Source organism: Photobacterium chitinilyticum (assembly GCF_004104355.1).
GTDB classification, from domain to species: domain Bacteria; phylum Pseudomonadota; class Gammaproteobacteria; order Enterobacterales; family Vibrionaceae; genus Photobacterium; species Photobacterium chitinilyticum.
In genome coordinates, this window is the sequence record NZ_RJLM01000019.1 from 1 (window position 1) to 56631 (window position 56631).

Annotated in this window: 55 protein-coding genes and 2 tRNA genes; 20 read left to right on the top strand and 37 right to left on the bottom strand. The window is 49.3% G+C overall.

Annotated features, from left to right (window positions below; all coding sequences use genetic code 11):
* Positions 1-25 precede the first annotated feature (25 nt).
* The 4 genes from EDI28_RS23540 to EDI28_RS23555 all read left to right on the top strand — a co-directional run bounded on the left by EDI28_RS23540 (position 26) and on the right by EDI28_RS23555 (position 1842).
* Positions 26-102, top strand: a tRNA-Asp gene (locus EDI28_RS23540).
* A 104-nt stretch (positions 103-206) separates the two neighbouring features.
* A tRNA-Trp gene (locus EDI28_RS23545) sits at positions 207-283 on the top strand.
* Between the two features lie 302 nt (positions 284-585).
* Positions 586-921: a DUF1904 domain-containing protein gene (locus EDI28_RS23550; protein ID WP_128786326.1), complete on the top strand. Its 336-nt coding sequence runs from the start codon at positions 586-588 to the stop codon at positions 919-921.
* Positions 922-996: 75 nt separating this feature from the next.
* Positions 997-1842 carry an endonuclease/exonuclease/phosphatase family protein gene (locus EDI28_RS23555; protein WP_128786327.1) on the top strand — a complete coding sequence of 282 codons (846 nt, stop codon included), beginning with the start codon at positions 997-999 and terminating at the stop codon, positions 1840-1842.
* Here the strand turns inward: EDI28_RS23555 and EDI28_RS23560 are convergent.
* From EDI28_RS23560 to gloB, 3 genes are all read right to left on the bottom strand, one after another.
* Positions 1829-2518 carry a YIP1 family protein gene (locus EDI28_RS23560; RefSeq protein WP_128786328.1) on the bottom strand — a complete coding sequence of 230 codons (690 nt, stop codon included), beginning with the start codon at positions 2516-2518 and terminating at the stop codon, positions 1829-1831. The genes EDI28_RS23555 and EDI28_RS23560 overlap by 14 nt on opposite strands.
* Positions 2515-4077, bottom strand: a complete 1563-nt coding sequence (locus EDI28_RS23565; protein ID WP_128786329.1) for a lytic transglycosylase — start codon at positions 4075-4077, stop codon at positions 2515-2517. Before EDI28_RS23565 ends, EDI28_RS23560 begins: the two co-directional genes overlap by 4 nt.
* Positions 4078-4147: 70 nt before the next feature.
* Complete coding sequence (gene gloB, locus EDI28_RS23570) at positions 4148-4906, bottom strand: hydroxyacylglutathione hydrolase (protein ID WP_128786330.1); 759 nt, start codon at positions 4904-4906, stop codon at positions 4148-4150.
* Positions 4907-4945: 39 nt separating this feature from the next.
* Between gloB and EDI28_RS23575 the strand changes: the two genes are divergently transcribed.
* A complete protein-coding gene (locus tag EDI28_RS23575; RefSeq protein WP_128786331.1) occupies positions 4946-5713 on the top strand; it encodes a methyltransferase domain-containing protein in 768 nt (255 codons plus the stop codon).
* Positions 5714-5716: 3 nt separating this feature from the next.
* On the opposite strand, the gene rnhA is transcribed toward EDI28_RS23575, so the two are convergent.
* Complete coding sequence (gene rnhA, locus EDI28_RS23580) at positions 5717-6178, bottom strand: ribonuclease HI (protein ID WP_128786332.1); 462 nt, start codon at positions 6176-6178, stop codon at positions 5717-5719.
* A gap of 51 nt (positions 6179-6229) precedes the next feature.
* Here rnhA and dnaQ point away from each other — a divergent pair, with 51 nt between their 5' ends.
* Both dnaQ and EDI28_RS23590 read left to right on the top strand, forming a co-directional pair.
* Positions 6230-6961, top strand: a complete 732-nt coding sequence (dnaQ, locus tag EDI28_RS23585) for a DNA polymerase III subunit epsilon (protein WP_128786333.1) — start codon at positions 6230-6232, stop codon at positions 6959-6961.
* Positions 6962-6968: 7 nt separating this feature from the next.
* The gene (locus tag EDI28_RS23590; protein ID WP_128786334.1) at positions 6969-8210 is read left to right on the top strand and encodes a TIGR03503 family protein; all 1242 of its coding nucleotides are present in this window, start codon (positions 6969-6971) and stop codon (positions 8208-8210) included.
* A gap of 117 nt (positions 8211-8327) precedes the next feature.
* On the opposite strand, the gene fadE is transcribed toward EDI28_RS23590, so the two are convergent.
* Positions 8328-10778, bottom strand: coding sequence for an acyl-CoA dehydrogenase FadE (gene fadE / locus EDI28_RS23595; protein ID WP_128786335.1), 2451 nt, complete (start codon positions 10776-10778; stop codon positions 8328-8330).
* Positions 10779-11208: 430 nt separating this feature from the next.
* Between fadE and dauA the strand changes: the two genes are divergently transcribed.
* From dauA to EDI28_RS23610, 3 genes are all read left to right on the top strand, one after another.
* Positions 11209-12927, top strand: a complete 1719-nt coding sequence (dauA, locus tag EDI28_RS23600; RefSeq protein ID WP_128786336.1) for a C4-dicarboxylic acid transporter DauA — start codon at positions 11209-11211, stop codon at positions 12925-12927.
* A gap of 70 nt (positions 12928-12997) precedes the next feature.
* Positions 12998-13579, top strand: coding sequence for a D-sedoheptulose 7-phosphate isomerase (lpcA, locus tag EDI28_RS23605; protein ID WP_128786337.1), 582 nt, complete (start codon positions 12998-13000; stop codon positions 13577-13579).
* Positions 13580-13631: 52 nt separating this feature from the next.
* Positions 13632-14411, top strand: coding sequence for a class II glutamine amidotransferase (locus EDI28_RS23610; RefSeq protein WP_128786338.1), 780 nt, complete (start codon positions 13632-13634; stop codon positions 14409-14411).
* Positions 14412-14501: 90 nt separating this feature from the next.
* Here the strand turns inward: EDI28_RS23610 and purN are convergent, their stop codons facing one another.
* Both purN and purM read right to left on the bottom strand, forming a co-directional pair.
* Entirely contained in the window at positions 14502-15146 is a 645-nt protein-coding gene (gene purN, locus EDI28_RS23615; RefSeq protein ID WP_128786339.1) for a phosphoribosylglycinamide formyltransferase, read from the bottom strand.
* Between the two features lie 4 nt (positions 15147-15150).
* Complete coding sequence (purM, locus tag EDI28_RS23620) at positions 15151-16191, bottom strand: phosphoribosylformylglycinamidine cyclo-ligase (protein ID WP_128786340.1); 1041 nt, start codon at positions 16189-16191, stop codon at positions 15151-15153.
* A gap of 195 nt (positions 16192-16386) precedes the next feature.
* Between purM and upp the strand changes: the two genes are divergently transcribed.
* Positions 16387-17013, top strand: coding sequence for a uracil phosphoribosyltransferase (gene upp, locus EDI28_RS23625; protein WP_128786341.1), 627 nt, complete (start codon positions 16387-16389; stop codon positions 17011-17013).
* A gap of 148 nt (positions 17014-17161) precedes the next feature.
* On the opposite strand, the gene EDI28_RS23630 is transcribed toward upp, so the two are convergent.
* Positions 17162-18412, bottom strand: coding sequence for a uracil-xanthine permease family protein (locus EDI28_RS23630; RefSeq protein ID WP_128786342.1), 1251 nt, complete (start codon positions 18410-18412; stop codon positions 17162-17164).
* A gap of 357 nt (positions 18413-18769) precedes the next feature.
* Here EDI28_RS23630 and EDI28_RS23635 point away from each other — a divergent pair, with 357 nt between their 5' ends.
* Positions 18770-19972, top strand: a complete 1203-nt coding sequence (locus EDI28_RS23635) for a DUF2066 domain-containing protein (protein WP_128786343.1) — start codon at positions 18770-18772, stop codon at positions 19970-19972.
* A gap of 124 nt (positions 19973-20096) precedes the next feature.
* Here EDI28_RS23635 and EDI28_RS23640 read toward each other — a convergent pair whose 3' ends face one another.
* The 4 genes from EDI28_RS23640 to bepA form a co-directional block, all read right to left on the bottom strand.
* Positions 20097-20525 (bottom strand): DUF2069 domain-containing protein, encoded by a 429-nt coding sequence (locus EDI28_RS23640; protein ID WP_128786344.1) that lies wholly within the window; start codon positions 20523-20525, stop codon positions 20097-20099.
* A gap of 15 nt (positions 20526-20540) precedes the next feature.
* Entirely contained in the window at positions 20541-21125 is a 585-nt protein-coding gene (wrbA, locus tag EDI28_RS23645) for an NAD(P)H:quinone oxidoreductase (protein WP_128786345.1), read from the bottom strand.
* Complete coding sequence (arsC, locus tag EDI28_RS23650; protein ID WP_128786346.1) at positions 21125-21475, bottom strand: arsenate reductase (glutaredoxin); 351 nt, start codon at positions 21473-21475, stop codon at positions 21125-21127. Before arsC ends, wrbA begins: the two co-directional genes overlap by 1 nt.
* Before the next feature lie 135 nt (positions 21476-21610).
* A complete protein-coding gene (gene bepA / locus EDI28_RS23655; RefSeq protein ID WP_128786347.1) occupies positions 21611-23065 on the bottom strand; it encodes a beta-barrel assembly-enhancing protease in 1455 nt (484 codons plus the stop codon).
* A 199-nt stretch (positions 23066-23264) separates the two neighbouring features.
* Between bepA and EDI28_RS23660 the strand changes: the two genes are divergently transcribed.
* A complete protein-coding gene (locus EDI28_RS23660) occupies positions 23265-23492 on the top strand; it encodes a sulfurtransferase TusA family protein (RefSeq protein WP_128786380.1) in 228 nt (75 codons plus the stop codon).
* 7 nt (positions 23493-23499) lie between these two features.
* A complete protein-coding gene (locus EDI28_RS23665) occupies positions 23500-24573 on the top strand; it encodes an AI-2E family transporter (protein ID WP_128786348.1) in 1074 nt (357 codons plus the stop codon).
* A gap of 90 nt (positions 24574-24663) precedes the next feature.
* On the opposite strand, the gene EDI28_RS23670 is transcribed toward EDI28_RS23665, so the two are convergent.
* From EDI28_RS23670 to EDI28_RS23680, 3 genes are read right to left on the bottom strand one after another with little or no spacing between them, the layout of a single operon-like run.
* A complete protein-coding gene (locus EDI28_RS23670; protein WP_128786349.1) occupies positions 24664-24909 on the bottom strand; it encodes a hypothetical protein in 246 nt (81 codons plus the stop codon).
* Entirely contained in the window at positions 24909-27464 is a 2556-nt protein-coding gene (feoB, locus tag EDI28_RS23675) for a ferrous iron transport protein B (RefSeq protein ID WP_128786350.1), read from the bottom strand. Before feoB ends, EDI28_RS23670 begins: the two co-directional genes overlap by 1 nt.
* A 22-nt stretch (positions 27465-27486) precedes the next feature.
* Entirely contained in the window at positions 27487-27729 is a 243-nt protein-coding gene (locus EDI28_RS23680; RefSeq protein WP_128786351.1) for a FeoA family protein, read from the bottom strand.
* 255 nt (positions 27730-27984) lie between these two features.
* On the opposite strand from EDI28_RS23680, the gene EDI28_RS23685 reads away from it, so the two are divergent.
* Positions 27985-28299: a hypothetical protein gene (locus EDI28_RS23685; RefSeq protein WP_128786352.1), complete on the top strand. Its 315-nt coding sequence runs from the start codon at positions 27985-27987 to the stop codon at positions 28297-28299.
* Between the two features lie 46 nt (positions 28300-28345).
* Complete coding sequence (locus EDI28_RS23690) at positions 28346-29134, top strand: DUF4198 domain-containing protein (protein WP_128786353.1); 789 nt, start codon at positions 28346-28348, stop codon at positions 29132-29134.
* Positions 29135-29216: 82 nt separating this feature from the next.
* Here EDI28_RS23690 and bcp read toward each other — a convergent pair whose 3' ends face one another.
* A complete protein-coding gene (gene bcp, locus EDI28_RS23695; RefSeq protein ID WP_128786354.1) occupies positions 29217-29687 on the bottom strand; it encodes a thioredoxin-dependent thiol peroxidase in 471 nt (156 codons plus the stop codon).
* A 10-nt stretch (positions 29688-29697) separates the two neighbouring features.
* On the bottom strand, positions 29698-30237 hold the full coding sequence (locus EDI28_RS23700; RefSeq protein ID WP_128786355.1) for an ACT domain-containing protein: 540 nt from the start codon (positions 30235-30237) through the stop codon (positions 29698-29700).
* 259 nt (positions 30238-30496) lie between these two features.
* On the opposite strand from EDI28_RS23700, the gene dapA reads away from it, so the two are divergent.
* The gene (gene dapA / locus EDI28_RS23705; protein WP_128786356.1) at positions 30497-31378 is read left to right on the top strand and encodes a 4-hydroxy-tetrahydrodipicolinate synthase; all 882 of its coding nucleotides are present in this window, start codon (positions 30497-30499) and stop codon (positions 31376-31378) included.
* 30 nt (positions 31379-31408) lie between these two features.
* Positions 31409-32437 carry an outer membrane protein assembly factor BamC gene (gene bamC, locus EDI28_RS23710; RefSeq protein WP_128786357.1) on the top strand — a complete coding sequence of 343 codons (1029 nt, stop codon included), beginning with the start codon at positions 31409-31411 and terminating at the stop codon, positions 32435-32437.
* A gap of 115 nt (positions 32438-32552) precedes the next feature.
* On the opposite strand, the gene lipA is transcribed toward bamC, so the two are convergent.
* The 12 genes from lipA to leuS all read right to left on the bottom strand — a co-directional run bounded on the left by lipA (position 32553) and on the right by leuS (position 45333).
* Positions 32553-33521 carry a lipoyl synthase gene (gene lipA, locus EDI28_RS23715; RefSeq protein WP_128786358.1) on the bottom strand — a complete coding sequence of 323 codons (969 nt, stop codon included), beginning with the start codon at positions 33519-33521 and terminating at the stop codon, positions 32553-32555.
* Positions 33505-34179: a lipoyl(octanoyl) transferase LipB gene (gene lipB / locus EDI28_RS23720; RefSeq protein ID WP_428431272.1), complete on the bottom strand. Its 675-nt coding sequence runs from the start codon at positions 34177-34179 to the stop codon at positions 33505-33507. Before lipB ends, lipA begins: the two co-directional genes overlap by 17 nt.
* Positions 34180-34284: 105 nt before the next feature.
* The gene (gene ybeD, locus EDI28_RS23725; RefSeq protein WP_128786360.1) at positions 34285-34560 is read right to left on the bottom strand and encodes a DUF493 family protein YbeD; all 276 of its coding nucleotides are present in this window, start codon (positions 34558-34560) and stop codon (positions 34285-34287) included.
* A 162-nt stretch (positions 34561-34722) separates the two neighbouring features.
* Complete coding sequence (locus EDI28_RS23730) at positions 34723-35898, bottom strand: serine hydrolase (protein ID WP_128786361.1); 1176 nt, start codon at positions 35896-35898, stop codon at positions 34723-34725.
* 162 nt (positions 35899-36060) lie between these two features.
* Positions 36061-36864, bottom strand: a complete 804-nt coding sequence (locus tag EDI28_RS23735) for a septal ring lytic transglycosylase RlpA family protein (RefSeq protein ID WP_128786362.1) — start codon at positions 36862-36864, stop codon at positions 36061-36063.
* Positions 36865-37986, bottom strand: coding sequence for a rod shape-determining protein RodA (gene rodA, locus EDI28_RS23740; protein WP_128786363.1), 1122 nt, complete (start codon positions 37984-37986; stop codon positions 36865-36867).
* A complete protein-coding gene (gene mrdA / locus EDI28_RS23745; protein ID WP_128786364.1) occupies positions 37983-39938 on the bottom strand; it encodes a penicillin-binding protein 2 in 1956 nt (651 codons plus the stop codon). Before mrdA ends, rodA begins: the two co-directional genes overlap by 4 nt.
* 6 nt (positions 39939-39944) lie before the next feature.
* The gene (gene rlmH, locus EDI28_RS23750; RefSeq protein WP_128786365.1) at positions 39945-40415 is read right to left on the bottom strand and encodes a 23S rRNA (pseudouridine(1915)-N(3))-methyltransferase RlmH; all 471 of its coding nucleotides are present in this window, start codon (positions 40413-40415) and stop codon (positions 39945-39947) included.
* A 6-nt stretch (positions 40416-40421) separates the two neighbouring features.
* Positions 40422-40739: a ribosome silencing factor gene (rsfS, locus tag EDI28_RS23755; protein WP_128786366.1), complete on the bottom strand. Its 318-nt coding sequence runs from the start codon at positions 40737-40739 to the stop codon at positions 40422-40424.
* A gap of 192 nt (positions 40740-40931) precedes the next feature.
* Entirely contained in the window at positions 40932-41957 is a 1026-nt protein-coding gene (gene holA / locus EDI28_RS23760; RefSeq protein WP_128786367.1) for a DNA polymerase III subunit delta, read from the bottom strand.
* On the bottom strand, positions 41954-42616 hold the full coding sequence (locus EDI28_RS23765) for an LPS-assembly lipoprotein LptE (RefSeq protein WP_128786368.1): 663 nt from the start codon (positions 42614-42616) through the stop codon (positions 41954-41956). Before EDI28_RS23765 ends, holA begins: the two co-directional genes overlap by 4 nt.
* A 140-nt stretch (positions 42617-42756) precedes the next feature.
* Positions 42757-45333, bottom strand: a complete 2577-nt coding sequence (gene leuS, locus EDI28_RS23770) for a leucine--tRNA ligase (RefSeq protein WP_128786369.1) — start codon at positions 45331-45333, stop codon at positions 42757-42759.
* A gap of 187 nt (positions 45334-45520) precedes the next feature.
* Between leuS and EDI28_RS23775 the strand changes: the two genes are divergently transcribed.
* A complete protein-coding gene (locus EDI28_RS23775) occupies positions 45521-46003 on the top strand; it encodes a zinc ribbon-containing protein (RefSeq protein ID WP_128786370.1) in 483 nt (160 codons plus the stop codon).
* 60 nt (positions 46004-46063) lie between these two features.
* On the opposite strand, the gene EDI28_RS23780 is transcribed toward EDI28_RS23775, so the two are convergent.
* From EDI28_RS23780 to mtgA, 8 genes are all read right to left on the bottom strand, one after another.
* Positions 46064-47626: a S8 family serine peptidase gene (locus tag EDI28_RS23780; RefSeq protein WP_128786371.1), complete on the bottom strand. Its 1563-nt coding sequence runs from the start codon at positions 47624-47626 to the stop codon at positions 46064-46066.
* 243 nt (positions 47627-47869) lie between these two features.
* Positions 47870-48451 (bottom strand): lipid-binding SYLF domain-containing protein, encoded by a 582-nt coding sequence (locus tag EDI28_RS23785; protein WP_128786372.1) that lies wholly within the window; start codon positions 48449-48451, stop codon positions 47870-47872.
* Between the two features lie 131 nt (positions 48452-48582).
* Positions 48583-50136, bottom strand: a complete 1554-nt coding sequence (gene lnt / locus EDI28_RS23790; RefSeq protein WP_128786373.1) for an apolipoprotein N-acyltransferase — start codon at positions 50134-50136, stop codon at positions 48583-48585.
* Positions 50137-50139: 3 nt separating this feature from the next.
* On the bottom strand, positions 50140-51012 hold the full coding sequence (corC, locus tag EDI28_RS23795) for a CNNM family magnesium/cobalt transport protein CorC (RefSeq protein WP_128786374.1): 873 nt from the start codon (positions 51010-51012) through the stop codon (positions 50140-50142).
* A gap of 112 nt (positions 51013-51124) precedes the next feature.
* Positions 51125-51589, bottom strand: a complete 465-nt coding sequence (gene ybeY / locus EDI28_RS23800; RefSeq protein WP_128786375.1) for an rRNA maturation RNase YbeY — start codon at positions 51587-51589, stop codon at positions 51125-51127.
* Positions 51589-52674, bottom strand: a complete 1086-nt coding sequence (locus EDI28_RS23805; RefSeq protein ID WP_128786376.1) for a PhoH family protein — start codon at positions 52672-52674, stop codon at positions 51589-51591. The genes ybeY and EDI28_RS23805 overlap by 1 nt, the downstream gene beginning before the upstream one ends.
* A gap of 82 nt (positions 52675-52756) precedes the next feature.
* Complete coding sequence (gene miaB, locus EDI28_RS23810) at positions 52757-54181, bottom strand: tRNA (N6-isopentenyl adenosine(37)-C2)-methylthiotransferase MiaB (RefSeq protein ID WP_128786377.1); 1425 nt, start codon at positions 54179-54181, stop codon at positions 52757-52759.
* A gap of 233 nt (positions 54182-54414) precedes the next feature.
* The gene (mtgA, locus tag EDI28_RS23815; protein ID WP_128786378.1) at positions 54415-55110 is read right to left on the bottom strand and encodes a monofunctional biosynthetic peptidoglycan transglycosylase; all 696 of its coding nucleotides are present in this window, start codon (positions 55108-55110) and stop codon (positions 54415-54417) included.
* A 193-nt stretch (positions 55111-55303) separates the two neighbouring features.
* Between mtgA and EDI28_RS23820 the strand changes: the two genes are divergently transcribed.
* Positions 55304-56464, top strand: a complete 1161-nt coding sequence (locus EDI28_RS23820) for a 2-octaprenyl-3-methyl-6-methoxy-1,4-benzoquinol hydroxylase (RefSeq protein WP_128786379.1) — start codon at positions 55304-55306, stop codon at positions 56462-56464.
* The last annotated feature ends 167 nt before the right edge of the window (positions 56465-56631 follow it).

Here is a 56631-nt window from a genome sequence, read left to right on the forward strand (position 1 = left end):
AACAGTAAGCTGTTTATCACCGTGTGGAGCGGTAGTTCAGTTGGTTAGAATACCGGCCTGTCACGCCGGGGGTCGCGGGTTCGAGTCCCGTCCGCTCCGCCACTTTATTTGAAGGGTTCGCCCTTCGGTCGAATGAGTCCCGCTTGAACGCAAGCCCGGCCGTTCCGCCACTTATTCAGACATAGTTAAGTCTTTAAAATAGCTACAGGGGTATAGCTCCAATTGGCAGAGCAGCGGATTCCAAATCCGCGTGTTGGGAGTTCGAATCTCTCTACCCCTGCCACTTTCGAAAGCCTCGACAGAAATGTCGGGGCTTTTTTGCGTCTGTTACTCACCAAAGACTCGTATTTTTCATTATAACTTCTCTTATGTGGGCTTAATTGTGATTTTGTGATTTTGTGATTTTGTGATCTTGGTTCAGGTGTTGTGATTCTATTTTATCTTCAACTTATTAGCGTTAGAGCTGCTAAAATTGACACTTATATATTGAAATAAAACGCCTGCAAGAGCACAGAAATAGATGCGCAGCACGTGATATCAGTGGTATCTTGTTGGCTTTCAGCAGCGAGCTATTTGGGAGTAGACATGCCGCATCTTCGTTTCCGTGATGTAGAATTTGATACCGTAAAGTCACTATCGACAGCATTAGTTGATGACCTTCAGCCCCTGATGGCTTGTCCTCGCGAAGATTTCACTTTAGAGCATATATCGACAACCTTCATTTTTGACGGTGAGGTTTCCTTCGCGTACCCGTTTGTCGAGGTACTCTGGTTTGACCGCGGACAAGAAGTACAAGATCAGGTAGCCCGACATATTACAGATGCCGTCCGGAATGCTTTGGAAGCGCCGGAGCAGGATGTTGCTGTTATTTTTACCGCACTGACACCAACCGCTTATTACGATAACGGCGAGCATTACTAACTCGCTAGATTTCTTCTCTGATTTATATGGCAGCCCTGCTGCCAGGGGTTGTTTTGTTTCAAAAAGGTGGTATGGATGACGCGGTATGCAAAAGTCGCTGCAGGATTGGGAGTCGTCGCAGGGGTGTTAGGAGTCAGCGCATTTAACTGGTCGTTTGACGTTGCTAATACGCCTGAAGTTAGTGCCAATGTACTGGCACCACAGTTTTCTTATCGCTGTATTGAAAGTGCGATTGCGCGCCCTTTGGATACGGACGGAGAATTTACTGTCTCGGTGTGGAATATATATAAGCAGCAAAGAGAAAACTGGCGTACTGCACTGGAGTCATTTTCACAAGACAGCGAACTGGTTTTGTTACAAGAAGCGAGTTTGAATACTGACTTACGTGATTACTTAGACGACTCTGTATGGAAAGTTCGTATGGCTAATGCTTTTAAGTTTATGAACACGCCTGCGGGTGTTATGAACTTATCGAGTGTGAATGCCAAGAGTACTTGTGCTTATCTAGCGATGGAGCCTTGGCTGCGCTTGCCTAAATCGGCACTACTGTCCGAGTTTGCTCTTTCTGATGGCAGTACACTTATCGTGGTTAACTTGCATGGTGTGAACTTCGCTGTGGGTCTCGATGAATATCAGGAGCAATTAGATAGTCTGCGTGCCGTGTTGGGAGTCCATTCAGGACCGATTATTTTAGCTGGTGACTTTAACACTTGGCGTCAGGCCAGAATTGAAGTTGTAAATCGTTTTGCTGAGAGTTTGGGACTGCGCGATGTTCAACTCAGAAAGGATCAGCGGATCAAGGTGTTTGGTAAGCCCTTGGATCACTTGTATTACCGTGATCTACGGCTGGTGAGAGCAGAGGCACCGAAAACCGATGCCTCTGATCACAACCCCATTATTGCCAGCTTTAGGCTGCAATGATCATGATTGGCCAAACAATAAGTGTGAGTAGCCAGGGTAGGCAAGCAACGACAATTGATTTGGCTCGATCATAATCTGTCCATGCCGTAATAGCTGCATAAGTTAGTGCGATATACCATGGTGCCAGTAAAGGAATAGTGGCAGAAAAGGATGCCCATGGATTGTTCATTGGCAGTTTTATCAGGCCATTCAAGCTGTTCAGGTCTGCGGCATTTGGCAGGATATTACTGCTGTTAAACATGATGTTGATATAACTGGCAAAGTCGCCAATCACTGTCGGTAGCATGATAAAGCATGATGCCGCTAACCACTTGCCGTAGCTGTGCTTATATTGATTGCCCTTGGTTGCCAAATGTAGCCATAGAGCCAGCACAAATATACAAAGCGTACGCCCGCCAATATCACCGATTACCTCACGTGCCAGCAGAGCTTCCTTGGTCAGCCATGATTCCTCTATTTGCTGATTTGCATTTACGAACTGAGTCATCAGCTCCTGCTGTAACCAGACCATATCTACATTACCGAAATAGCTGTTCCAGAGGAAAAAAGGCCCAAGAATAGCGATTAGATAGGGTAATACTGCCCACTTGGGGTGCTCATAGATAGCTGCAAAGCAGTCGATTGGAGAGCGAAAAGCATCGAGTACTGCTGCGAATATATTTTTAGACGGCGTCATACACTGACCTTAGTAACATCTACGTATAGTTTTAATTTCTGTCCGGGTTTAAGGTATTTCTGACCTTTGATCTGATTCCATTTTACAACGTCAGATACTTTTACTTTATAACGTTGGGCAATGGCACTCAGATTATCACCGGAGCGTACCTTGTAATACACCGTACGAATTACAGCGCCAGACTGGCTGTCTTTCCATAGGGTCAGCTTTTTCCCGACACGGAGCGGTTTGTTTTTGCTAAAGCCGTTCCACTTGGTGATTTGGTCGATAGATACTTTCTGGCTGCGGGCGATGGTCCACAAGCTGTCACCTGATTTCACCTCGTAGGTTGTACGATAGCCACTGCCATGGCTCTTTTGGGTTCGTGTCGCTAACTGGGCAGAAATACTGTCGCCGTCTTGCATGGCTACAGGAATAAGGATATGGCGGCCAACACGGATACTGCTGCCGGTCATATTGTTTGCACGCTGTATCTGCTTGGTTGTGGTCTTATACTTTTGAGCCAGTACGCTAAGTGTATCGCCGGATTTCACCCGGTAGCGAACTACTTTCATTCCTTGGCGGCCATTACTTGTAAACTGACGATTAAAGCGATCTACTTTGTCGATTGGAAGAAGGAGGTGATTAGGACCGTCTGGTGATGTTGCCCAATGGTTATAAGCAGGGTTGAGGCTTTGAAGATCTTTGAGTTTAATGCCGGCGTAGTTGGCGGCCATCGCCAGATCCATCTGTGTTCCCGGTTTGACGAGCTCAACTACGGGCTTGTTGGCGATAGACGGTATGGTTATACCGTATTTCTTTTGGTTTTTGATCACGTCAGCGACAGCAAGCAGTTTTGGTACGTAGCCGCTGGTTTCTTTCGGGAGATCCAGTGACCAGAAATCAGTAGGCTTTCCGGCTGCGCGGTTTTTACGGATAGCCCGGAACACTCGTCCTTCCCCCGTGTTGTATGCAGCAAGTGCATGAAGCCAGTCGCCATCAAACTTTCGGTTCAGGTATTCAAGTAAATCCAGTGCTGCCTGGGTGGACTCGACAACATCTCGGCGACCGTCATACCACCAATTTTGTTCTAGCCCGAAGCGACGGCCGGTATCAGGAATAATTTGCCATAGCCCAGCTGCTCGACCGTGAGAATAGGCAAATTGGTCAAAAGAGCTTTCAACAATAGGAAGCAAGGCGAGTTCAAGTGGAAGATTACGTTTTTCTATTTCTTCGGTGATGTAGTATAAAAAGGGTTCTGCACGCTCGGCAACGGTTTTGAGGTGGCCGGGATAGCGGAGGTACCAGTTTCGGTAGTACTTTACCTGTTTATTCTCAGGAATATCAGCAGCTAGCTGCATGGTAATGCGCTGCCAAACATCATCTTGTTCCTGAGGTGTTATGACTATTACCTGTTCGGTGATAACAGGCTTAGTTGTATCTTTCTGCGTCGAAACGGCAGGCGTTTGTACGGGAGATTCTTCTTTCTTGTTAGTTGTGTTTGCTTGTTCTTCTACTGTATTTGTAATTTGGCAACCAGCCAGTAAAAGCGCACTCGCTAAAAAAAATCGGGATTTCATGAAACCTGCCTAAAGCCAAAATAGTTGGTGATAATACTTGTCCAACTACCTTGGAGACAAGTGACGCAGGTCAAAATTTGTCTTTCCAACGACGCAGTGCAGCGAAGGTCTCCAGATCACTGTCGTCAAACGCCTTATCTGCAACGGATTTTTTGATACTTGCCTGATCACAACGTAAAAACGGATTAATTAATTTTTCTTGTCTTAATGTCGATGGGATCGTGCTGATGCCCTGCGCTCGTAGTCGGCTAACATCTTCACGGTAACGTTGCAAATGCGGGTTGTCCTGTTCGGCAACTAACGCAAAGGCGATGTTGCTGCTAGTGTATTCATGGGCACAGTAGACTTTGGTTTCGTCTGGCAGTGCGGCGATTTTCTGTAGCGAGTTGAACATTTGTGCTGGCGTGCCTTCAAATAAGCGACCGCATCCGCCAGAGAATAAGGTATCACCACAAAAGAGTTTCTCGTCTCCGACATAAGCGATATGGCCTGCCGTGTGGCCTGGGACACCCAGCACCATAAAGCGCTCGCCAAAAATTTCCACCTGGTCGCCGTCCTCGACAGACTGAGAAACGCCGGGAATCGGTTCTGCTGAAGGAGCAACGATATTGACATGTGGGAAGGCGCGCTTGAGCTCACTGATCCCACCAATGTGATCGTGATGGTGATGGGTAACTAAAATGGCATCAAGGGTGAGTTGTTGTTCTTTTAACACCTTGATTACTGGCGTTGCATCACCGGGATCAACGACGACACAATGTTTATCTGGACTGTGAATCAGCCAGATGTAATTGTCATTGAATGCAGGTATGCTTTTAACTGTAAGCATGTAATTTGTCTCCAGCCTTTAGGTGTTGAGCAATAACTTATGAAGCCAGCCCGCACATTAACAGATATTCAATCACCACATACCTGGTCACAAGTCGCCAATGGTGAATGGGCGGCTGAGCTGCTTCAGGCCCAGCTTGATGAATGGTGGCCCAAGTTATTCGGCTACCATATGTTAAAGCTGGGCGGGTTAAGCTGTGAGCTCGCCAGTGGTCATTGTAACATCCAACATCAGATTTGCATTGATAAGTTCAATCCACTGCATAATGTGATAGCCGACCATTTTGCCCTGCCTTTCGTGGAGAAGTCTTTTGACGCCTGTGTGATCACCCATCAACTTGATTATTGCTCCGACCCACACCGGTTGCTGCGAGAGGTAGACCGCGTGATGGTAGATGATGGTTATATATTGCTAAGTGGTTATAACCCTGTAAGTATTCTTGGCATGCGTGGGCTGCTGCCCTGGAACCGGAAGCGATACCCGTGGAAAGGGCGGATGTTTATGCCGATGCGAGTGAAGGACTGGCTGGGGGTATTGAACTACGAGGTAGTTTTCCATGAGAACTTTGCTGTTTTACCGGCAACCAGACACCAGGCCTGTTTGGCCTGGGCAGAAAGTGTCCTGTCGGAGGCTTGTTCATCGATAGGAAGCATGTACCTAATAGTTGCTCGCAAGCGGACGGTGCCCCTCAAGCCAATCAAGCCGACCTGGAAGCTACGGCGTCAACTTGCGCCGCTAGGACTTAACTGTCGGACCAAGGCAAGTCAGAAAGTGAAAGGTGCGTGCTCCAGCTTGCCTGTGAAATGATGCCTATGCCTTGTAGCCGTTATCATCCTGGCTTGGCGATTCTGCAGCAGCACGTGCCAGATCGTCGCAGCGCTCATTTTCAGGATGACCAGCATGGCCTTTTACCCAGTGCCAGGAGACTTGATGGCGTTGGGTTTCTGTATCGAGACGTTGCCAGAGATCGGCATTTTTTACCGGTTTTTTATCTGCGGTCTTCCAGCCTCGCTTCTTCCAGTTGTGGATCCATTGTGTGATCCCCTGGCGGACATATTGACTGTCGGTCGTGAGATTAACCTGGCAGGATTCTCTTAGGCTTGATAAACCGACAATAGCAGCCAGAAGTTCCATTCTGTTATTTGTAGTCATGTAAAAGCCATCGCTGAGCTCTTTTTCATGTTGCTTGTACCGCAATACGGTACCATAACCACCAGGCCCCGGGTTACCCAGGCAAGAACCGTCGGTGAAAATCTCTACCTGCTTCGTCATATTTGGTAGTATTCGCTTTAGGAAAAACTTTAGTCTGACACAATCGCTACTATGAAAGCTACTAACGAACGTATTATCGTATTTGATACCGAAACAACCGGTATGAATATGACCGGTCCTCACTATGAAGGCCACCGTATTATCGAAATCGGCGCGGTTGAAATTATCAATCGCAAACTGACGGGTAATAGTTTCCACGTTTACATCAAACCGGATCGTGCGATCGATGCGGAAGCCGTTGATGTCCACGGTATTACTGATGAGTTTTTGTTCGATAAGCCGACCTATCGAGAAATCCATGAAGAGTTCATGGAGTTTATTCGCGGGGCAGAGATCGTTGCTCACAACGCCCCCTTTGATACCGGCTTTATGGACTACGAGTTCAGGAAACTGGATCCGTCAATAGGCAAGACCGAAGACTTCTGCAAGGTGACTGATACCCTGGAGATGGCCAAACGGCTGTTTCCGGGAAAAAGAAACAACCTTGATGTGCTGTGTTCGCGATACGGTATAGATAACTCGCACCGTACCCTGCACGGGGCATTGCTCGATGCCGAGATCCTGGCTGATGTATACCTGCTGATGACTGGTGGCCAGACATCGTTGGCGCTCAGTGCCGGCAGCGAAGAAAGTGATATCGGTACAGAAAGTGCGATCCGCCGACTGGCTTCGGGCAGAAAATCATTAAAGATCATTAGGGCATCGGCCGATGAAATACAAGCGCATGAATCGCGTTTGGATCTTATCGAGAAAAAAGGTGACGTCTCGCTGTGGCGTCAATAGAGGTGCTATGCGGCGGTTATTATTCCTAGTGATGTTGATACCGGTACTGTCTTGGGCAAAAGACAGTACGGCTATGTCGTGGCTGGATAATCGTTTTCGTATTGATCCAACTGTCGAACAGGTCTCTTTTGTCATCAAACGGGAAGATAAAAGTCGGTCGATTGTTTTGGTGCGCCCTGATGGAAAGAAATATTATTCGTGGCGTCATCCAGACAATGTTGCTTGGTACGATGAGCCCGGAATGGATATTATTTCGATTGAAAATCCTATGCCCGGACCATGGCAAGCTGTCGGTAAAGTGTCTCCTAATAATCAGGTTGTCCTACTATCGAACCTCAAGCTGACGGTTGAGGATCTGCCCTCAAGGCTTTACCAGTCCGAAACAATTAAATTTACGGCACGCCTTACTCAGAAGGGGCGATTGCTGACGATGCGCGATTTCCTGGATCGGGTTAAGTTGTCGGTTATTTTTTACGAATACGTTGAAGATGCCGAAAAGTTGCCTAAAGAAGCATTGCCGAGCCCTATTATTCTGGGGGAGTTTTCTGACGATGGATTGGCGTTTGATGAAGTTCCGGGTGATGGCGTGTTTACGGTGGCCTTGCCCGTTGCGATCCAGCCGGGGAAATATCGCGTTAAGATCAATTCAGGTAATGGTATTTTTCTCCGTACTGTTGAACAGCAGGTGTTGGTCTATCCGCCTCCGATGAGGGCAAGCTTTATTCAGGGACGTGGACGGAGTGAGCCTCATCAGGTTGTGGTTGATACGGAAGAAGGGGCGCTGTTGCCAGGATCGCTTGCTGCCCATATTGTCCAGGTGAATCCTGATGGTGAAGAGACTATCAGCCAGCAGCATGCATTTTCGGATGAAGACGGGCTGAAGGTGCGGTTACCCAATGGGAAGGCTCCGGGGCGTTATGCCTGGTCAGGCTGGTTATATGCTACTGACAACTTTAACAACCGGGAGCTTATTTTCAGGTTGCCGGAAAACCATTTCGCCGTTATGGCTGAGCTACAGCTGGATCGAAACTTGGAAGAGTTCAGGTCCCAGCAGGAAGCCAAGGCCAAGCGGGAAGAAATGCTTAAAGTTGAAGCGGAAAAACAAGCTGAGCGCTCGAAGGTGACGAAGATTATCTTGGGTGCGAACGTGCTGGTGGTCTTGCTGGTCGTTGTGATCGTGTTCTTGTGGCGTAAGCGTAAAATGAAAAAAGTGCTGGAAGAAGATTCACTCGTTGTACCTGCATCATGATTTGGCTGATATAGAGTTAGGACGATTGGAACCGGCATTGGTTTAGTTTGACATGAATAAAGAAAGGGAAGCCATAATGGCTTCCCTTTTTTATGTTGCTAATCTAATAATCGATGATTAGGCGGCAATATCCTTTTCCGTCGGCTGGTAAGGCTTTGCTGCCAGCTCTTCGGAATCAAAATCGTCGACATTGATAGTACGTAAGCGGCCTTCTTCTGCTCGACGTAGTAGCTCGGCCTCATTCTCGTTGATGGCATTCAGCTCTAGGCCTACTGCTGCCACATTATCCAACTGCATGAACGGGAACTTCTTGCCTGCAGCCTGACAGACACGATCATAGATTGGCTCGGCAGCCAAAATATCTTTCAGTGTTTCTTCTATCATACCTACCGCATTGTTCTCGCACGCTTCCAAGAACTGGCCGCGACCGATGCGATTACGAGTTTCACTCGGCGTTTGAATGATACGAGCGACTTTATGGTCCAGCTTGTCTGTTGGTTTTACACGTCCCAGCCCAAGAGGGAAGATCATGGTGCGCATAATCGCGGCAATCGGACGGTTCGGGAAGTTACGGAGAAACTCATCCAGCGCTTCCTGAGTCTGATATAGCGAATCTTGAAGCCCCCAATGAACCAATGGCAGATCATCTTGCTTGCAGCCATCATCGGTATAGCGTTTGAGGGTAGCAGACGAAAGATACAGTTGGCTTAGCACATCACCTAGGCGAGCGGATAAACGCTCTTTTCGTTTCAGTGAACCACCCAATACTGCCATTGAAATATCGGCAAGCAGTGCCAGGTTGGCACTGTAGCGATTCAGCTGATGGTAGTAACGAGTCGTTGCATCTTTACGTGGTGCCGAGGAGCCCCTTCCGTCAGTCAGTCCGAACCAGAATGAACGAACCATATTGCTGATCACAAAACCAACGTGGCCGAATAGGGCGCTATCAAAACCGTTCAGCGCCTTCTCGGCATTATCGTTGTAAGCTGCATCCATCTCTTCCAGTACATAAGGATGACAGCGTATTGCTCCTTGGCCAAAGATGATCATTGAGCGAGTGAGGATGTTCGCCCCTTCCACGGTAATCGCAATGGGTGCGCCCTGATAGCCACGCGCCAAGAAGTTGCTTGGTCCCATGGAGATCCCTTTGCCACCGACAACATCCATGGCATCAATGACGCTACGCTGGCTTCTGTGGGTACAGTGGTATTTGACGATTGCTGAGATGACAGAAGGCTTCTCACCTAAGTCGATACCGGAGACCGTCAAGTTGCTGGCCGCATCCAATACGTAGGCATTACCTGCTATACGAGCTAATGGTTCTTCAATACCTTCCATTTTGCCAATTGGTAATTTGAACTGTCGGCGAATGCGGGCATAGGCTCCGGTCGCCATCGCAGCTGTTTTCAGGCCGCCTGTTGAGTTAGAGGGGAGGGTGATACCTCGGCCGACAGACAAGCATTCAACCAGCATACGCCAGCCCTGACCGGCCATTTCCTGGCCACCAATGATGAAACTGATCGGTACGAAGACTTTGTCGCCTCGGGTTGGACCATTTTGGAATGGCACGTTCAACGGGAAGTGGCGGCGGCCAATTTCCACTCCGTCGATATCAGTTGGGATCAATGCGCAGGTGATACCTAGATCTTCTTCGTCGCTTAGTAGATGATCGGGATCGAACAGTTTAAAGGCCATACCTAACACAGTGGCAATAGGGGCCAACGTGATATAGCGCTTGTTCCAGGTCAGTTCCATACCTAGCACTTCTTCGCCTTGCCATATCCCTTTTTTGACGATGCCGAAATCAGGAATTGAGCCGGCATCAGACCCCGCCTCTGGGCTGGTCAGTGCGAAACAAGGAATTTCCTTGCCTTCGGCCAGGCGTGGTAGGTAGTGATCTTTTTGCGCTTTGGTGCCGTAGTGTTGTAGCAGTTCACCTGGGCCGAGTGAATTAGGAACACCGACTGTTGAAGAGAGTACGGCTGAAACACCGGTCAGCTTTTGCAGCACCAGTGATTGGGCATAAGCTGAGAATTCCAGGCCGCCGTATTCTTTTTTGATGATCATGGCGAAGAATTTATGATCTTTGAGGTACTGCCAGACTTCTGGAGGAAGATCAGCCAGTTCGTGTGTTACCTGAAAGTCATTGACCATCCGGCTTACTTCATTGACGGGGCCGTCGAGGAAGGCTTTTTCCTCGGCACTCAGACGAGGTGCCGGGATGTCATGAAGTTTGTTCCAGTCCGGTGCGCCACGGAACAAGTCGGCTTCCCACCAGACCGTACCAGCATCAATGGCTTCTTTTTCGGTACGGGACATTTCAGGCATAACACCTTTAAACGCTTTCAGAGCGGGTTTACTCAATAGGTTCTTGCGTAATGAAATTACGTTTAACGGTATTGCAATCAGCAGGAAAGTTATCCAGCTGTACTGGCCTACGATATCCAGTACTGAGCCTAGCGCCAATGCAGCCACGAAAGTAGCGGTAAAGGTTCTTAGGTTGGCACGGTGGTAGGCAAGTACACCGGTAATACCAATTAGCCCTAGTAGGTACACAAGTGTAACCATGATGATTCTCCTTATCGGGGGGCGTTGATTTCTTATTATTTGGGTACGTTTTATGCAAGGTAAGAGGTCTAACCACTTGTGATAAGTGTAAGGGGTTTTTTAATGAAATGTAAAATAATTTTCTGTTCTGAAAGGTTAGGGTTACGTAAAGATGTCTTGTCATCCCTTGTAACAAAAGGGATTGATCAAGATCAGCGAGTTGAAAAAATGTACTTGCGAAAATAAGTCATACAATTAAGATGGGTTATATTGTGATGCCGTTCACGCTATTTATTAGTTTGATATCAATATCAAACTGAGGTGTGAATGACTCATGGTGTCATCTGTTGCCTTTCCCGAACTCCGACTGACACATGCCCGCCGGATCCCTCACTCGGGATGACAGCTTTTCCTGAAATTTTTCTTTTGCACGCAAGTGCAGGGGTTTATCGTGTTGTTATTTCATGCTTTAAAGCAAGCGTGGCGTAAAGGTTATTCTTTCTCTACGCTGCGTGCCGATATTGTTGCTGGTATTACTGTGGGTGTTGTTGCGATCCCGTTGGGGATGGCCTTGGCTATTGCTGTAGGGGTGCCGCCTCAGCATGGCTTGTATACGGTTGTCGTGGCCGGCTTGCTGGCAGCCTTGTTTGGTGGCTCACGGTTTAATATTACCGGACCGACGGCGGCATTTGTGGTGATTTTGCTGCCAATCACTCAGCAGTACGGGTTATCTGGTTTGATGCTGGCAACCCTGATGTCCGGCGTGATTCTATTATTGATGGGCCTGCTACGGCTTGGTCAGCTTGTGGCCTATGTTCCTTATCCTGTGACAACGGGGTTTACTGCCGGGATCGGCCTGGTTATTGCCTTTCTGCAGCTCAAAGATTTGTTCGGACTAACCGTTGAGGGAAGTCCGGTTCATTTTCCCGAGAAAGTAATGGCTTACACCAGTGCTATGCCAAGCATCAATTATGCCGATGCAATGGTAGGATTCGGGACGATTGCGACTTTTATTTTGTGGGCCAAGCTCAAGAACCGAATTCCTCCCCATGTTGTCGCTCTGGCGATAGGAACAGTGCTGGCATTGCTGATGAACCAGTGGGGGGCCTCGCATGTGGGCCTGCTCGGAGAAAAATTCCATTATCAAATCGGTGATTTGATTGGTCAGGGGATCCCGCAGGTATTACCGCAACTGGTGATGCCATGGCAAGATCCCCAGTTTAGCTGGGGGCTGGTGGTCGAGCTTCTACCTGCCGCCTTTACTATCGCCATGCTAGGCTGTATTGAGTCTCTTCTGTGTGCGGTGGTGGCCGATGGTATGACAGGCACCAAGCATAACCCGAATGCAGAGCTTGTCGGGCAGGGGCTGGCCAATATGGTCGTACCGTTCTTTGGTGGGATCCCGGCGACAGCGGCCATTGCCCGTACTGCAACAAATATCCGAGCTGGGGGATTCTCTCCGGTTTCTGCTATTACCCATGCATTGTTTGTGCTGGCAGCGATGATCGTGCTGGCGCCGATGCTGTCCTTTATTCCGATGAGTGCCTTGGCTGGATTGTTGATCATGGTTGCCTGGAACATGTCGGAAGCCCCGCACTTTGTGCATACCCTGAAGGTGGCTCCCCGTCGGGATGTTGCTGTATTGCTGACATGTTTTACATTGACCGTGGTATTCGACATGGTGGTTGCTGTCGCGGTGGGCTTGGTGTTGGCTGGAGTGCTGTTTATCCAGCGTATTGCTACGCTGACCAGCGTGACGGTTGTTAACCGGGAGCACCAGCATCAGAATTTCGGTGATGATGTGGTGGTCTATGATATCAACGGCCCGCTCTTTTTTGCAGCCAGCGAAAAAGCATTCAATGTTATCGATCACTCGCAGGTAGATACCCGTGCCGTGGTGCTCGATTTCAGTGACGTGACAACGATAGATATTACCGCTATCCATGCGTTTGAGAGCGCGCTGGAAAGAATTCGCCAGTATCCGGTGTATCTTCTCGGTGTCGCAACACATGTAGAGAAAAAGTTAGCGACGGCTGGGGTGCTGATGGCTGATAACATTGCGCTTTACCCGTCACCACAGTCATTACGTGAGCATTTGGCAATAAACCGTCACAATGTGCTATCTCAGGAGTCGACACCTTCGGCCGTTTCTTTGTACACTGCAAGTTAAGGCGTATAAGTGCTTAGCCGGAGTGATTCGGCTTGGCGATAATATTGTATGAATAACCCGAGATTAGCCTATGTACCAAGATTTGATCCGTGCAGAACTAAATGAAGCTGCTGAAGTATTGACCCGCTTTTTAAGCGACGAAAAAAACATTGCAGATATTGAAGCTGCTGCCAAAGTACTGGCAGAGTCCTTTAAGCAGGGCGGTAAAGTACTGTCGTGCGGTAACGGCGGCTCACACTGCGATGCAATGCATTTCGCCGAGGAACTGACAGGACGCTATCGCGAAAACCGTCCGGGTTACCCCGGTATTGCTATTTCAGATCCGAGTCATCTTTCCTGCGTAAGTAATGACTTCGGCTATGACTATGTGTTCTCCCGTTATCTGGAAGCTGTTGGTGCTAAGGGTGATGTCCTGTTTGGTCTGTCGACTTCGGGCAACTCTGGTAATATTCTAAAAGCGATTGAAGCGGCAAAAGCCAAAGGCATGAAAACCATTGCCCTGACAGGTAAAGACGGCGGCCAGATGGCAGGCTTGGCTGATGTTGAAATTCGTGTACCGCATTTTGGTTTTGCTGACCGTATCCAGGAAGTGCATATTAAAATTATTCACATTTTAATTATGCTGGTTGAGAAAGAGATGGCTTCGAGCTAATTTCAGTTATTGTTAGAAATTTCTCAACACCGTAGAGAGGGCATAACGGACTATGTGTGAATTGCTTGGCATGAGTGCCAATGTGCCAACGGATATTTGTTTCAGTTTTACCGGCTTGATGCAACGGGGCGGTAAAACTGGCCCACATCGCGATGGCTGGGGGATCACCTTCTATGAGGGGAGGGGGTTTCGTACTTTTAAAGACCCAAACCCAAGTTGTCGATCTCGTATTGCAGAGCTGGTACAGGAATATCCGATAAAAAGCTGTGCGGTAGTTAGCCATATTCGACAGGCCAACCGTGGCGGTGTCAGCCTTGAAAATACCCACCCCTTTACCCGGGAGTTATGGGGACGCTACTGGACTTTTGCCCATAATGGTCAGTTAACAGGGTATGAACAGCTAGATACTGGCCGCTTTAGACCTGTCGGTGATACGGACAGTGAAATTGCCTTTTGCTGGCTGCTGAATCAGCTTGAAGCGAAGTTTCCTGGGTTACCTGAAGATATAGCGGCGGTATATGACTATGTCGCGGTTTGCTGTGATCGGCTCAGGGAGCTGGGGGTCTATAATATGTTGCTGAGCAATGGTGAGTGTGTACTGACATACTGCACCAATAACTTGCACTGGATCACCCGTCGGGCCCCGTTTGGACAGGCTTCTTTGATCGACGAAGATGTGACAATCGATTTCCAGAAGGAAACGACGCCAAACGATGTGGTAACGGTGATTGCAACTCAGCCACTGACTAATGATGAGAACTGGCACAAAATGCTACAAGGTGAGTTCAGCGTGTTCCATTATGGTGAGTTAATCTATAACCGAACGTTGTAAAGCGGAACTCGTTTGAGCCACTGGCCTCAAAACAAAAAAACGCGACCTAAAGGTCGCGTTTTTTATTGCTACTTTTTACAGCTACGTCGCTTACTCTTCAGCAGCATAGCCATGTGGAGGCAGTTTCTGTCCGTCAAAGACCGCGCCTTCATCTACCATGCTGAGCCTGTCTTGCAAGAACCAGTTGGCCACCAATGGGTAGATGCGGTGTTCCTGTTGCTGTACTCGGGCCGTGACGTCTTCGACCGTATCATTGTCAAAGACGGGCACCTTTGCCTGTAAGATAACCGGGCCACCGTCTAACTCTTCAGTGACAAAGTGAACACTGGTCCCGTGCTCTTTGTCTCCGGCTTCAATCGCACGCTGGTGGGTGTGCAAGCCTGTATACTTCGGCAATAGTGACGGGTGTACATTGAGCATCCGTCCCAGATAGTGACTGACAAACTCATGGCTTAAAATACGCATGAAACCAGCCAGAATCACGAGATCAGGCTGGAAAGCATCAATTTTTTCTGCCATTGCACGATCGTAGGCATCACGATCACTGTAATCACTGACAGCCAGATGCACGGTATCGATGCCAGCCAGACGCGCGCGTTCTAGGCCATAGGCATCGGCCTTGTTTGATATGACTGCAGCAATTCGTGTATCGTGAATGGTACCGTTTTGGCAGGCATCAATCATCGCTTGCAGATTCGAACCGCTGCCAGAAATAAGGACTACGATGTTTTTCATCGTCTTACTTAATCTCCACCTGCTCTTCACCGGCTTCGGCGTCGGCAATTTCACCCAGAAGCCAAGCATTTTCGCCTTCTTCATTCAGGATCTCAATTGCCTGCGCTGCTTGTTCTTGCGGTAGGGCAATAACTAGGCCGACACCACAGTTGAAGGTACGGTACATTTCGTAGGTTTCGACGTTGCCAGCTTGTTGCAGCCAGTTAAAGACAACGGGCCATTCCCAGCTGCTACCGTCAACCACCGCTTTTGCCCCTTCCGGCAGCACGCGAGGGATATTTTCCCAGAAACCACCCCCAGTGATATGAGAAATCGCGTGAACATCACAGCTTTCCATCATCTTCAAGGTTGATTTGACATAAATTTTTGTTGGCTCAAGTAGATGATCGGCCAGTGGCTTGCCTTCAAGCTCCTTGCTTAGATCGGCTTGAGAGACTTCAATGATCTTACGGATCAGAGAAAAACCGTTTGAGTGCGGGCCGCTAGAGCCCACAGCGATAAGCGCGTCGCCTGCTTTTACTTTACTGCCGTCGATGATGTCAGCTTTTTCGACCACACCTACGCAGAAGCCAGCAACATCATAATCTTCGCCGTGATACATTCCCGGCATCTCTGCTGTTTCGCCACCAATCAGCGCACAGCCAGATTGGATACAGCCTTCTCCGATACCTGCAACAACTGCCGCTGCTGTGTCTACTTCCAGTTTGCCCGTGGCATAATAATCAAGGAAGAACAGAGGTTCTCCACCTTGGACAATCAGGTCATTAACACACATCGCGACCAAGTCGATCCCGATAGTATCGTGCTTGTTCAGATCCATCGCCAAGCGAAGCTTGGTACCCACGCCGTCTGTACCAGAAACCAATACCGGCTCTTTATACTTGGTTGGCAACGAGCAAAGCGCACCGAAACCACCAATGCCGCCCATCACCTCTGGACGGTGGGTGCGTTTAACCACCCCTTTAATACGATCAACTAATGCATTACCTGCATCAATATCAACACCTGCATCTTTGTAACTAAGAGAAGAGTTATTGCCGCTCACAAGAGATCCCTCACCGCATTAAAGTAAAAAAGCGGGGGTATGATAACAGCAGTCAGGGCGGAAAGGGAAACGTTTGCGTCAATAAATATCGCTGGCCATTTACTGACCAAACAAACCATCACCCCTATCAGACAACTGCTGGTTTAGTGTATAATAATGCGATTTTTTTAAATTTTGTTTGCTTAGGAGTCAGAAATGAAAGTCGTTGAGGTTAAACACCCACTGGTAAAACATAAGATTGGTCTTATGCGCGAAGGCGACATCAGCACTAAGCGTTTTCGTGAGCTAGCGACAGAGGTTGGTAGCTTGCTGACGTATGAAGCGACTTCAGACTTCGAGACAGAAAAAGTTACCATTGAAGGCTGGAATGGTCCAGTAGAAATTGACCAGATCAAAGGTAAAAAGGTAACGGTTGTTCCTATTCTTCGTGCTGGTCTGGGTATGATGGACGGTGTACTTGAGCACGTACCAAGCGCACGTATTAGTGTGGTAGGTATCTACCGTGATGAAGAAACACTAGAGCCTGTTCCTTATTTCAACAAGCTGGCATCGAATATTGACGAGCGTATTGCCTTGGTTGTCGATCCAATGCTCGCGACTGGCGGTTCAATGATTGCAACTCTGGACCTGCTAAAAGAGCAAGGTTGTAAGCAGTTTAAAGTATTGGTATTGGTTGCGGCACCTGAAGGGATTGATGCGCTAGAAAAAGCACACCCAGACGTTGAGCTATATACTGCTGCTATTGATGAAAAGCTAAATGACAAAGGCTACATCGTTCCAGGTCTGGGCGATGCAGGCGATAAGATTTTCGGCACCAAGTAACTTTCATGCCTTGAATATAATAGCCGGACTTTTGTCCGGCTTTTTTGTCTCTGTTAGGCCGTCGCTGATTGGCATTATCGCAGAGGAAAAAAAGCGCCGATGGTACCCCTACCATCGGCGCTTTTTAGCTTATTGTCATCAGGCCAGATTAGCTTGTTGTGTCTTCCATCTGGGCGTTATCAACAACGTGGTTTTCACCTAAATCATCAGGCAGGACCAGGTTCAGCAAGATGGCTACGATACCGCATAGGCTGACACCCTGCAGGCTGAATTCGCCGATGCCAAACGCCATACCGCCAATACCGAATACCAGTGTTACTGCAACAATCACTAGGTTGCGGGCCTTATGGAGATCAACCTGATTTTTGATCAGAGTATTAAGGCCTACTGTCGCGATAGATCCAAACAACAGGATCATGATCCCGCCCATAACCGGTACCGGGATGGTTTGTAAAGTTGCGCCAAGTTTACCGACGAAAGCCAATATAAGCGCTGTGACCGCGCCCCAGGTCATAATGACAGGGTTAAATGCCTTGGTCAGCATGACGGCACCCGTAACTTCAGAGTAGGTGGTATTAGGTGGTGCGCCAAACAGTGAAGCGGCAATTGTAGCCACCCCGTCACCGGCCATTGTGCGGTGTAGACCTGGTTTTTTCAGGTAGTCTTTACCGGTGACATTCGAGATTGCCAGCATATCACCCACGTGCTCGACCGCCGGAGCAATCGCAACCGGGATCATGAACAAAACGGCGTTGATATTGAACTCAGGGAAAGTGAAGTTAGGAAGGGCTAGCCAACTAGCTTGAACCACAGGGGTGAAGTCGACTACGCCGAATCCCAAGCTTACAGAGTAACCCGCAACAATACCGCCCATAATCGGAACCAGTTTCAGGAAGCCTTTGGCAAACACGCTCAGTGCGATAGTCACAAGCAGAGAAATGCTCGAGATCCAAAGCGCCGCATCACCATTTATCAACTGAACAGCACCGTCACCTGTTTTCCCTAAAGCCATGTTGACCGCTGCAGGGGCAAGACCAAGGCCTATAACCATGATCACCGGGCCAACGACAACAGGAGGAAGCAGCTTATGGATAATGCCAACGCCGCGTACTTTTATCACCGCTCCCATGCAGATATACACAACACCGGCCATCATCAGGCCGCCCATGGTGCTTGCTATTCCCCATGTTTGCACGCCATACATAATTGGAGCGATAAAAGCGAATGAAGAAGCGAGGAAGATCGGAACGGAACGTTTTGTGATGACTTGAAAGAGGAGGGTACCGATACCTGCGCCGAAGAGCGCAACACTAGGATCTAGCCCAGTAAGTAACGGAACCAGAACCAACGCACCAAATGCGACGAATAGCATCTGTGCACCTTGCAGTACCTGCATCATTGTAGAATTCCACCCTGTCTGAAAAAAAAATCGCGCAATGCTATCACGGATGTAATCGGTTGCCTATCTGCTTTCTGTTGAAAAAACCATTTGCAACGGCACCTGTCTGTTTTTGTGATCTCTCTCTGTAATTTTTGTAACGCTTGCATTTGGTGGTGGGTATAGGCTGAACTATTTGTGCATACATTCTATTGATAGATTGGCCGTTATAAACGAGTAGGGCTTAATGGGAGGTGCGGAAGCGATAGTCAATTGAAAAAATATCAGATAGTCTGGGGTTTTGTGGCAGTTGCAGTTGCCGATACTGGCTCGTTCATCTTATGATCGGGGAACAAATAAGTGATTAATGAGTTTTCTATGTTGCGTTTTGCTCTACTAATGTTTGCTTTCTTGGCATTGCCGCTTAAAGCTGCAACTGTAACCAACTTGTATCAGGCACAGGCTGTGTTACCAGACACAGATAAACAGTCTGAACAAAAAGCCCGTGTGGAAGCGCTGGAGCAGGTACTGATTAAAGTGTCAGGCCAGAGTGCAATTACTCAAAATGAAGTCATTCGTAAGGCTCTGGCAAACAGCAGTCCGTATGTTAGCCAGTTTGGCTACGGCAGTGAGAGTGGACAGCAGACGCTGGAGCTTACCTTCGACCAATCCCGGATCCGTAACCTGCTGACTCAGGCCAACGCAACATTATGGAGTGAACAACGCCCGAGTGTGCTGGTCTGGATGGTGAACGATGCCAACCGTAATCGTGACATTATCTGGGATCAGTCAGGCAATAGTTTCGAACCACAGCTAAAAAAAGCGGCAGAGTCCCGCGGGGTTCCTGTTTTGATGCCGATCGGGGATTTCGAAGATGTCACGGCAATTAATATTCCTGACATATGGGGCGGTTTCGTGCAGCCGATTGCTGGTGCGAGTGTTCGTTATCAGCCTGATGCCGTACTGGTTGTTCGAGTTCGTCAACTGGCCGATGAGAATGTGCAGGTGGGCTGGCAGTTATTTGCTGATGAGCCTGAGTACCTAGTTTCTTCCCAAACAGCCCCAGCAGAAGGCCGAGCATCAGGAGCCTCGGCTGAGGCGCTTACAGACATGATGAACCAGGTGGCAGATCTCCTTGCTGGCAAATATGCTGTGCAGTTAGGAGGAGCCAGCGAGGGGGAATTTTCGATTCAGGTTGCCAATATTCAGTCGACAGAAGATTTTTTTGCTCTTGAGCGTTTGCTGACCAATCTGACTTCAGTTGCTTCGGTTAATGCCAGCAAGCTAAAAGGAGATAGGGTGCTTTTTGATGTGAACCTACTGAGCTCTGAAACGGCATTTAAACGAGAACTAGGCCAGGATCGCCGTTTGGCATTGCAACCGGCCGATAACGGCTATACGGTTCTTGCTGATACTGATGGTGAGATAGCAGAGACAACTGAGCCGCAAGATAGCCGTGTTGATGAGCTACAGTATAATGCCGAGCCGGAAGCCGGCGCTCAGCAATCACAGGCTGTTGATGTGACAGCAACAATGACTCCGGCACTCAGCCAGGTTAATCAGTATTACTGGCAGCCTTAAACCCTAACCAATTGTACTGGTTAGTGTCATAAATTGATGAAATGCGGTGGTCTTCCCACCGCATTTTTTTGTTTGTATCAGCTGAGTATCCAGATGGCTAACTTCCCAGAAAATCAGATAGAACCTATTTGTTATCTTCGTGTGTTTCTTTTTCTTCCTTTTCAACCTGTGACAGCTTCTTCAGCTTGATACCCAGCTCTCTGCCTCTGTGACGGGCAAAGAGAATATTGGCAACAAATGCACAGGATGCTAGTCCCAGCTCGACTAAGGCCAGCAGGCGTTCGCCGCCATCGACCCAGAGGATAGTCAGTGCATGGAGGAAATAGAACATCAGGATAAAATTGGCCCATGCATGGGTATAGGGGCGGCCCTCCAGGATCCCTTTGAGCGGAAGGAGCATCGGTAAGATCCACATACCGGCAACGACGAGGTTATTCAGGTGGGGGTGAGGAGAAAGCGTACTTTGCCACAAGCCAACCCACAGGATCAAAGACAGGTTGGCAATTAAGGCGGAGTAGCGCAAATTCTGAGTCGACTTGCTCATTGCTTTCATACGGTTGTCCTTAACTTACTCGTGTAGTTTTTTTGCCGTCTCGGCAAGGCGTTTACCGAGCGCCTGGGCAAGGGCTGACTCATCGTTGTCCAAGACTTTTTGTTGGTCATGACTGAGATGCGAGGCGCCATAAGGGGTACCTCCCGAACGGGTGGTATGAAGCAGTGGCTCGGAATAAGGCAGACCAACGATAAGCATGCCGTGGTGCAGCAAGGGCAACATCATTGACTGTAGGGTCGTTTCCTGGCCACCGTGCATGGACGACGAGGAGGTAAATACACAACCCGGCTTGCCTATTAGGGTGCCGGAAAGCCAATCGGCGCTAGTACTGTCGATAAAGTGTTTTAGCGGCGCGGCCATATTGCCAAACCGCACAGGACTTCCCATTGCCAGCCCCGCACAGGTTTTCAGGTCATCGAGGGTTACACAAGGATCACCTTTGTCCGGTGATCCTGTGAGTGTTCCCTGGCTGTCAATTTCTGCCACCGTCTTCAGTACGGCTTCGCAACCTTCAACCTGCTCGATCCCGCGAGCAATATGCCTTGCCAGCTGTTGGGTACTACCGTGACGGCTGTAGTAGAGCACCAGGATTTTGTACATTACAAAATATCCAGTACTTGCTCTGGTGGACGGCCCATCGCGGCTTTGTCGCCTTTTACGACAATCGGGCGTTCGATCAGCTTCGGATTGGCGGCCATCGCCTCAAAAAGCTGTTGTTCGGTTACGTTTTCTTCGCCCAGAGCCAGCTCTTTGTATATGACTTCTTTGGTGCGCATCATTTCACGGGCTGAGTTAAAGCCTAGCTGGCTCAGCAAGGTCTTAAGCTGGTCGACACTCGGTGTTTGCTCGAGGTATTTGACTACGTCTGGGTTTATTCCCTTTTCTTCAAGCAGTGTAAGGGTTTGGCGGCTCTTTGAGCAGCGAGGGTTGTGATAGATAGTAACTGACATGGTTTCTCCCAATGAATATTTTCCCATTTGCTTTTCGCCTGAGTGAGCTGCCAGGTTAGCAGAATGGGGAATAAATGTTGCAGTCCTATTGTAGAGGAACTGCAACCTGGAAGAAAAGCGAAGATCGTAACAGGATCAGAGATTTGAGACGCGAGCGCGTGCAAGACGCAGTTGGTCTATCCGGGCGTCATAGCGAGCTTGATCCAGTGAGTCCACCTCGACCAACTGACTGGCCTGAATACAATGTTGAATAGCTTTGTCCCATTGGCCACGGAGAGCCATTAGCTCGGCACGTGATGCCAGTTCCGCATCTCGTCGGCCACTGTCTGCATAGGCCTGAGCCAATAAGTGCCAGCCATTGGTATCATCGGTATTGTCATAGGTATAACGTGTCAGGATTGAAATGCTTTCGGCATTACGGCCTGCCTCTTGGAGCGCATGGGCGAGATTGAGGCGCAGTACCTTATGATTTGGGTTATCTTTTAAGGCTGTTTCGAGGCGCGCTATTGCCTGATCATAGTTTTTCTCGTACAGATCAAGATCAGTGGCAGAATCGATATAGAATCGGTTGTTCGGCTCCGCCGCCAACAGAGGATCCAGCAGTTCATGCGCCTGTTTGTATTTACCTGAATCAATATAGACCAGGGACTTGCCGTAGTTGAGTGCTTTTTTTTGTAAATCGTTGGCTTTCTTCAGCTGGCGGTTAAACCAGTCTAACGCAGCATCGCTGTCGATACCTGCATAGCGAGCCACAATCCGTGCCCGTGCAAGCTGGTAGCGTTCCGAGGTATTGAGCCGTTTGACTGGGTACTGGCTGGCTCGGCTGCGGGTATCTGAAATGCGTGACTCAGGTAGCGGGTGAGTCAGGAGCATTGCCGGTGGTGTGCTGGCGTAGCGGTACTGATCGGCGAGGCGACCAAAGAAACGAGGCATGGCCTGGACGTTAAAGCCTGATTTCGCCAAGGTGGTAATACCGATGCGATCGGCTTCTTTTTCGTTGCTGCGGGTATAGTTGATCTGGCCTTGTGCCGAAGCTGCAGTTGTCGCATGAATTGCGGCTATCCCGGCTTCTGGTGAGGCAATGGCCAGCATCAGGGAACCGATCAGTGCTGCCATGGTTGCCGGAGATTTCTTGGCCTGATCTTCCATGCTTCGTGCGAGGTGACGTTGGGTGATATGGGCAATTTCGTGGGCGACTACTGAAGCCAGCTCACTTTCTGTCTTCGCGTGCAGAAACAGTCCGCTATGGATGGCAACATGGCCACCAAAGAAAGCAAAGGCGTTGATTTCACGGTTCTGGATCATGAAAAAGTTAAACGGCGTTCGCACGTCACTGGCATTGGCTACCAGACGGTGGCCAAGGTCTTGGACGTATTCCGAGAGTAACGGGTCGCTGATCACCGGCATGCTGGCACGCAGCATTCGCATGTAGGCGTCACCGTATTCGATTTCTTTTTCAATTGTCAGCGTGGATGCCGCTGTTGTGCCTATTTCCGGCAGAGCGTTGAAGTTATCAGCTTGGGCCGTAAAGCTCGTGCTTAGCAAGGCGCTGACTAAAAGATAGGTTGGAGCTTTGGCAAATCGAAACATGTTAATAATACAACCGCCTGTCTAAAATAGGTTCCTTTCCTGTCTGGCCGATTTCAAATGCCTATTGAAATAGCTAAATCATTCCTGAACAGGTATAAATTACAGGAAATAAGACAACGAAACCTACAACTGGTTTCTTTTTTGTCGCACCGATGTAATTTACAATACTCTGATGGATAATAACTGTCAGTATACCGGAATGGAAATCCCATCGCTCAATTTGACTTTAGAACGTTGCCCTATGGCACTTTTATTGGCCAAGCGAGCAACCAAAGGGCTGTGTTCCGGTCAGCGTTTGAAAATTCATCTCTCTGACGAAGGTGCCAGACAAGATATCCCCCGTTACCTGTTAAACCATGGGTTTAATATTGAAGAGCAGGCTGATTGTCAGCAAGAGCTCGTAATTATCGTGACCAAAAGGCAGTAAAGATTTTATGCTGGATATGCTAAATCGCTGGTATCAGCGAAGATTTTCAGACCCCCATGCAGTGAGCCTCGTTGCCATTTTATTAGTTGGTTTTCTGACCATTTATTTTTTTGGTAACCTGATTGCACCGCTGCTGGTGGCAATTGTTTTGGCGTATCTGCTGGAATGGCCGGTTATGAGGTTAACCCGGCTAGGGTTACCGCGTTCGTTATCTGTGATGGTGGTTTTGTTGCTCTTTGTCGGATTGATGGTCATGGCCGTCTTTGGCCTAGTTCCGACTATCTGGCATCAGGTCGGAAATCTGATTTCCGATGTGCCTAATATGTTCAATGGTTTGCAGCAATATGTTTCTAGCCTGCCAGAACGTTATCCCGATTTTGTCCAGCCGCATCAGGTCGGCACCTTTATGAACACCCTGCGGGAGAATGTTCTGGGTATGGGTGAAAGTGTGGTCAAGGGTTCCCTTGCATCGCTAGTTAGTCTGGCAACTCTGGCTGTTTATCTAATCCTGGTCCCTTTGCTGGTCTTTTTCCTGCTAAAGGACAAAGAGGAAATGCTAGAAACCATGAGCGGCCTGCTGCCGAAGAACCGCCGTCTGGCCAGCAAGGTTGGCGTTGAGATGAATCAGCAGATCTCAAACTATATCCGTGGCAAGGTTACGGAGATCTTCATAGTGGGTATTGCGAGCTATGTTACCTTTGCGGTGATGGATCTTCGCTATGCCGTGTTGCTGGGTGTATTGGTTGGCTTTTCGGTACTGATCCCCTATATCGGGGCGGCCGCCGTAACGTTGCCTGTCGCGATGGTCGGTTTGTTCCAGTGGGGGATCAGCCCTGATTTCTGGTGGTTGCTGGTGGCCTACGGCATTATTCAGGCGTTAGATGGTAATGTGCTGGTTCCTATCCTGTTTTCTGAAGCCGTAAACTTACATCCGGTTGCAATCATTGTTGCCGTACTGGTCTTTGGTGGCTTGTGGGGGTTCTGGGGCGTATTCTTTGCTATTCCGCTGGCCACGCTGGTCAAGGCGGTTTGGAATGCTTTGCCGTCCAGTAGCTTGGATGATGAACACGTAACAGAGTAATTGTGCGGCTGTGATAAACCATGGCTGAACAGTGACTTAACCGGTAAGATAGAAAAAATGCCAGTCAGTTTAGCTGACTGGCATTTTTGTTTATTCTTTTGTGGTTAACTTGGCCTTCTTCCCGGCGATTGTGCCTATCTGTTGGCATTGCGGCTGCCGGGCTGTTTTGCCGCAGCGGTTGCACCCGTCACAGCGCCCTTTGTTTTTCCATAGCTTTATGTAGAGATAATACAGTGCAATGATGATAACAAGGCTCACGACAGCAATATCTACCCAGCCGGTGGGTGCGTTGAGATCAGGTAGTGCTGCTACCGTTGGCGCTGTATTTGTCGTCATCAGAGTGCTCCATGATTATCATGTGAGATCGGTTGAATTGTTGGATGCTGTTTGCGCCGGAGAGCCGGGTACAGCCCGACGATAAGCAATAGGGTGAGGCCGGTGAAGTAGACGCCGCTCATCATTGCAATGCCGGATATATCCAGGGCCAGGCCAAGGCTATAGGCTGCACTCGCAACGCCCAGCCCCAGGGCCGTAGGAAATACCAGAGCCAGCACCATCCAGCGATATTGCCCGGTCTGGACACGAACCATAATCATGGTTGCCAGGCATGGCGGATACAGGGCAAAGAATAGGATCATCGCAACCGCCGTCAGGGATGTGAGGTTGTTACTTTGATTGCCCATACGTTCTTCAAGGGTGGTATTTTGGTCATCTTCCTGCTGGAACAACACCCCCAGTGTCGCCACACTGCTTTCTCTTGCTGCAAAAGATGAAAGCAGAGCCACGTTAATTTTCCAGTCGAAGCCAGCAAACTGGGTGACAGGTTCCAGCGAGCGACCGATAGAGCCCAGCAAAGAATGGCTTAACCGTTCTTCTTTGATTTCCCTGCGGATTGATTTACGCGCACTGGCCAATTTTCGCAATGCTCGGTTGGCCTTTTTCGCCAGCTTGTCGCCTTTGGGGGCTTTAACAAACGGGAATAATCCAGGGTCTCGTTGCTTAAATGTTTCATTTACCGCTTTGGAAGCGGCAGCTCCCTTGGCGTTGAGCTTGGCGCGCTTGAAGTCATTGTAATAATTCATCAGCGAGACCAGTTGCTCACCCTGGGCAAGCTCAAGGTAAGGGTTATCATTCATCGCCTTGTTAAAGCGATTAATCGCCTGTTCGGAACGCTGCTGATAGAACGCTGTTCGTTCATCAGGCAGGCCGGGGTATTGCAGCAGGGTGAAAATTATCACGGAAACAGCAACAACAATGGTGCCGACCTTCTTGATATAGATCCAAGTACGTTCGACAGAGCGGGTCAGAACTGCTCTGATCGTGGGCAAGTTATAGCGTGGAAGCTCTATGACAAACGGGGCACTCTCTTCGCCACGCAGTACTGTAACAGAGAGCAGTTTTGCGACAAGCAAGGCGGCAATGATGGTCATGGTCGAGATATAGAACATCATCAATGCCTTGTCCTGCTCGAAAAAGATCCCTACCAGAAGGGTGTAAAGCGGTACCTTCGCCAAACAGTTCATAAATGGCACTGTCAGGATGGTGGCCATTCTGGCCCGGTGATCAGGTATACCCTTGGTTGCCATAATTCCCGGAACCGCGCAGCCACCGGCGAAAACACCACTTAGGATCATCGGTAAGGTACTCTGACCGTGTAGACCGAACCGATGAAGTACCTTGTCGATCACGAAGGCGATTCGTGCCATATACCCAGAGTCTTCCAGAATCGCTATCAGGGCAAACAGGATCATAAAAATCGGTACATAGTTCAGTAGGGTGTTGGCTGAATCGGCAATCCACAGGCCTAGCGACCGAGTGTAGGGATCAAACAGGAACCCGGCTTCCGGCAATAGTGCGGCGATCCATTCTCGCAGGCTTGCCAGATACGGCCAGGTGTAGTTGGTCAGCTTGTATCCTTGTACGATAGCTAGCTGGTAGATCAGAAATACCGTCAGGATCAGAAATACCGGAGCAAGAAATCGGTTCAGAACCAGCTTGTCAATCTGCTGTGACAGCGTTGGTCCCTGGCGTGGCGTGACGGTAAGTGCAGCGCTGAGCAGCGATTGGACAAAGGCTTCTCTCTGAGCGGCAATGTAGTCATTAATACTGGTTTCGTGTTGTTGCTCGAAAAGGGCACGCTGCTCCTTGGCCATGTTGCTCAGCGATGTCAGCTCAGCCTCTGGCAGTAGTTCCGCGAGTTTGCCAGTGATCTGGGTATCATTTTCCAGCAATTTGAGCTGTAGCCAGTGGTACGGCAGCTCGGTGATTTTTGTCATTAGCGGGAATAAAGCTGCATCCAGCTTAGCCATCGCTCCTGCCAGTGCCGGATAGTACGGTAGATGCTGATGCCGGACGGAACTCCTATGGGTATCGGCGGCTGCCACCACCTTGCCCACCGTATGGGCCTGAATAATGTCGTAAAGCACCTCGCGTCCTTCTCCTTTTCTTCCTATCGTCGTGACGACGGGGATTGACAGGCGTTGGCTCAGGCAGTCGGTATCAATTTTAAGTCCTTGCTTATCGGCAACATCCATCATGTTCAGGGTCAGCACGGTCGGGCATTCCATTTCCAGTAGCTGTACCGTTAAATGCAGTGAACGCTTCAAGTTGGCGGCATCCACCACATTGATGACCAGATCAGGGTTTTCAACGCAGAGAAAATCCCGGGCAACCCGTTCTTCGAGGGAAAATGACGACAAGCTGTAGGTGCCAGGCAGGTCAACCGCCTGATAGGACTGATTTTGGTAGCTAAAGTAGCCGTATTTTTTGTCGACGGTGACACCGGGGTAGTTCGCAATGTGCTGTCTGGCCCCGGTGAGCAGATTAAAAAGTGTCGATTTACCTGCATTTTGTTGACCGGAAAGGGCAATCAGCGGCGTTTTGTTTGTCATTGTTATGTTCCTTTCTCCGGTATTAACGTATTTCAGCGAGAGTAATTTGGGTTACTTCGATACCCGCTGCCTCTGCGCGGCGCAACGAGACATGCGAGTTATCAATTCTGATTTCAATCGGATCACCCAATGGGGCACTTCTGACCATCGTAATAACGGCTTTCGGCATAATGCCTAAATCCATCAGGCGTTGTCTGACCATCCCGGTTGCGTGATGACGGTGAACAACAACGGTTTGATTCGGTAGGGTATCGTTCAGTGTCATAAGTACCACTCGTAAATTGATAAAAAGGAATATTTATAGGTGTTTTGATGTAAATATTATTTATATAAATCAATAACTTTCAAGCTTGTTGAGAATAGTTATCGTTGTTTTTGATTTAGCTCAACAAAGCTGTAAATACGAGGGATTCTTATTTTTATTGCTGTTATCTTGCTGTTGACATTCACTTGGTTGCTCACTTGCGAGGTATTAATAGATCGCAATAGGCATCGGCAACAATAAAGATCAGGTCATTACATGAATAAAAAACAATTTTCGTTCGCGCTCATGTTATCCATGATGCCGCTGGCCAGTATGGCGCATACCCCATTGTGTTCCTGCTATGACAATGGTGATGGCACAGTGTTGTGCGAGGGGGGCTTTTCTGATGGGTCTTCCGCTGCTGGTGTAGGGCTTGCGGTCGTCGATGCAAATGGTAACAAATTGCTAGATGGCAAGATGAGCGAGGACAGTGAGTTTGAATTTAATAAGCCAGAAGGCGACTATACGGTACAGTTTAATGCAGGACCGGGCCATCTGGTTGAAATTTCAAGCGAAGATATTACCGAATAATACGCAGTTATGGGGCTTGGCCTCTAAGTAGAAAGGATTTAAATTAATGAAAAAGACACTTCTTACCTCTCTGGGTGTTGCAGCTTTGGCGGTTTCTGGTGCGGCAAATGCCCACTTTCAGCTGGTGTATACACCGGATGTAATTGTAGAAAAACCGACGAACATGAATATGAAATTAGTATTCGGTCACCCTATGGAAAATGGTCATGTCATGGACATGGACAAGCCGGAGCAGTTTTTCGTTCAATTTAAAGATAAGCGTATTGATTTGATGAACAAGCTGAAGCCGGTTAGCTGGGCAGGTCCGGAAAATACAGCTAAAGCCTATCAGGCGGATTATCGAGTGAAGCGTAATGGCGACTATGTTTTTGCTGTTGTTCCGGCACCTTACTATGAAAAAGGTGAAGACATTTATATCCAGCAGATCACCAAGTCGTACGTGAACAAAGGCGGTCTGCCAACAGGCTGGGAGCAGCCACTGGAGCTGGCTACCGAGATTGTCCCGCTGAACAAGCCTTATCAGGTCTTTGCTGGTGGTACATTTACCGGGCAGCTACTGAGCGAAGGCAAGCCTGCGCCAGGTGTTGAATGCGAGATTGAATTCATCAACACTGATATCGACATGAAAGGCAATGCGTTCGGTAAAGAGAATTACCGTGAAGCACCGGAAACTGCGATTGTTGCGATCACTGATCAGGATGGCGAATTTACATTTGGTATCCCGAAAGCAGGTGTCTGGGGCTTTGCATGTTTGGGCGCCGGTCCTGTGACAGAGCATGAGGGCAAAGAACTTTCTCAAGATGCGGTTATCTGGGTGAATGCTCAGGAGCTGTAATCACTCCCGACAGGATTATATTAATCTGTTGCTAGACTATAGCTCCCCAGGATAGCCCTGAGGGAGCTTGTTTGGCATCAGGCTACGAATTGTCGTTAAGGTAGCTTAGAACGACTTCGTGATGATCTTTGGTCTTGAACTTGTTGAAAACATGCTCAATGACACCGTCTTCATTGATCAGAAAGCTGATGCGGTGCAGGCCGTCATAGGTCTTGCCCATGAATTTCTTCTCGCCCCAGACGCCGAACTGATCAGCAACAGCATGGTCTTCGTCAGACAGCAGGGTGAAGTTCAGGTTATCGCGCTCAATAAATTTCGGTAGGCGTTTTACCGCATCAATGCTGATGCCCAGCACAATGATATTCAATGCATCCAGCTCCGCCTTGCTGTCGCGCAAACCACAAGCCTGAACAGTGCAGCCCGGTGTCATTGCTTTCGGGTAAAAGTAAGCTAATACTTTTTTCCCTTTGAAATCAGCCAGACTGACAGGTTGATCATCTTGGTTGAGCAGTGTGAAGGCTGGCGCAGGCGTACCGGCGGTCAAAGTCTTCATATGGTTATCCTTATTGATTGTGGCCGATGAAAGTCACGTTGCCAGAGACTAGCAAGTCTTGGCAGAGCGCTTCATATTCTTCTTGTAAAGTCATTAAGTTACAGCCTTCAGGTAGGTTTGTGCTGATCTGTAACTGAAATCGGTTCGGGCTATTTCCCTCGTTCGCTTCATGGGTGTGAGCGCTCAGCGAGGCAATATCGATTTTTCGAGTGGCAAAGAAATTGGTGAACTGTTCAATGAGCCCCGGAGAGTCGTCGGCTTCGATATGGAAGTCAGCCGTATAGGGGAAAAAGCGGTACTCATGTCTGGCGGTACGTTTCATTACCGTCAACAGGTCATGTTCTTGGGCTTTTAGGGGTAATATTGATTCCACCCGGGAAATAGCATTGGCATTGCCGGCAAGTAGCATGATGAGGGTAAATTCACTGCCGAAAATGGCAAGCCGGCTATCGACGATATTACAGCCGCAATGAGTGATCAGTCGGGTGACTTCATCTGAGATGCCCGGGCGATCCGTACCAATAGCCGTGATTACTAGGTAATGTTCCATATTTATACACATCATATTTTGATTATCATATGCATGGTAGCACAGTCGCTGTAAATCAAGCTATTGGTGGGCAAAGGGCATCCGTCTCAAAATGATTACAGCGCTATTCCCTAGGGTGATATTCTGCAAAAAGTGGAAAGCAGCATACTTTTGTATTAACTATCTTATGGGTTTTACTTCACTGATTTACATACTCCTGTCTTGAGTTTACTGTAACTGAAAAGTACCATGAGAACTTATATATCAAGGGGAGATGGACATGTTTTCAGGAAGCATGGTAGCGCTAGTTACACCATTAGATGAAACCGGCGAAGTCGATTACGCAAGCCTGGCTTCTTTGGTGGAATACCACATTGCAGCAGGGACTGATGCAATTGTGGCTGTAGGAACCACGGGTGAGTCAGCAACATTAACTGTTGATGAGCATGTGAAGGTGGTTCTGAAAACGTTAGAATTTGCGAATGGTCGGATTCCGATCATCGCTGGAACCGGTGCAAATGCAACCCATGAAGCCATCACCTTCAGTAAACTCTTTTCGGGCACCGGTGTTGCAGGATGCCTGAGTGTCACGCCATATTACAATAAGCCGACTCAGGAAGGCTTATATCAGCACTATAAGGCAATTGCTGAAGCCACTGAGCTGCCTCAGATCCTTTATAATGTACCGGGCCGTACCGCTGTCGATATGTTGCCGGAGACGGTAGCCCGCCTTGCGAAGTTGGAAAACATCGTCGGGATCAAAGATGCGACCGGTGATTTATCACGAGTACAAAAAACTCGGGAACTTTGTGGCGAAGACTTCATCCAACTAAGCGGTGATGATGCCAGCGGGTTGGATTTTGTGGCCGCTGGTGGTCACGGAGTGATTTCGGTCACGGCGAACGTGGCTGCGGAAGATATGGCAACCATGTTCAAGTTGGCACTTTCTGGTCAGATTGATGCCGCAAGAGAGATTAACGATCGCTTGATGCCTCTGCACAAGAAATTGTTTGTTGAATCTAACCCAATTCCGGTTAAATGGGCTGCTCATCAACTTGGTTTGATTAAGCACGGGCAGTTACGTTTACCTCTCACAGAGCTGAGTGAATCAGCGCGATCTGCTGTAGCTGGGGCGCTTAAAGACGCCAATGTGCTGCTGTAATTTGCTAGAGCGTAGGAGCGCAGAAGCTTAATGAATTATAAATACAGGCTGGTGGTAACTGCTGTAATGGTTGCCACATTGGCGGGATGTTCTGGCGGGGCGGAACGTCGTCGCCAGGCAAATCAAGATTTTACCTATCTTGAAACGAAGCCTCTGGAGTCGTGGAGTTTACCAAGCGGGGCACAAAATTCTCAGGTGAACGATTATGCAGTTCCGGCTCAGAACTATCCGGGAGAGCTCGGTCCAGCGGTTGATATCCGTCCGCCTCAGCAGGTATTGGCGTTGATCCCTGGTGCTCGTACCGTCAAAGATTCTGATGGCGTGACACTGATGTTGGCGAAGCCGGAAGAGCTGACGAAGGTATGGACGCTGACCCAACGTTTGATTGCCGAACAGAATATCCAGTTACGCAACCAGTCTGCCAGTGTGATGGAAACCGACTGGGTTAACTGGATGAATGAGGACGAGGAAAATGCGATAGGTAGTCGTTACCGAATTGAAAAGTCCTCTGATTCAAGCAGTAATAGTTATCGGATAACCCTGATTGACTGGCGTGAAGGCAGTGTCGAAAAGCCGGTTTCTGCGATTAACAAAGAGCGCTACAGCATTCTGATGACCAACCTGATCACGGCACGTTATGATCAACAGGAGCGTGACTTGGCGAGATTGCGAGCACAGGAGCTGGTTAAGCAGATCCCTATCTCGATGGGACAGGATCGCAGTGGCTTGCCGGTGATTATTGCCCGCGCACCTTATAACGTGTTCTGGGAGCGCCTTCCGGACGTACTGGGCCAGCTTGGCTTTACCGTTGAAGGGCGTAACCGCTCTCAGGGTGTCGTAGAAGTGAAGTTCCGTTCGCCGGATGATGAGTTCTGGACCGAGCTCGGTACCAAGCCGATCCAGTTGGATGATCGCACGTACAACCTGCAGTTGGGTGATCTGGGTAACCGGACATCAGTGACTGTAACAGATACCGATGGTAAACCTGTTACCGAGGAAGCGCTGAAGAGCCTGGCTCCGGTATTTGCTGCAGCGATTGATCGCGCCAATAATAGCTAATTTGATTGGTTCAAAACGACAAAAACCGCTTCGGCAATGCCGCAGCGGTTTTTTTAGTCATAATATCGAGGCGCGACGAATAAGTTACAAGAATCCCGTATCTCGCTACTACTCGTTATTTCACTTCTTCGCCTTGTGCCTGCATATCTGCATGGTATGAAGAGCGAACAAATGGGCCGCAGGCTGCGTGGGTAAAGCCCAGCTCCAATGCGATTTCTTTCAGCTCGTCAAACTCTGCCGGTGGTACATAACGCTCAACAGGCAGGTGATGGCGACTAGGAGCCAAGTACTGTCCAAGTGTCAGCATGGTAACGCCATGAGCTCGTAGATCTTTCAGTACCTCGACAATCTCTTCCTTGGTTTCACCAAGACCCATCATCAGACCCGACTTGGTCGGAACTTCAGGGTGCATTTCCTTGAATTTTTTCAGCAGATCTAGCGACCACTGGTAGTTTGCTCCCGGACGTGCCTTACGGTACAGGCGGGGTGCCGTTTCAAGGTTGTGGTTGAAGACATCTGGCGGGCTGTCACGCAGAATGTCCAGAGCACGATCCATCCGCCCTCGGAAGTCCGGGACCAGTGTTTCAATCTTGATTTCCGGGCTCTTGGCTCGTATTTCGCGAGTACAGTCAGCAAAGTGCTGGGCACCACCGTCGCGCAGATCGTCACGGTCTACTGAGGTGACAACAACATAGCGTAGCTTCATATCAGCGATAGTCTGTGCTAGCTGAGTTGGTTCTTCTGCATTTGGCGTTAGCGGACGGCCGTGGGCTACGTCGCAGAATGGGCAACGACGGGTACAGATTGCACCCAGAATCATGAAGGTTGCAGTACCGTGGTTAAAACATTCCGCCAGGTTTGGACAAGATGCCTCTTCACATACAGAGTGAAGGTTGTTCTTGCGCATGGCTGACTTGATGTCCTGGATACGCTGGCTGTCAGAGGGAAGCTTGATTTTCATCCACTCAGGCTTACGCAGCATTTCTTTCGGTGCTTCTTCTGTCACGCTACGGACAGGGATCAGCGCCATTTTATCGGCATCACGGTATTTGACACCTTGTTCGATCTTAATTGGTTTGCTCATATGAATTGCTTTCCGTTTTCCACTCTACGCTCTGGTAATCGAGCAGTTTGACTAGCTCTTCTATTAGTACAGGCTGAACTTCTGCCAGTTCAGATGGGCCATTCATTGATGCTAGCTGGGTCATTTCCATCCCCTGATAGCCGCATGGGTTGATGCGTAAAAATGGCGCCAGGTCCATGTTGATATTGAGTGCCAGACCATGAAAAGAGCAACCACGCCTGATACGTAGGCCCAGTGAGCATATCTTCTTGTCGTCGACATACACACCTGGCGCATCCGGGCGGGCATTGGACTCAACCCCAAAACGGGAAAGAGTGTTTATTACCGTATTCTCGATGTGAGTGACCAAGTCACGTACACCGAGTTTAATACGTCGCAGATCAATCAGAATATAAGCGATTTGCTGGCCCGGACCATGATAGGTTACCTGGCCGCCACGATCGCTTTGTACCACAGGTATGTCGCCTGTATTGAGCAAGTGCTCGGCTTTACCTGCCTGGCCCTGGGTGAATACGGGGTTGTGTTCAACCAGCCAAACTTCGTCCGTGGTTTCTGAACCGCGTTGATCTGTGAATTCGTGCATGGCCTGCCAAGTTGCTTCGTAGTCTCGACGGCCAAGGTTCCGAATAATAATATTTTTTTGCAATTTAACACCCATATTGTCGCCAGGCTACACCTGGGTAAATGACACCGCATATGGGTGCATTATAAAACTTGGCGGACAGTTATACAGCCTCCAAATTGTAGGGACTTTCTGGTGCGATTAAAGGACCACGCGGACAATATCAATCTCGCCCAGCTCTTTATACAGCGTTTCGACTTGCTCGATCGATGTTGCGGTGATCGAAACAGAAACAGCACTGTAAGTACCCTTGCCACTTGGTTTTACTGTCGGGGTATAATCACCTGGGGCGTGGCGCTGAATAACTTCAACAACCAGATCCGGTAGCTCAGGTTTGTTGTAACCCATCACCTTGTAGGCAAACTTACAAGGAAATTCGAGTAGGTCTTTTAGTTTTGGTTGTTCTTGCTGCTGCATTCTGAACTCCAGGGTTTAGCATTCGGCATTACGGTGTTTTAGCAGAGCATATTAATGGCTCAACCGCTATAAAACAAGCATCTGACTGTGGTGGTGATGGGGGGCAGATACAAAAAGAGGCAACATTAGTTGCCTCTTTCTATTGGTTTTCAGTAAGCTGGATTAGCTCACCCAGCCTTTAAACAGCAACATAATATAATCAATTAAGCGACTGAACAGACCACCTTCGTTAACATCATTCAATGCCAGAAGCGGGTACTCGGCAATGTCTTCCTCACCCACACGGTAGTAAAGCTTACCCACTATATCGCCTTTGGCAATCGGGGCTTTTAGCTCTTTCTCCAATACAAAGCTGGCTTTCAAATCCTTGGTTTGGCCGCGAGGCAGGGTGACGAAGGTATCTTCGCTGACACCCAGTGAGACTTCATCCGCATCACCCATCCAGACCTTTTCGGTCACGAAAGTTTCGTTGGCTTTGTGCGGTGACACGGTTTCAAAGAAACGGAAACCATAGTTTAGCAGCTTCTTGCTTTCGGCTTTACGGGCATTCGGGCTCTTGGTGCCCATCACCACCGAGATGAGGCGCATTTTTCCTTCGGTTGCCGTACTGACCAGGCTGTAACCGGCATTGTTGGTATGGCCGGTTTTCAGACCGTCAACGTTTAGGCTTTTATCCCACAGAAGGCTGTTGCGGTTGTACTGAGTGATGCCGTTGTAAGTAAACGACTTTTCTTTATAGATCGCAAATTCATCCGGAACGTCACGGATCAGGCCCTGCGCCAGGAGCGCCATGTCATAGGGGGTTGTCAGCAGTTTCGGGTTATCAAGACCATGAACATTGGCAAAGTTGGTGGAGTCCATACCTAGGGTCTTGGCCCAGGCATTCATTAAATCGACAAAAGACTCTTCCGAACCGGCGACATGCTCAGCCATTGCGACACAGGCATCGTTACCCGACTGGATAACAATACCGCGATTGAGGTCGGCGACTTTGACTTCGCTACCGACTTCAATAAACATCTTTGATGAGCCTGGGAAGTTCTTGGCCCACGCATTCTTACTGATCACCACCGTGTCATCCATCGAGATGTTGCCTCGACTGACTTCCTGACCGATGACGTAGCTGGTCATCATTTTGGTCAGGCTCGCCGGCGGGATCTGAACATATTCTTTGTTTCCGGCAAGAATTTTACCTGAGTGGTAGTCCATCAGGACGTAGCCCTTAGCAGCAATCTGAGGGGCTTCAGGTACTACAGCTGGTGCAGCTGCGATAGAAGCTGACGCTAGCATAGTCGCTGATACAGCTACAGAACGAATAAGTGCAGCAGATTTCTTCATGATAGTTGTAACTTAATTTGTCGATTGCAAAAAAACTTTACACACTATATCAGATTGAAAACTTAGAACCAGTTTTGCCGCCCCCGAAGGCGGCAAGTTTATAATTCTTACTATTCTCTGACATAAATATGTGCAAGCCCGTTATTGATAGAGTCCAGATTGTTACTTTTGTTCCAGCTCACGTTGTGAGGTAATAATGAATGCTTGCGGGTAGAGGTTGGCTTTCGCTTTGTCTCGCTGGAAAATTGCCTCGTCGCGGTCCAGGTAAGGACCGAGGCGAAGGCGGTATACTTCTGCCGATTCGGCTTTTTCCAAGTCGACTTGGGTGGAAAAGTCTTGCTCTAGCTGCATAGCCATTTTTTTTGCTTTGATTTCATCGGTGACGGCTGCCAATTGCACGAAATAGAAATGCGGGTTGGCGCTTTGCCACTCATCGGAAGATTCTGGCTTGGGCACTTGGATCAGTTCAATTTTGACCGGGGCCGTTCCGTGTTTGACCACATCCAGTTTTGCCGCCGCCGCCATGCTTAAATCAATGATTCGACCTTCGTGAAATGGGCCGCGGTCGTTGACCCGAACAATCGCCGTTTTGCCATTATCGGTATTGGTGACCTTGACATAGCTTGGCAGAGGAAGGGTCTTGTGGGCTGCCGTCATCGAGTACATGTCATAAATCTCGCCGTTCGAGGTTTTGTGACCGTGAAATTTTTTTCCGTACCAGGAGGCATAGCCTTCTTCGGTAAAGACAGTGTTGGCATCCACTATTTTATAGTCCTGGCCACGTAGCGTGTAGTCTTTGTTGCCGGCTAAGCTTCTGGACTCATAGCGAGGTTGGGCATTTTCAATATGGTCCAGTGTCGGCGACGATTCAGGGGCGACATCATCGGCAATATCGTAGCGCTCACTGCTCGTTGTCGAGCTACAGCCTGCCAGAAAGAGTAATAGTAAAATAGGATATGCGCGCATTTAGGTCGCCTTAGACAACATTTTTCTATGGGTGTGAATAGACATCAGGATCCCGAAGCCAGCCATCAGGGTTACCATGGAGGTCCCGCCATAGCTGACCAGAGGAAGGGGAACCCCTACCACCGGTAATAGGCCGCTAACCATGCCGATGTTAACAAAGATATAGACGAAAAAGCTCAGTACGATACTGCCGGCCATCATACGGCCAAATGCCGTCTGTGCCCGGCTGGCAAGCATGAGTCCTCGACCAATAATAAATAGGTAGATCGCGAGCAGGCAAATCACGCCGATCAGCCCCCATTCCTCGGCAATCACCGCAAAGATAAAGTCGGTGTGGCGTTCGGGCAAAAACTCTAACTGGGACTGGGTGCCTTGCATCCATCCCTTGCCGGCCATACCTCCCGAGCCGATTGCTATTTTTGATTGAATAATGTGGTAACCCGCCCCGAGCGGATCCGATTCCGGATTGAACAAGGTCAGTACTCGGGTACGCTGGTAGTCGCGCATCAGGAACAGCCATAACACCGGGATAAATGCTCCGAGCAGTACGCCAGCCGCACCGATGATCCGCCAGCTGATACCGGACAGGAACAGGACGAATACACCTGATGCAGCAATCAGGATAGAGGTACCGAGATCAGGCTGCTTGGCAATCAGAATTGTCGGGACAAAGATCATAACCAGCGCAATGACGATGTTACGAAAGCTAGGGGGCAGGGGCTGGTTGCCGATAAAGCGTGCGACCATCAGTGGTACCGCCAGCTTGATCAGTTCCGATGGCTGGAAGCGGACGAAACCTAAGTTCAGCCAGCGCTGTGCCCCTTTTGACGCCTCGCCAAAAAACAAGACGCCAAGCAACAGTAGCAGTCCGACACCGAACAGATAGGGGGCCCACGTTTCGTAGTGGCGCGGAGCTATTTGGGCGAGGATAAACATCACGCCAAGCGATAGGCACATACGAACAGCCTGGCGCTCCATCATCGGCAGGCTTTGGCCGCTGGCACTGTACATAACCAGCAGAGCAAAAGCCATCAGCGTCAGTATGCCCAGTAGAAGCGGCATATCGAGATGCAGGCGATCACTGAGGGTTCGTTTCTTTCCTGTCGCGGCCATCACACTCATTGACTTACCTCGGCTAACTTGGCACCAGTTACCGTTTGTGATTGGTCTGGTAGCTTGGGTTTGAGCAGTATATGGTCGAAGATTTTACGAGCGACAGGGCCACCATTGGATGAGCCGCCGCCTGCATTTTCAAGTACCATCGAGACCACAATTTCTGGCTTTTCATAGGGTGCAAAAGCTGTAAATAAGGCATGATCGCGCAGGTGCTCTTCGAGTTCTTCCGCGTTATATTTTTGGTCTTCAGCCAGACCGAAGACCTGTGCTGAACCTGACTTGCCGCCGGCTTTGTATTCGGCACCATAAAACGCACGGCGAGCCGTACCGCGGGTCCCGAACAGCACCCGGTACATGCCGTTTTTGGCGATGTCCCAATATTTTTGATCGACGTTGGTGATGGGTGGGTATTCATCAAACTTAGCCGGAACGGTAGCATCATTATCAATGATGTCTTTAAGTAGGTGTGGCGCACGAACAATACCGTTATTAACCAATACTGTAGTTGCTTTGGCGATTTGCAACGGTGTCGCTGTCCAGTAGCCCTGGCCTATCCCGACCGGAATGGTATCACCCTGATACCATGGCTGACGGAATCGCGCCTGTTTCCACTCTCGGGTCGGCATATTGGCTTTGCTTTCCTCATGGATATCGATGCCAGTGTAGTCACCGTAGCCAAAACGGCTCATCCAGTCAGAGATACGGTCGATACCCAGATCATAGGCAACCTGGTAGAAGAAGGTATCGACGGATTCTTCAATCGCCTTGCTGATATTGACCTTGCCATGCCCCCAGCGCTTCCAGTCACGGAATGGACGGCTATTGGAATTCGGGATCTTCCAGTAGCCAGGATCGTTACGGATGGTACGCGTTGTGATCACGCCTTCGCTCAATGCTGCAACGGCCATCATTGGCTTTATTGTTGAGGCCGGCGGGTAAATTCCCAGTGTTACGCGGTTAACAAGTGGGCGGTTTTTGTCGTTCAGGAGTTCGCGGTATTTCTTACTTGAAATTCCGTGAACAAAGAGATTCGGGTCGTAGCTTGGACTCGATATCATGGCTAGTATCGAAGAGTCTCGCGGATCAAGTACGACGACTGAGCCACGTTTGTATTTGATGATTTCCTCACCGGTATCCGGATCCAGCATACGTTCTGTCAGTAGTTCTTTGACATATAACTGCAGCTCAATATCGAGGTTAAGGCGGATATCCTTGCCCGGGATCGGCGGAACATACTTTAGAGTGCGGATGACTCGTCCGCGGCTGTTTACCTCGACTTCCTGGTAGCCGGAGGTGCCGTGAAGCAGATCCTCGTAGTATTTTTCGATCCCTAGCTTACCCATATCACGGGTTGCTTTGTAGTTGCTTACTTTCTCCTCGCGCTCAAGACGCTGGAGATCGCGATCATTGATCTTGGCAACGTAACCCAGCACATGAGTCATAGCATCGCCGTAGGGGTAGTATCGCTTGAGGTAGGCTTTGACCTCTACTCCGGGGAAGTTATGCTGGTTAACGGAAAATAGAGCAACCTGCTGTTCAGACAGCTGGTTCAAAATTGGAACCGATTTGAATCGACGAGTTCGGCGGCGCTCTTTGCGGAATCGCGCGATATTTTCGTCGGTGATTGCCATTAACTCTCTCAGGCGGGTAAAAGTATCTTCAAGATCGTCGACTTTTTCCGTCGTGATCTCCAGTGAGTAGACTGGGCGGTTTTCGGCCAGAAGGATACCGTTACGGTCGTAGATCAGTCCGCGGTTTGGTGATACTGGAACAATTTTTATTCGGTTGTCATTTGAGCGGGTCTGGTAGTCATCATGCTGGCTGACCTGGATGTGGTACAGGTTAGTGAGCAGCAGACCTACCAGCGCAAGGATGCCGATAAATGAGACAAGAGCCCGGCGGAAAAAGAGCGCCGACTCAGCCCGATGGTCGCGGATCTGGGTTCGCTTTTGTCTCATTGGCAATTATTCTCTGTGGTAAGGATGGTTAGCGGTAATGCTCCACGCACGGTAGAGGCTTTCTGCCATCACCACCCGTACCAAAGGGTGGGGAAGTGTCAGGGGAGATAACGACCAGCTTTGATCTGCTGCAGCTTTACATGCTGGAGCCAAGCCTTCCGGCCCGCCGATCAGGATCGAAACATCACGACCGTCCAGCTTCCAGCTTTCCAGCTGCTCGGCAAGTTGCTCGGTATCCCAGCGCTTGCCCGGAATATCCAGGGTCACAATTCGGTTCCCTTTGGCTACGGCTGCCAGCATCGCTTCGCCTTCTTTTTGCAAAATGCGGGCGATATCGGCATTTTTTCCCCGTTTTCCAGCCGGGATCTCTATTAGTTCCAACGGCATATCTTTTGGGAAGCGGCGGCTATACTCTTTATAGCCTTCTTCGACCCATTTGGGCATCTTATTGCCCACGGCAATTAATTGAAGCTTCATTGTCAATTAGCCCCAAAGCTTCTCCAGTTGGTACAGGTTACGTGTGTCTTCCTGCATGATATGTAGCATCACACTACCCATATCTACCACAACCCATTCGCCATCGTCTTCACCGCTGATCCCAAATGGAGGATAATCGATCAGTTTTGACTCTTTGTTGACGTGATCCGCAATCGAGGCTACATGGCGATTAGATGTACCCGTACACACTACCATGAACTCTGTGATGCTCGACTTTCCGCGTACGTCTAGTGTCACAATGTCCTGGGCTTTAATATCGTCAACTTTATCAACAATAAAATCGTGTAGTTCTTGAACCTGCAAAGGAATCCCCTCATTTGAGTGATTGGTGTAATTTAGTCGGCCCCAGATCGATCTGAGTCACAATTTAGCGGCGCAGTATACCATGCACAAGCCCGTTCGATACAAGTTGGCAGTAACTTTACATAAATACCAACTTAAATAATTAACGGTGATTCAGAAGGTGAGCGTCAAGCATCGGTAATTGCGTGAAAACTACTGGACTATGGTGTGTGTCCGTATGCCACACATTTCTGCACACAGGGCAGAGAGAGCCGGCCAGGGTTGAAAATCAAAGTTCGTTTTGATTTCTACCTCAAGTCTTGCCAGTTGCCGCAATAGCTGTACCAGCGTTTTGAGCGGTAAGCGGTGTAGCGCACCGATATATACCTCACGGCGGCTTTGCCAGATGCGAAACTGCTCAAAAATAATGTTAAGTGGGGTCCCCTTGCTACCCATTTCCTGCATCTTATATAGCTGAGTCAGCTCTCGCTGTAGGGTACGCAGCAGAATCACCGCCTCGATTCCTTCGCCTTCCAACTGACGAAGTACCCGCTGGCTGCGTTTGCTCTGTCCGGCAAGAACGGCATCGATAAGCTGGAATGGTGTGTAATGGTTATGGCGGCTCAGCGCCTCCTCGAGACGGATCACTGTTAATGCGCCATCAGGGTAAAGCAAGGTGAGTTTTTGCAGGCTTTGCGCCAGTGCCAGCAAGTTCCCTTCATGCCATTGTGCCAGCATCAAAACAGACTCGTGATCGGGCTGGAGCCCTAGCTGCTGGCATCGTCCCTGGATAAAACGCGGTAGGTGCCGGGCGTCGGGGGTATTGCACGGAATATACAGGCCCAGATCGGCAACCGTCTTGAACCACTTGGCACTTTCCTGCTTTTTATTCAGGCGCGGGCCATGCATCAGCAACAGAATGTCATTGTGCAAGGTGGCAATCACTTCTTGGAGCGCTTTGGCCTGGTTGGCATTGAGACCTGTTTCCGCCACTTCCAATTCGATGATTTGGCGTGAGGAGAAGAGGCTCATTGCCTGTGTGCAGTCGAGTACCTGGTTCCAGTCTAGCTGGTTATCAATAGTAAACGAGTGGCGTTCGTCAAACCCGGCTTGCTGGGCTGTTTGTTTAATTTGATTGCCGCATTCCTGCTTTAGCAGCGGTTCGTTGCCGAACAGAAGATAGGCTTGACGCAGCCCTTTGCTTAGCTGCTGCGTCAGTTGTTCCGGATAAATTCTCATTCTGCTGTGTTGCTCGGGTTTGTCTCGTCGGCAAAGAGGGCGTTGCCTGCCTGTGTGTCTTCCAGCGCTTCTGTCGTTACCGTGGTATTTGCCGACTTATCGCTGTTGTCTTCAAGCATTGCCTCCAGCTCTTCTTCTTCCAGTTTATTGAAAACTGCCGTCAGGCGAGCGAGCTGACGCATGATCTGGCGCGAAGCCTGCTGGCGCATTTCGTCCTCAATCATATCGCGTTCGACCGACTTGGCCAGTGCTGTCAGTGGGTTGTCGAGGAAAGTACGGTTGACCTTCGTACTGTAAGTCTGGCTTCCTTTCTCAGGAACGACAATGTTGTAGCTGACAACGTAAGTAAGCTCGTACTCAGCCGCACGGCTATTTTGGTACAACGATAAGGTACGTTCGCCGAGTGATTCGCTGATCAGGTGCAAGTTCGGTACTGTCTCTGACGGCGGTACGGATTCAACGCCATGCAGCTTGAACTGGGATTCAACCTGCCGCGTTAGCTGACCGTATTGGTCAAAGCTGGTCAGGGATAGTTTGGCGATGTCATCGGGCAACATATAGTTACCGCGGAGGTGGAAACCACAAGAAGCAGTGGCAAGAGCCATGACTGCAACAAAGAGGGTTCGGATTGTGCTTTTTAAGGAAAAGAAAGCTTTCACCGAGTCTGCTCCATGAAAAATTAAGTGGAAACTGACCGGTTAACGTCGTTAAACCGGCAGAGATAGTGGGTGGACCGGTTGGGAGCCGTCCAGTGGCCCCCGATTTACGGGGACCACTGATTAGGCACGAATAAATTGCTTTAGTTCGCGACAATATTCAGCAATTTACCAGGAACGTAGATCACTTTACGAATGGTCTTGTCGTCAGTGAACTTGGTTACGTTCTCATCGTTTAGTGCTATATCTTCAACCTGTTCTTTGGTCGAGTCAGCAGCAACTGTCAGCTTGGCACGTAGCTTACCGTTTACCTGTACGATGATCAGTTTTTCATCTTCAACCAATGCACTTGCATCGGCTTCAGGCCAGACGGCTTGGTCGATGTTGCTTTCACCTAATGCTTCCCACATTTCGTAGCTGATGTGTGGTGTCATTGGGTACAGCATACGAACGATAGCTTTTAGCGCTTCATCAAGCAGTGCACGATCTTGTACTGATTCTTGAGATGCTTTCGCAAGTTTGTTCATCAGTTCCATGATGGCAGCAATTGCGGTATTGAATGTCTGACGACGGCCAATATCATCGCTTACTTTTGCAATGGTCTTGTGAACATCACGACGCAGTGCTTTTTGATCAGAAGATAGCGCAGAGACATCAACAGCTTCTGCAGCACCTTTTGATGCATGCTCGTTAACCAATTTCCATACACGTTTTAGGAAACGGTTAGCACCTTCAACGCCAGACTCCTGCCATTCAAGTGTCATGTCTGCAGGTGATGCAAACATCATGAATAGACGAACGGTATCAGCACCGTATTTGTCTACCATCTCTTGCGGGTCGATACCGTTGTTTTTCGACTTAGACATTTTGATCATGCCTGAGTGTGTTACGTCACGGCCTTGGTTATCCACGGCTTTCTCGATGCGACCTTTGCTGTCACGCTCGATTTCAACATCCGTTGGTGCGATCCACTCTTTGGTGCCTTTGTCGTTGGTGTGGTAGAAAGCATCAGCCAGTACCATACCTTGACATAGCAGTTGCTTGAACGGCTCGTCAGATGTTACGTAACCTGCGTCACGTAGTAGTTTGTGGAAGAAGCGCGAGTACAGTAGGTGCATACAAGCGTGCTCAATACCACCAACGTACTGGTCTACTGGTAGCCAGTAGTTTGCTTTTTCTGGATCTAGGATATCGTCAGCTTGTGGTGAACAGTAACGTGCGTAGTACCAAGATGATTCCATGAAGGTATCGAAGGTATCGGTTTCACGCAGTGCTGGCTCGCCGTTAAAGGTGGTTTTTGCCCACTCTTTATCTGCTTTGATCGGGCTTGTCACGCCATCCATTACCACGTCTTCCGGAAGAATTACGGGTAGTTGATCAGCAGGAACCGGGTGAACTTCCCCATCTTCCGTTGTTACCATCGGGATTGGCGCCCCCCAGTAACGTTGACGAGATACACCCCAGTCGCGTAGACGGAAGTTAACTGTCTTCTTACCTTTACCTTCAGCTTCCAGTTTCGCGGCAATCGCATCGAACGCTGCTTGGAAAGTTAGGCCATCAAATTCGCCAGAATCAAACAGTACACCTTTTTCAGTGTATGCCGCTTCTGATACATCTAGCTCAGAACCGTCTTCTGGTTTGATTACTGGAATGATGTCGATGCCGTACTTAGTCGCAAATTCGTAGTCACGTTGATCGTGAGCAGGAACCGCCATTACCGCACCTGTGCCGTAATCCATTAGTACGAAGTTAGCTACGTAAACAGGAACCACACGGCCGTTAAGAGGGTGGATAGCCGTTAGGCCAGTATCCATACCTTTCTTTTCCATTGTTGCTAGTTCAGCTTCAGCAACTTTGGTGTTACGACATTCATCAACGAAAGCCGCAAGCTCAGGGTTGTTCTTAGATGCCTTTTCTGCAAGAGGGTGACCGGCAGCGATACCAACGTAAGATACGCCCATAAGGGTATCTGGACGCGTTGTGTAGACTTCTAGAGGTGCTTCTTCGCCGTTAACAGCGAAAGACAGTTCAACACCTTCAGAGCGACCAATCCAGTTGCGCTGCATGGTTTTCACCATTTCAGGCCAACCATCAAGGTTATCCAGATCGTCAAGCAGCTCTTGTGCATATTCAGTGATCTTAATGAACCACTGAGGAATTTTCTTTTGTTCTACTGGAGTATCACAACGCCAGCAGCAACCGTCTTCTACTTGCTCGTTAGCCAGTACCGTTTGGTCGTTCGGGCACCAGTTTACAGACGAAGTCTTCTTGTAAACCAAGCCTTTGCTGTAAAGCTTAGTGAAAAACTCTTGTTCCCAACGGTAGTACTCAGGGGTACATGTTGCGAACTCACGGCTCCAGTCGTAACCCAAGCCTAGTGATTTAAGCTGGTTCTTCATGTACTCAATGTTTTCATAAGTCCATGGGGCTGGTGCGGTGTTGTTTTTTACTGCCGCATTTTCTGCTGGCAGGCCAAATGCATCCCAACCAATTGGCTGCATAACATTTTTGCCTTGCAAGCGCTGGTAACGTGAAACGACATCACCGATGGTGTAGTTGCGAACGTGACCCATGTGCAGTCGACCGCTTGGGTACGGGAACATGGAGAGACAGTAGAATTTTTCTTTATTTGGGTCTTCACTTACAACAAAGGTCTTGTTGTTGTCCCAGTGTTCTTGAACTTTCTGTTCAATGTCCTGTGGGCGATATTGTTCTTGCATCGATGACATCCAGGATTTTGTGAGTTGAGTACAAACACATTCAATATAATCGACATAGAATAACTAAAGGCAGAGGTGTCAACAATAGCTGAGACCAATTCGGATAGTAATTGTTAGTTCTGGCCTCTATTGTTGGAGTTAACAACACCAATAGACCGAATCGCGCTACAGAGATAGGAGGTGACCTATGGCTAAGCAAAAAAAGGAATACGAGGCGCTACTTGAGCAGGTAACTGAAACCCTTAAGCATAGTCCTGATGAGCTTAAGCAATGGGCAGAAACGACAGCTAAATACCGTCAGGCTGCCAGCGATATGACCAAGGACGAATGGGCACTAATTTCAGCCTACTTGAAACGAGATTTGAAAGAGTTCGGCAAAAATGTCGAGGAGAGCCCCGAACCGTTTTCGGAAAGCCCGTTTTACCGCGTGGTGTCAGAAACAATTTGGGAAGGATTGGCCGAAATTACCGATAAGACCCAAATTGAATGGCACGAGGTGATGGATGATCTACAGCATCAGGGCGTTTACCAAGCTGGGGAGATCATAGGCCTTGGTAACCTAGTCTGTGAGAAATGCGGGCACCACGAATTGATCACCCACGTGAAAAAGATTGAGCCCTGCCTTAAATGCGGCCATACCCAGTTTACCCGCCGACCGCTGTCCCCTTAATCATTGCAGGCAATGAAAACGCGGGCTTTTCAGCCCGCGGAGAGTCTATCTAGAGTGGATTTACTTGCATTGGCCTAGCTTGCTCCATACTGCCCAGTTTGTGCTGTTCTCAGCCGGTGATTGACTTTGGGTCCACCAGTTCGCTTGGTAGGCAATACCGTTTTGCTGGGCTTGTTCACCGGCTTGATACACAGAGCTTGCAGCCCATTGCGGGATGTTGCTGCAATCGAGGGTACCCGGCTGAGGATTCGGTTTTGGCGTCGGTATGATTCCCTTCACCCGCTGCAAGGCCGCAAAGGTGTCGGCAATGCCAGTACCGCAGTTGGAAGTGTTACAGCTGCTGCCTGCCGGGAATTCACGTGATGTTTCGGTAATGTACTGTTCGACTTGGTCCGGTGTCAGGCTGGTATCCAGTGAATACATCAGAGCGGCGATACCGGCAATGTGCGGCGCAGCCATACTCGTGCCCATCGAATAGTCGTAGGTATGGTGCTCGGCCTGTCGGAGGCCGGAGTTGTAGCTTGACAGAATACCGCCGGATCGGCCGCCGCCCGGAGCCGTGACGTCAACCTTTGCACCATAGTTGGAATAGAAGGCGCGGTTGCCCTCTTTGTTGTTGGAAGCAACTGATATGACACCCTGGCAGCTGCCTGGTGTGAACCCGCTGACATCCTGATTGCTGTTTCCGGCGGCCACAATCACAGCAGCCCCTTTGGCTCTCACATCATTAATCGCCTGCTGGTAAGTGTATCCGCACGCTCCTTTGCCTCCAAGGCTGAGGTTTAGGACTTTGGCCGGGTAGGGGTTGGCAGGAACGCCGGCGACCTGTAAACCTGCCGCCCAACGCATGCCGTCGGTAATATCAGACGTGTAACCACCGCAGGCACCGAGTACCCGTACAGGCAAGATGCTGGCTGACCAGGCAACCCCCGTTCCCCCTTGACCGTTATTGCCTTCGGCAGCGATGGTGCCGGCAACGTGGGTACCATGCCAGGAAGAGTTTCTGTCGCGCGGTGGGTAATTTTGCCCGCATTGACCAGCGATGAGCCAGTCCCCCTCATCCGTCGCGTCACTGTCTCGGGCATTGCCGTCACGTGCCGCTTCTGCATTTTTTATGAAGTCATAACCGGGCAGAAGATTGTTCATCAAGTCCGGGTGATCGGGCAGTATTCCGGTATCGATGACGGCGACAACAACATCGGCCCCGCCAGTAGTGACATCCCAGGCTTTAGGTAGGTTGATCCCGCTGACCGAAGAAGAGTAATGCCATTGTTTGCTGAACTCGGGGTCATTAGGTGTTGCAGTTGGCCACATGATCCGGTCAGGTTCGGCATATTCAATGGCGGGATTTTGATTCAGCTGTTCAATAACTGTTTGGAGTTTATCCTGATCGGCAACTTTCAGTATGTGGGTATTGTTGGCACTAGTACGGATATAGGTTATATCGGCATCGGTTACTTGCTGTAACTGCGCGATGCCATTACTCGGTGAGGAGTCAGTCAGCATCATTGGATTGTTGGCGCGGTATTTGACGATGACCTGATCGGTAATAGGTTCGTTGTTTTGCGCGAACGCCGGGCAGCTTGCAATAAGCATAGCCAGGGTTGTAGGTAATATTCTCATCTTTCTTCCTTGGTAAGTTATTATTATGAGGACGATTATTCCTCAATCCCAGTGTTCATATTTTGGGGAGGTTTTCAGAAGAAAGATGAAGAGTATGGAAGCACAACTAAAAAAGAAGTATCTGTTTCAGAGGGGGCCTTTTGAGGTTGTGATATATGATCGAATTATATCTCTATAGCTACTAATTTTGCTGGTGAATAAGTTTGGTTTTATATGCGCTTTTACTGATTTTATATTGCCGAGTTACTTATTTTGACTCAAAGGCTCGAAGCTAAATGTCTGTCCGGCCAGCGAGGCCTCGATCATCATTCCGCCCTTGGCATAGGTGAATATAGCCATACCGTTGGTGTAGTTGGCATCGATAAACTGTTGCCCTGAGCTTGCGCTGAGACCGGCAGTTCCTGCTTTTGCCTGGGCCCCCTCCGTCAGGGCAACCGCAGAGGCTTGTGCATCAAGTTCAAAGCTACCACTGGTAAAGCGCTCGTAGGCTCGCTTGTCCTGGAAAAATATAATCTCGCTGTATGACTGGCCGCCAAACTGCAGGCCAAAGGAAACCAGGTAGAGCTTGGTCGTGCCAGTTATTGCTCCGTTTTTATAGACGGTACCGCTGCCATAAGCCCCGCCGACCCAGAAGCCGCCCTTGCCTACAGTGGGAAATACCGCGTAACCGTAGGCTGAATCAAAAAAGGGCTGAGTTTGCCTAGCTTCTTGAAAGTGGCTTAGGGTTGCTTGGGTATCAATATCTTCCTTGGCGACAGAGCCGGAGGCGATACATAGTAGGGCAAGTGAGCCTAACATGGCGAACACTCGGTTGACGGTTTTCATAGGTGCTTCCTTGTTGGTACCGGACGATATTCATAACAACTTTTATAGTAGCAATATCAATAAAAAGGCGAAGAGTTAATCTTCGCCTTTTCAGTTCCTATTAAGCTTTTTGGAGCTTATCCTCATTGGGATTACTCAATTTCCTGTGGCCGATGATCGCGAAAGTGTCCCGCACGGCGTTTTATCAGAATCATTGAGAGAGTGAGCGACCACAAGATATAGAGATACAGTGGCCAGCTTCCCAAGGTGGTAAAAGGCGTTAGTCCTTCGGTTGGAACCACTGTTGCTCTTAGCACTGCTTTTTCAAACTGCGGGATTTGCTTGACGATCTGGCCGTGATGATCAACCACGCCTGTTACACCATTATTGGTTGCCCGCAGTAGAGGCTTGCCCAGTTCAAGCGATCGCATCTGGGCTATTTCCATATGCTGGAACGGACCGATAGAAGTGCCGAACCAAGCATCGTTCGAGAGAGTTAGCAGTAGTTCGGTATCGATGCTGACATTTTGGCGAACCTGCTCGCTAAATGCAATTTCATAGCATAGGGCCGGTGCAAGTGAATAGCCATTGGCCTCAAGGTTGGGCTGGATAAAGCCGCCGCGACTGAATGAAGACATCGGCAGATTGAACAGCGGGGCGATTGGGCGCAGCAATTCGCCAAACGGTACGAACTCACCAAATGGAAGCAGGTGGTGCTTGCTGTAACGGGTGGCGCTTTCATATTGGTATGGGCCGTCAGTGTTCATTCCCAGTGTCAGGATATTGTTGAAATACTCGCCATTCTCTTTTTGATCCAATACTCCGGTGATAACGGTACTGCCGTTGTTGCGGGCGGCACTGTCAAGGTTCTGGAGGAAGGTTGGCACCTGTGTTTCCAGAGCGGGAATTGCCGCTTCGGGCCAGATGATCAGATCGGCATCCCAGTTCTCCCGGGTAAGGTCGGTGTACTTCATCAGGGTCGGCCATCGCTGGCTCGGCAGCCATTTTAGTTCCTGGGGTACATTGCCCTGGATCAGGGCGACTTCGACACTTTTCTCCGGTGCCGGCGTGACCCATTGAATACTGTTGGCTAAGCCACTGAAGCCGAGGATCAGAAGTGGGATCAGCAAGGGTTTCCAGTTACGATCACACCAGGCCGCTACCAAGGAGCCGCTGACCAGAACCAGTGCGAGGGTGATCCCTTCGACCCCAAGGATAGGAGCGATGCCCGCCAGTGGACTGTTGATCTGGCTATAGCCCATCCACAACCAAGGGAATCCGGTCAGGAACCAGCCACGGAACCAGTCTAGCAACAACCAGATCACCGGACCGCTCAGCAGCAGCTGGTGGAACGGTCGGCCTTGGTTAAAGCGGTTGAACAGGGCTCCAAATACCGCCGGGAAGAGTGCCAGGTAGCCGATTAGCATGCTCATTAGGAACACGCTGGCAATTTTAGGCATACCGCCGAAGGTATCGATGCTGACATGTACCCAGCTTATGCCGGTACCAAACAGGCCAAGTCCCCACAGGAAGCCGATCAGTGCCGAGCGCTTGATGCTTTGCTGTTGAAGTAGGTAGAAAAAGAAGAAAAGAGAAACTGGTGCGAGGTACCAGTAGTTATAAGGCGCAAACGAAAGAGTGGCGAGTGCACCCGCCGGGACAGCAATTGCTAGCTGTCCCCACGTAATTAATGAGCTTTTTTTCATTATCTATGATGTAGTTGTCGGTTGGTGTGCTTCGTGAGGCACGGTCACTTGCAACTGAATAACCCGTCGGCTGTCGGCAGATGTTACTTTGAATGAGTAACCATCGAGTTCAACGATTTCACCGCGATTGGGCAGATGTCCGAAACTGGTCATCACCAGGCCCCCGACGGTGTCGACTTCTTCATCACTGAAGTGGGTCTGGAACATATCATTAAAGTCTTCGATGGTCGTCAGTGCCTTGACCGCGAAAGTATGCTTACTTAACTGACGGATATCCTCTTCTTCCTCATCGTCGAATTCGTCTTCGATTTCGCCGACAATCTGTTCAAGGATGTCCTCAATAGTGATAACGCCTGATACCCCGCCAAACTCATCAACGACGATCGCCATATGGTAGCGTTCCTCGCGGAACTCTTTCAGCAGACGGTCTACGCGCTTGCTTTCCGGTACGACAACAGCCGGGCGAAGCACCTTGTCCATATCGAATGGCTCGCTGTTCGGGAGCAGGTAACGCAACAGATCTTTTGCCAGCAGTATGCCTTCGACATGATCTTTGTCATCACTGATCACCGGGTAGCGGGAGTGTTGGGTATCTACAATTAAATCAATCAGGTCCTCTAGCTTCTGAGAACGTTCGATAGTGACCATCTGCGAACGCGGGATCATGATGTCACGAACACGCATTTCAGAAATTTCCATCACACCTTCGAGCATGTCGCGGGTGTCGTGGTCGATCAAATCGTTAACTTCCGAATCACGGAAGACCTCGACCAGTTCCTCTCGGTTTTGAGGTTCACCTTGGAACAGTTGGCCGATACGTTCAAAGAAGGACTTTCTACTCGGACCTTCAGAGCTTTGTGAGTTATCTTCGTTCATTGCTTTAAGAAAAAATTCTCTCAGTTAAGTGGCTGTGCCACGGGGTGTCATTTGATACCTCATCAGCCGTATTGGGATGAGGTATCTATACGACAACGGTTTTCCGATAATGTTACCGCTTTTCTTCAGCGTACGGATCGATAAAGCCCATGTTTTCCATGATCTCCGTTTCCAAAGATTCCATTTCTTCGGCTTCATCATCGTCGATATGATCATAACCTAGCAGATGGAGACTGCCGTGTACAACCATATGTGCCCAGTGGGCATTTAGCGGTTTATTCTGCTCTTTTGCTTCTTCTTCGACGACTTGACGACAAATTATTAAGTCACCCAGTAGATCTAACTCTACACCTGGCGGGGCTTCAAATGGGAATGACAATACGTTGGTCGGCTTGTCCTTACCACGGTAATCGTGGTTAAGGGTATGACTTTCAGAACTGTCGACAAGACGAATCGTGACTTCGGCGTCAGCCTGAAAAGGAGTGACGGCCGCGTTCAGCCATTGTTGAAAGTCAGCTTCACTAGGCATGCCTTCCTGACTTTCGGTGGCATATTGTAGATCGAGGTAAATCGCCATTAGTTACTTTTTTCCGGTTCGGCAAGGGGAGTCGTTATTTGTTGTCGAGCCTGCTGTTCTTCACGGCGGCGCTGCTCGGCCAGCTTGCGTTGCTTCTGATCTTCGGTTTCCCATACTTCATAGGCCTGTACAATACGCGCTACAACCGGGTGGCGAACGACGTCATCGGCCTGGAAGAAGTTAAAACTGATCTCGTCGACATCCGACAGGACTTCGATGGCATGACGCAGGCCGGAGCGGGCACCGCGAGGCAAGTCGATTTGGGTGACATCACCGGTGATTACTGCCCGAGAGTTGAAACCAATACGGGTCAGGAACATTTTCATCTGCTCGACCGTGGTGTTCTGGCTCTCGTCAAGAATGATAAAGGCATCATTCAAGGTACGGCCACGCATGTAGGCCAGCGGTGCCACTTCAATGACATTACGCTCAATCAGTTTCTCGACACGCTCAAAGCCCAACATTTCGAATAGGGCATCATAAAGCGGACGCAGATACGGATCGACTTTCTGGCTCAGATCACCCGGCAGGAAGCCGAGCTTTTCCCCTGCTTCAACAGCTGGGCGAGTCAGCAGAATACGACGAATTTCTTGGCGCTCAAGAGCATCAACAGCCGCGGCAACCGCAAGATAGGTTTTACCGGTACCTGCAGGGCCGACACCAAAGGTAATATCATGGGTGACCATGTTGGTGATGTACTGGGCCTGATTTGGCGTACGTGGTTTGATCACCCCTTTCTTGGTCTTGATCGTGACTTCTTTACCATAAGGGATAGTGCTTTCGGTGGTTTGTTCAAGTACGCCGGACTCTTTGATAGCCAGATGAATCTGCTCGGGCTCGACATCGGGAATCGTATTGCGAACCGGTGCCGTATCGACATAGAGAGTTTTGATGATGTGGGCGGTAGCTTGGGCGGTGTGAGGTTGGCCGACAACGCTAAAACTGTTGCCTCGATGGTTGATTTCTACACCCAAACGGCGTTCAAGTTGTTTGATATTATCGTCGAAAGGGCCGCAAAGGCTGGAAAGACGCGGATTATTAGCGGGTTCCAGATTGAATTCTACAGTGATAATTTTGCTCAAGATTTGCCTCTCATTGCGGTCACCCGAAATGCCGGGCGACCATTTGTTCAGGGCGCGTCCTACTGGTCTTCAGACTGGCGTCTTACTATGGAGTATATACGCCTACACCCAATTCATCTTCTTTACGTGTTTTTTCCATCACTTCAGACGGTGATATCGCAATACGAAGATCCATTTCGGCCTCGGTACGAACCAGCTCGCCACGTAGCGAGTTGGTGAATACGTCAGTGATCTTCACATCGACGAACTGGCCGATCAGCTCGGCTGAACCTTCGAAGTTGACTACGCGACTGTTTTCAGTACGGCCACGAAGTTCCATGATGTTCTTTTTCGACGGGCCTTCAACCAGAATACGCTGTTCAGTATCTAGCATCTGGCGTGAGTAACGCATTGCTTGAGTATTGATCTGTTGCTGCAGTTCATACAAGCGCTGTTTCTTCACATCTTCTGGTAGATCACACGGATAGTCTGCCGCTGGTGTTCCAGGGCGTGCCGAGAAGATAAAGCTGAAGCTCATATCGAAGTCAATTTCGCGGATCAGCTTCATAGTGTCCTGGAAGTCCTGATCGCTTTCACCCGGGAATGCCACGATGAAGTCAGAACTGATGGTGATGTCCGGACGGGCCTTACGTAGCTTACGGATTTTTGATTTGTACTCAATTGCTGTGTGCGGGCGCTTCATCATCGAAAGAATACGATCAGAACCGCTCTGTACCGGAAGGTGCAGGAAGCTAACCAGCTCAGGTGTATCCTTGTATACTTCAATGATGTCGTCAGTGAACTCGATAGGATGACTGGTGGTATAACGGATACGGTCGATTCCGTCGATAGCGGCAACCAGACGTAGTAGTTCGGCAAACGAAGCAATCTCATCGTCGTGGGTTGCACCACGGTAGGCATTTACGTTCTGGCCAAGCAGGTTGACTTCACGCACGCCTTGTTCAGCAAGCTGAGCGATCTCGAACAGAACATCATCAAGCGGACGGCTGACTTCTTCGCCACGGGTATAAGGAACAACGCAGTAAGTACAGTATTTTGAGCAACCTTCCATAATGGAGACAAAGGCAGTTGCCCCTTCGGCGCGCGGCTCTGGCAGGTTGTCGAATTTTTCAATTTCAGGGAAAGAGATGTCCATTACCGGCGCATCGTCAGACTGCGAGCGCTTAATCATCTCTGGCAGGCGGTGCAGGGTCTGCGGGCCAAAGATAACATCAACGTAAGGGGCGCGCTTGCGAATGGAGTCGCCTTCCTGGGTCGCTACACAACCGCCCACGCCAATCACCAGATCCGGCTTTTTATCTTTCAGTGTTTTCCAGCGGCCTAGCTGATGGAAAACTTTCTCTTGCGCCTTTTCACGGATTGAGCAGGTGTTCAGCAGCAAAACGTCTGCTTCTTCTGGTTCTTCCGTTAACTCGAAGCCATTGGCTGCATTAAGAAGATCGGCCATTTTTGATGAATCGTATTCGTTCATCTGACAGCCCCAGGTTTTAATAAGCAGTTTTTTAGCCATGTCTAACTCTTCACTCGTAGTGTTTATTCATTGCATTCAACATTGCTTCTTCGGCCAACAGTATGTTAAACGAGCTGTTAGCTGTAGCAAGCCGCGTATTGTACTGCTTTAAATCCTGCCTGACCAGAACATCACCACCCTGAATAAAGTATGGTTTATGGGTTTATGGCTACTTACCTGTATTTCTTTTTGTTTGGTGGTTCGGTGAATGGGTGCAAAACGGTACTTATTATCTAGAGCTGGTCAAGCGTACCCATGCCCAGCTGGCGCATCTGCCGGGCGATCCATCGGCTTCGCTTGCTGACATAAGTGCTCATCGGGCTAGCCTTGATCTTATAAGGATTAGGTAAGACAGCAGCGAGCTGAGCAGCTTGCTGGGCTGACAGCTGGCGAGAGGGGATCGCGAAATAATTCTGGCTGGCAGCCTCAATGCCATATAGCCCGGGGCCAAATTCAATGATGTTGAGATAGACTTCCAGGATACGGCTTTTATCCCATAAGAGTTCCATCAACAGGGCAAAATAAAGCTCGATACCTTTACGGATAAACGAGCGGGAAGGGAAGAGAAATAAGTTTTTGGCCGTCTGTTGGCTGATCGTGCTGCCACCGCGGCTGGGGCCGTCAGCCCCGGTTTGCTTGAGAATGCCAAGCACGGCGTTGATATCAACGCCATGGTGGCTGGTAAAACGTTGATCTTCTGAAGCAATCACGGCCAGCTGGGCGTTTGGGGAGATGTCCTGAATATCGGTCCAAAGGTGCGTCGTCTGCGCCGGGTAGCCAGCTGGCGGAAATAGGCTGCGGTGGATCTGCCAGCCCCAGACTGGAGGATCTATGTATTTCATTGCCATCACCAGCATGACAGGTAAACACAGTGTGAGCAGTACAAGCCGGATAAAACAGCGTTTGAGTCGAGCTATCACTAATGACATTACCTGCTTAAAAAGTCGTATACCCTATCATAATAAAGAAACATGCCGAGGGGCAGAGTTCAGGGGAATTATCGCTGATGGCCGGAGGGGAATCAGGTAACATGGTGTAATTGTCTGACCCCATTATGGAATGTCAGATTCAGAGAGTTAGTCTGTTTAGACCATTTGGTATAGCACTGAGATGAGACCAGATATGGAACAATATGATGTAGTGGTTGCAGGTGGCGGCATGGTCGGTGCTGCGACGGCGCTGGGTTTTGCGCAGCAAGGGCTGAACGTAGCCGTTATTGAGGGAAAGGCACCACAGCCTTTTCACCCGGAACAGCCGATGGATCTGCGGGTTTCTGCTATTTCTCCTAATTCTGTTGCCCTTCTGATGCGTTTAGGGGCTTGGGAGAGTATTTTGCAGATGCGACTCTGCCCTTTCAAACGTCTTGAAACCTGGGAGCACCCTGAATGCCGTACTCGGTTTAGCGCTGATGAAATGAACCTGGATCGCCTGGGTTACATCGTGGAAAACCGTATTATCCAGCTGAGCCTGTGGCAGCAGTTTGATGACTATCCGAACCTGTCGTTGCTTTGTCCTGCACGCATGACGAAAGCGATCCCTCTTGACGGAGGGCATCAGGTTGAACTTGATGATGGCAGCCAGTTATATGCCAAGCTGCTGGTTGGGGCGGACGGTGCTAATTCACAGGTGCGGCAGCAAGCAGGTATCGGGATCACGGCCTGGGACTATCGTCAGCACTGTATGCTGATTAATGTTGAGACGGCTTTTCCGCAGCAGGATATAACCTGGCAGATGTTTACGCCCCGCGGCCCTCGCTCATTTCTTCCTTTGCCTGGACATCAGGGCTCCTTGGTATGGTATGACAGCCCGAAACGGATCAAGCAGCTGAATACGATGAACGCTGATCAGTTACATGAGCAGATCACTACGCACTTTCCCGAAGAGCTGGGTGAATTCAAGGTGCTTAACCACGGCAGCTTCCCGCTGACCCGTCGTCATGCACAGAGTTACTATAAGCCGGGCGTGGTATTGCTTGGTGATGCGGCCCACACGATTAATCCGCTGGCTGGTCAAGGAGTTAACCTTGGTTTTAGAGATGTCGATGTATTATTGCACGAAGCCGAAAAGGCCGGAAAGGAGTGGGCTAAGCCTGCAGTGCTTAAAGCCTACGAGCGCCGACGTCGGCCGGATAATCTGCTCATGCAAAGCGGAATGGATTTTTTCTATACCGCGTTCAGTAACTCGTTGCTGCCGGTGAAACTGCTGCGTAACGCCGGCCTGAAGCTGGCCGAACATACCGGTCCGGTGAAAAAGCAGGTGCTGAAGTACGCTATGGGTATGTAGGCTGCGTTGATCGAGTATAAAGATACAGATAAAGAAAAAGCCGAATGTTATAAAAAACATTCGGCTTAACAACCAGAGAGATACGATCATTTTGTAGGTTGTAAAATCAATAGTCTCAACAGTTAATTTTACTGCAGACATAAGAAAACCCACCAAAGGGTGGGTTT

Bases quoted from the DNA above. Each gene is read 5' to 3' on its own strand.
- EDI28_RS23690 (WP_128786353.1), top strand. From the start codon at position 28,346: ATGAAAAAGACACTTCTTACCTCTCTGGGTGTTGCAGCTTTGGCGGTT.
- EDI28_RS23735 (WP_128786362.1), bottom strand. From the start codon at position 36,864: ATGCGCGCATATCCTATTTTACTATTACTCTTTCTGGCAGGCTGTAGC.
- rlmH (WP_128786365.1), bottom strand. From the start codon at position 40,415: ATGAAGCTTCAATTAATTGCCGTGGGCAATAAGATGCCCAAATGGGTC.
- EDI28_RS23590 (WP_128786334.1), top strand. From the start codon at position 6,969: ATGCGGCGGTTATTATTCCTAGTGATGTTGATACCGGTACTGTCTTGG.
- EDI28_RS23680 (WP_128786351.1), bottom strand. From the start codon at position 27,729: ATGACACTGAACGATACCCTACCGAATCAAACCGTTGTTGTTCACCGT.
- EDI28_RS23665 (WP_128786348.1), top strand. From the start codon at position 23,500: ATGCTGGATATGCTAAATCGCTGGTATCAGCGAAGATTTTCAGACCCC.
- EDI28_RS23575 (WP_128786331.1), top strand. From the start codon at position 4,946: ATGAAGCCAGCCCGCACATTAACAGATATTCAATCACCACATACCTGG.
- EDI28_RS23685 (WP_128786352.1), top strand. From the start codon at position 27,985: ATGAATAAAAAACAATTTTCGTTCGCGCTCATGTTATCCATGATGCCG.
- fadE (WP_128786335.1), bottom strand. From the start codon at position 10,778: ATGGTTACACTTGTGTACCTACTAGGGCTAATTGGTATTACCGGTGTA.
- EDI28_RS23820 (WP_128786379.1), top strand. From the start codon at position 55,304: ATGGAACAATATGATGTAGTGGTTGCAGGTGGCGGCATGGTCGGTGCT.
- EDI28_RS23550 (WP_128786326.1), top strand. From the start codon at position 586: ATGCCGCATCTTCGTTTCCGTGATGTAGAATTTGATACCGTAAAGTCA.
- EDI28_RS23560 (WP_128786328.1), bottom strand. From the start codon at position 2,518: ATGACGCCGTCTAAAAATATATTCGCAGCAGTACTCGATGCTTTTCGC.
- bcp (WP_128786354.1), bottom strand. From the start codon at position 29,687: ATGAAGACTTTGACCGCCGGTACGCCTGCGCCAGCCTTCACACTGCTC.
- upp (WP_128786341.1), top strand. From the start codon at position 16,387: ATGAAAGTCGTTGAGGTTAAACACCCACTGGTAAAACATAAGATTGGT.
- lipB (WP_428431272.1), bottom strand. From the start codon at position 34,179: ATGGGTGTTAAATTGCAAAAAAATATTATTATTCGGAACCTTGGCCGT.
- EDI28_RS23700 (WP_128786355.1), bottom strand. From the start codon at position 30,237: ATGGAACATTACCTAGTAATCACGGCTATTGGTACGGATCGCCCGGGC.
- bepA (WP_128786347.1), bottom strand. From the start codon at position 23,065: ATGTTTCGATTTGCCAAAGCTCCAACCTATCTTTTAGTCAGCGCCTTG.
- EDI28_RS23630 (WP_128786342.1), bottom strand. From the start codon at position 18,412: ATGATGCAGGTACTGCAAGGTGCACAGATGCTATTCGTCGCATTTGGT.
- gloB (WP_128786330.1), bottom strand. From the start codon at position 4,906: ATGCTTACAGTTAAAAGCATACCTGCATTCAATGACAATTACATCTGG.
- rodA (WP_128786363.1), bottom strand. From the start codon at position 37,986: ATGAGTGTGATGGCCGCGACAGGAAAGAAACGAACCCTCAGTGATCGC.
- EDI28_RS23555 (WP_128786327.1), top strand. From the start codon at position 997: ATGACGCGGTATGCAAAAGTCGCTGCAGGATTGGGAGTCGTCGCAGGG.
- EDI28_RS23775 (WP_128786370.1), top strand. From the start codon at position 45,521: ATGGCTAAGCAAAAAAAGGAATACGAGGCGCTACTTGAGCAGGTAACT.
- corC (WP_128786374.1), bottom strand. From the start codon at position 51,012: ATGAACGAAGATAACTCACAAAGCTCTGAAGGTCCGAGTAGAAAGTCC.
- dnaQ (WP_128786333.1), top strand. From the start codon at position 6,230: ATGAAAGCTACTAACGAACGTATTATCGTATTTGATACCGAAACAACC.
- mtgA (WP_128786378.1), bottom strand. From the start codon at position 55,110: ATGTCATTAGTGATAGCTCGACTCAAACGCTGTTTTATCCGGCTTGTA.
- holA (WP_128786367.1), bottom strand. From the start codon at position 41,957: ATGAGAATTTATCCGGAACAACTGACGCAGCAGCTAAGCAAAGGGCTG.
- mrdA (WP_128786364.1), bottom strand. From the start codon at position 39,938: ATGAGACAAAAGCGAACCCAGATCCGCGACCATCGGGCTGAGTCGGCG.
- EDI28_RS23640 (WP_128786344.1), bottom strand. From the start codon at position 20,525: ATGAAAGCAATGAGCAAGTCGACTCAGAATTTGCGCTACTCCGCCTTA.
- miaB (WP_128786377.1), bottom strand. From the start codon at position 54,181: ATGGCTAAAAAACTGCTTATTAAAACCTGGGGCTGTCAGATGAACGAA.
- EDI28_RS23780 (WP_128786371.1), bottom strand. From the start codon at position 47,626: ATGAGAATATTACCTACAACCCTGGCTATGCTTATTGCAAGCTGCCCG.
- lpcA (WP_128786337.1), top strand. From the start codon at position 12,998: ATGTACCAAGATTTGATCCGTGCAGAACTAAATGAAGCTGCTGAAGTA.
- dapA (WP_128786356.1), top strand. From the start codon at position 30,497: ATGTTTTCAGGAAGCATGGTAGCGCTAGTTACACCATTAGATGAAACC.
- ybeY (WP_128786375.1), bottom strand. From the start codon at position 51,589: ATGGCGATTTACCTCGATCTACAATATGCCACCGAAAGTCAGGAAGGC.
- EDI28_RS23660 (WP_128786380.1), top strand. From the start codon at position 23,265: ATGGAAATCCCATCGCTCAATTTGACTTTAGAACGTTGCCCTATGGCA.
- EDI28_RS23785 (WP_128786372.1), bottom strand. From the start codon at position 48,451: ATGAAAACCGTCAACCGAGTGTTCGCCATGTTAGGCTCACTTGCCCTA.
- EDI28_RS23635 (WP_128786343.1), top strand. From the start codon at position 18,770: ATGTTGCGTTTTGCTCTACTAATGTTTGCTTTCTTGGCATTGCCGCTT.
- ybeD (WP_128786360.1), bottom strand. From the start codon at position 34,560: ATGCAGCAGCAAGAACAACCAAAACTAAAAGACCTACTCGAATTTCCT.
- EDI28_RS23565 (WP_128786329.1), bottom strand. From the start codon at position 4,077: ATGAAATCCCGATTTTTTTTAGCGAGTGCGCTTTTACTGGCTGGTTGC.
- rnhA (WP_128786332.1), bottom strand. From the start codon at position 6,178: ATGACGAAGCAGGTAGAGATTTTCACCGACGGTTCTTGCCTGGGTAAC.
- lnt (WP_128786373.1), bottom strand. From the start codon at position 50,136: ATGAAAAAAAGCTCATTAATTACGTGGGGACAGCTAGCAATTGCTGTC.
- purN (WP_128786339.1), bottom strand. From the start codon at position 15,146: ATGAAAAACATCGTAGTCCTTATTTCTGGCAGCGGTTCGAATCTGCAA.
- EDI28_RS23610 (WP_128786338.1), top strand. From the start codon at position 13,632: ATGTGTGAATTGCTTGGCATGAGTGCCAATGTGCCAACGGATATTTGT.
- arsC (WP_128786346.1), bottom strand. From the start codon at position 21,475: ATGTCAGTTACTATCTATCACAACCCTCGCTGCTCAAAGAGCCGCCAA.
- feoB (WP_128786350.1), bottom strand. From the start codon at position 27,464: ATGACAAACAAAACGCCGCTGATTGCCCTTTCCGGTCAACAAAATGCA.
- wrbA (WP_128786345.1), bottom strand. From the start codon at position 21,125: ATGTACAAAATCCTGGTGCTCTACTACAGCCGTCACGGTAGTACCCAA.
- lipA (WP_128786358.1), bottom strand. From the start codon at position 33,521: ATGAGCAAACCAATTAAGATCGAACAAGGTGTCAAATACCGTGATGCC.
- EDI28_RS23730 (WP_128786361.1), bottom strand. From the start codon at position 35,898: ATGAAGAAATCTGCTGCACTTATTCGTTCTGTAGCTGTATCAGCGACT.
- EDI28_RS23670 (WP_128786349.1), bottom strand. From the start codon at position 24,909: ATGACGACAAATACAGCGCCAACGGTAGCAGCACTACCTGATCTCAAC.
- bamC (WP_128786357.1), top strand. From the start codon at position 31,409: ATGAATTATAAATACAGGCTGGTGGTAACTGCTGTAATGGTTGCCACA.
- leuS (WP_128786369.1), bottom strand. From the start codon at position 45,333: ATGCAAGAACAATATCGCCCACAGGACATTGAACAGAAAGTTCAAGAA.